At 55.4% G+C, this 57,671-nt stretch carries 54 protein-coding genes and 4 tRNA genes (2 of these 58 running past the window's edge); 19 read left to right on the forward strand and 39 right to left on the reverse strand.

What is annotated here, in order from left to right; translation table 11 throughout:
* The 4 genes from modC to SK53_RS08840 form a co-directional block, all read right to left on the reverse strand.
* Window positions 1-141, reverse strand: partial view of a molybdenum ABC transporter ATP-binding protein ModC gene (gene modC, locus SK53_RS08825; protein WP_048209091.1) — the 5' end (the start) only. 918 nt of this gene lie to the left of the window's left edge; the window shows 141 of its 1,059 coding nt (coding positions 1-141); its start codon is at window positions 139-141; its stop codon lies beyond the left edge, outside the window.
* On the reverse strand, window positions 141-833 hold the full coding sequence (modB, locus tag SK53_RS08830) for a molybdate ABC transporter permease subunit (protein ID WP_022650632.1): 693 nt from the start codon (window positions 831-833) through the stop codon (window positions 141-143). The genes modC and modB overlap by 1 nt, the downstream gene beginning before the upstream one ends.
* Window positions 830-1,606 carry a molybdate ABC transporter substrate-binding protein gene (gene modA, locus SK53_RS08835; protein ID WP_048209092.1) on the reverse strand — a complete coding sequence of 259 codons (777 nt, stop codon included), beginning with the start codon at window positions 1,604-1,606 and terminating at the stop codon, window positions 830-832. The genes modB and modA overlap by 4 nt, the downstream gene beginning before the upstream one ends.
* Before the next feature lie 178 nt (window positions 1,607-1,784).
* Window positions 1,785-1,937 carry an AcrZ family multidrug efflux pump-associated protein gene (locus SK53_RS08840; protein WP_003858549.1) on the reverse strand — a complete coding sequence of 51 codons (153 nt, stop codon included), beginning with the start codon at window positions 1,935-1,937 and terminating at the stop codon, window positions 1,785-1,787.
* Window positions 1,938-2,064: 127 nt separating this feature from the next.
* Here SK53_RS08840 and modE point away from each other — a divergent pair, with 127 nt between their 5' ends.
* From modE to gpmA, 7 genes are all read left to right on the forward strand, one after another.
* Window positions 2,065-2,853, forward strand: a complete 789-nt coding sequence (modE, locus tag SK53_RS08845; RefSeq protein ID WP_003858550.1) for a molybdenum-dependent transcriptional regulator — start codon at window positions 2,065-2,067, stop codon at window positions 2,851-2,853.
* 67 nt (window positions 2,854-2,920) lie between these two features.
* Window positions 2,921-4,393: a molybdate ABC transporter ATP-binding protein ModF gene (modF, locus tag SK53_RS08850; protein ID WP_048209094.1), complete on the forward strand. Its 1,473-nt coding sequence runs from the start codon at window positions 2,921-2,923 to the stop codon at window positions 4,391-4,393.
* Window positions 4,394-4,594: 201 nt separating this feature from the next.
* The gene (gene galE, locus SK53_RS08855) at window positions 4,595-5,611 is read left to right on the forward strand and encodes a UDP-glucose 4-epimerase GalE (protein ID WP_003858554.1); all 1,017 of its coding nucleotides are present in this window, start codon (window positions 4,595-4,597) and stop codon (window positions 5,609-5,611) included.
* Window positions 5,612-5,620: 9 nt separating this feature from the next.
* The gene (gene galT / locus SK53_RS08860) at window positions 5,621-6,667 is read left to right on the forward strand and encodes a galactose-1-phosphate uridylyltransferase (protein WP_022650627.1); all 1,047 of its coding nucleotides are present in this window, start codon (window positions 5,621-5,623) and stop codon (window positions 6,665-6,667) included.
* A 2-nt stretch (window positions 6,668-6,669) separates the two neighbouring features.
* Window positions 6,670-7,818: a galactokinase gene (galK, locus tag SK53_RS08865; RefSeq protein WP_003858559.1), complete on the forward strand. Its 1,149-nt coding sequence runs from the start codon at window positions 6,670-6,672 to the stop codon at window positions 7,816-7,818.
* On the forward strand, window positions 7,812-8,855 hold the full coding sequence (gene galM, locus SK53_RS08870) for a galactose-1-epimerase (protein WP_048209097.1): 1,044 nt from the start codon (window positions 7,812-7,814) through the stop codon (window positions 8,853-8,855). The genes galK and galM overlap by 7 nt, the downstream gene beginning before the upstream one ends.
* A gap of 265 nt (window positions 8,856-9,120) precedes the next feature.
* Window positions 9,121-9,873, forward strand: coding sequence for a 2,3-diphosphoglycerate-dependent phosphoglycerate mutase (gpmA, locus tag SK53_RS08875; RefSeq protein ID WP_003858562.1), 753 nt, complete (start codon window positions 9,121-9,123; stop codon window positions 9,871-9,873).
* Between the two features lie 61 nt (window positions 9,874-9,934).
* Here gpmA and aroG read toward each other — a convergent pair whose 3' ends face one another.
* Window positions 9,935-10,987, reverse strand: coding sequence for a 3-deoxy-7-phosphoheptulonate synthase AroG (aroG, locus tag SK53_RS08880; protein ID WP_003858564.1), 1,053 nt, complete (start codon window positions 10,985-10,987; stop codon window positions 9,935-9,937).
* A 304-nt stretch (window positions 10,988-11,291) separates the two neighbouring features.
* Here aroG and SK53_RS08885 point away from each other — a divergent pair, with 304 nt between their 5' ends.
* A complete protein-coding gene (locus SK53_RS08885) occupies window positions 11,292-11,651 on the forward strand; it encodes a protein YbgS (RefSeq protein WP_003858566.1) in 360 nt (119 codons plus the stop codon).
* Between the two features lie 98 nt (window positions 11,652-11,749).
* Entirely contained in the window at window positions 11,750-12,688 is a 939-nt protein-coding gene (zitB, locus tag SK53_RS08890; protein WP_048209100.1) for a CDF family zinc transporter ZitB, read from the forward strand.
* Here zitB and pnuC read toward each other — a convergent pair.
* The 19 genes from pnuC to mngA all read right to left on the reverse strand — a co-directional run bounded on the left by pnuC (window position 12,685) and on the right by mngA (window position 29,322).
* Window positions 12,685-13,404, reverse strand: a complete 720-nt coding sequence (gene pnuC / locus SK53_RS08895) for a nicotinamide riboside transporter PnuC (RefSeq protein ID WP_045337001.1) — start codon at window positions 13,402-13,404, stop codon at window positions 12,685-12,687. The genes zitB and pnuC overlap by 4 nt on opposite strands.
* Window positions 13,405-13,426: 22 nt before the next feature.
* Window positions 13,427-14,470 carry a quinolinate synthase NadA gene (gene nadA, locus SK53_RS08900; protein WP_048209103.1) on the reverse strand — a complete coding sequence of 348 codons (1,044 nt, stop codon included), beginning with the start codon at window positions 14,468-14,470 and terminating at the stop codon, window positions 13,427-13,429.
* A 231-nt stretch (window positions 14,471-14,701) separates the two neighbouring features.
* Window positions 14,702-14,777: transfer RNA gene (locus SK53_RS08905), tRNA-Lys, on the reverse strand.
* Between the two features lie 31 nt (window positions 14,778-14,808).
* Window positions 14,809-14,884, reverse strand: a tRNA-Lys gene (locus tag SK53_RS08910).
* Between the two features lie 3 nt (window positions 14,885-14,887).
* Window positions 14,888-14,963, reverse strand: a tRNA-Val gene (locus SK53_RS08915).
* A gap of 27 nt (window positions 14,964-14,990) precedes the next feature.
* Window positions 14,991-15,066: transfer RNA gene (locus SK53_RS08920), tRNA-Lys, on the reverse strand.
* 161 nt (window positions 15,067-15,227) lie between these two features.
* Window positions 15,228-16,016, reverse strand: coding sequence for a cell division protein CpoB (gene cpoB / locus SK53_RS08925; protein ID WP_003858574.1), 789 nt, complete (start codon window positions 16,014-16,016; stop codon window positions 15,228-15,230).
* Window positions 16,017-16,025: 9 nt separating this feature from the next.
* Window positions 16,026-16,547: a peptidoglycan-associated lipoprotein Pal gene (gene pal / locus SK53_RS08930; protein ID WP_003858578.1), complete on the reverse strand. Its 522-nt coding sequence runs from the start codon at window positions 16,545-16,547 to the stop codon at window positions 16,026-16,028.
* Window positions 16,548-16,581: 34 nt separating this feature from the next.
* Window positions 16,582-17,874 carry a Tol-Pal system beta propeller repeat protein TolB gene (tolB, locus tag SK53_RS08935; protein WP_017384962.1) on the reverse strand — a complete coding sequence of 431 codons (1,293 nt, stop codon included), beginning with the start codon at window positions 17,872-17,874 and terminating at the stop codon, window positions 16,582-16,584.
* Window positions 17,875-17,974: 100 nt separating this feature from the next.
* Window positions 17,975-19,222 (reverse strand): cell envelope integrity protein TolA, encoded by a 1,248-nt coding sequence (gene tolA, locus SK53_RS08940; RefSeq protein ID WP_023315652.1) that lies wholly within the window; start codon window positions 19,220-19,222, stop codon window positions 17,975-17,977.
* Window positions 19,223-19,250: 28 nt separating this feature from the next.
* A complete protein-coding gene (tolR, locus tag SK53_RS08945; protein ID WP_003858589.1) occupies window positions 19,251-19,679 on the reverse strand; it encodes a colicin uptake protein TolR in 429 nt (142 codons plus the stop codon).
* A 3-nt stretch (window positions 19,680-19,682) separates the two neighbouring features.
* Window positions 19,683-20,375: a Tol-Pal system protein TolQ gene (gene tolQ / locus SK53_RS08950; RefSeq protein ID WP_003858590.1), complete on the reverse strand. Its 693-nt coding sequence runs from the start codon at window positions 20,373-20,375 to the stop codon at window positions 19,683-19,685.
* Window positions 20,372-20,776: a tol-pal system-associated acyl-CoA thioesterase gene (gene ybgC / locus SK53_RS08955; RefSeq protein WP_003858593.1), complete on the reverse strand. Its 405-nt coding sequence runs from the start codon at window positions 20,774-20,776 to the stop codon at window positions 20,372-20,374. The genes tolQ and ybgC overlap by 4 nt, the downstream gene beginning before the upstream one ends.
* Before the next feature lie 148 nt (window positions 20,777-20,924).
* Window positions 20,925-21,215, reverse strand: a complete 291-nt coding sequence (gene ybgE / locus SK53_RS08960; protein ID WP_003858596.1) for a cyd operon protein YbgE — start codon at window positions 21,213-21,215, stop codon at window positions 20,925-20,927.
* Window positions 21,215-21,328 (reverse strand): cytochrome bd-I oxidase subunit CydX, encoded by a 114-nt coding sequence (gene cydX / locus SK53_RS08965; RefSeq protein WP_003858598.1) that lies wholly within the window; start codon window positions 21,326-21,328, stop codon window positions 21,215-21,217. Before cydX ends, ybgE begins: the two co-directional genes overlap by 1 nt.
* A 14-nt stretch (window positions 21,329-21,342) precedes the next feature.
* Window positions 21,343-22,482, reverse strand: coding sequence for a cytochrome d ubiquinol oxidase subunit II (cydB, locus tag SK53_RS08970; RefSeq protein WP_045896875.1), 1,140 nt, complete (start codon window positions 22,480-22,482; stop codon window positions 21,343-21,345).
* 15 nt (window positions 22,483-22,497) lie between these two features.
* Complete coding sequence (cydA, locus tag SK53_RS08975) at window positions 22,498-24,066, reverse strand: cytochrome ubiquinol oxidase subunit I (protein ID WP_003858601.1); 1,569 nt, start codon at window positions 24,064-24,066, stop codon at window positions 22,498-22,500.
* Between the two features lie 679 nt (window positions 24,067-24,745).
* Window positions 24,746-27,382 carry a mannosylglycerate hydrolase gene (mngB, locus tag SK53_RS08980; protein WP_048209106.1) on the reverse strand — a complete coding sequence of 879 codons (2,637 nt, stop codon included), beginning with the start codon at window positions 27,380-27,382 and terminating at the stop codon, window positions 24,746-24,748.
* Window positions 27,383-27,405: 23 nt separating this feature from the next.
* Window positions 27,406-29,322: a PTS 2-O-a-mannosyl-D-glycerate transporter subunit IIABC gene (gene mngA, locus SK53_RS08985; RefSeq protein ID WP_048209108.1), complete on the reverse strand. Its 1,917-nt coding sequence runs from the start codon at window positions 29,320-29,322 to the stop codon at window positions 27,406-27,408.
* A 171-nt stretch (window positions 29,323-29,493) separates the two neighbouring features.
* Here mngA and SK53_RS08990 point away from each other — a divergent pair, with 171 nt between their 5' ends.
* Window positions 29,494-30,210: a GntR family transcriptional regulator gene (locus SK53_RS08990; RefSeq protein ID WP_003858607.1), complete on the forward strand. Its 717-nt coding sequence runs from the start codon at window positions 29,494-29,496 to the stop codon at window positions 30,208-30,210.
* 85 nt (window positions 30,211-30,295) lie between these two features.
* On the opposite strand, the gene sucD is transcribed toward SK53_RS08990, so the two are convergent.
* The 8 genes from sucD to sdhC all read right to left on the reverse strand — a co-directional run bounded on the left by sucD (window position 30,296) and on the right by sdhC (window position 39,932).
* Window positions 30,296-31,165, reverse strand: coding sequence for a succinate--CoA ligase subunit alpha (gene sucD / locus SK53_RS08995; protein WP_003858609.1), 870 nt, complete (start codon window positions 31,163-31,165; stop codon window positions 30,296-30,298).
* Entirely contained in the window at window positions 31,165-32,331 is a 1,167-nt protein-coding gene (gene sucC, locus SK53_RS09000; protein ID WP_003858611.1) for an ADP-forming succinate--CoA ligase subunit beta, read from the reverse strand. Before sucC ends, sucD begins: the two co-directional genes overlap by 1 nt.
* An 85-nt stretch (window positions 32,332-32,416) precedes the next feature.
* On the reverse strand, window positions 32,417-33,643 hold the full coding sequence (gene odhB / locus SK53_RS09005) for a 2-oxoglutarate dehydrogenase complex dihydrolipoyllysine-residue succinyltransferase (protein WP_003858613.1): 1,227 nt from the start codon (window positions 33,641-33,643) through the stop codon (window positions 32,417-32,419).
* A 14-nt stretch (window positions 33,644-33,657) separates the two neighbouring features.
* The gene (gene sucA / locus SK53_RS09010) at window positions 33,658-36,465 is read right to left on the reverse strand and encodes a 2-oxoglutarate dehydrogenase E1 component (RefSeq protein WP_048209110.1); all 2,808 of its coding nucleotides are present in this window, start codon (window positions 36,463-36,465) and stop codon (window positions 33,658-33,660) included.
* 223 nt (window positions 36,466-36,688) lie between these two features.
* A complete protein-coding gene (gene sdhB, locus SK53_RS09015; protein ID WP_003858617.1) occupies window positions 36,689-37,405 on the reverse strand; it encodes a succinate dehydrogenase iron-sulfur subunit SdhB in 717 nt (238 codons plus the stop codon).
* A gap of 15 nt (window positions 37,406-37,420) precedes the next feature.
* Window positions 37,421-39,187, reverse strand: coding sequence for a succinate dehydrogenase flavoprotein subunit (sdhA, locus tag SK53_RS09020; protein WP_048209112.1), 1,767 nt, complete (start codon window positions 39,185-39,187; stop codon window positions 37,421-37,423).
* Window positions 39,187-39,534 (reverse strand): succinate dehydrogenase membrane anchor subunit, encoded by a 348-nt coding sequence (gene sdhD / locus SK53_RS09025; RefSeq protein ID WP_003858621.1) that lies wholly within the window; start codon window positions 39,532-39,534, stop codon window positions 39,187-39,189. The genes sdhA and sdhD overlap by 1 nt, the downstream gene beginning before the upstream one ends.
* Window positions 39,528-39,932 carry a succinate dehydrogenase cytochrome b556 subunit gene (gene sdhC, locus SK53_RS09030; protein ID WP_026080740.1) on the reverse strand — a complete coding sequence of 135 codons (405 nt, stop codon included), beginning with the start codon at window positions 39,930-39,932 and terminating at the stop codon, window positions 39,528-39,530. The genes sdhD and sdhC overlap by 7 nt, the downstream gene beginning before the upstream one ends.
* Before the next feature lie 639 nt (window positions 39,933-40,571).
* Here sdhC and SK53_RS09035 point away from each other — a divergent pair.
* The gene (locus SK53_RS09035; protein ID WP_003858624.1) at window positions 40,572-41,855 is read left to right on the forward strand and encodes a citrate synthase; all 1,284 of its coding nucleotides are present in this window, start codon (window positions 40,572-40,574) and stop codon (window positions 41,853-41,855) included.
* Between the two features lie 85 nt (window positions 41,856-41,940).
* Here the strand turns inward: SK53_RS09035 and nei are convergent, their stop codons facing one another.
* The 7 genes from nei to SK53_RS09070 form a co-directional block, all read right to left on the reverse strand.
* On the reverse strand, window positions 41,941-42,732 hold the full coding sequence (gene nei, locus SK53_RS09040) for an endonuclease VIII (RefSeq protein WP_045332353.1): 792 nt from the start codon (window positions 42,730-42,732) through the stop codon (window positions 41,941-41,943).
* Window positions 42,733-42,750: 18 nt separating this feature from the next.
* Window positions 42,751-43,491, reverse strand: coding sequence for a 5-oxoprolinase subunit PxpA (gene pxpA / locus SK53_RS09045; protein ID WP_048209114.1), 741 nt, complete (start codon window positions 43,489-43,491; stop codon window positions 42,751-42,753).
* Window positions 43,478-44,410 (reverse strand): 5-oxoprolinase subunit PxpC, encoded by a 933-nt coding sequence (pxpC, locus tag SK53_RS09050; RefSeq protein ID WP_022650615.1) that lies wholly within the window; start codon window positions 44,408-44,410, stop codon window positions 43,478-43,480. Before pxpC ends, pxpA begins: the two co-directional genes overlap by 14 nt.
* Window positions 44,404-45,060, reverse strand: coding sequence for a 5-oxoprolinase subunit PxpB (gene pxpB, locus SK53_RS09055; protein WP_003858633.1), 657 nt, complete (start codon window positions 45,058-45,060; stop codon window positions 44,404-44,406). The genes pxpC and pxpB overlap by 7 nt, the downstream gene beginning before the upstream one ends.
* 14 nt (window positions 45,061-45,074) lie before the next feature.
* Window positions 45,075-45,818 carry a type 2 GTP cyclohydrolase I gene (locus tag SK53_RS09060; protein WP_003858635.1) on the reverse strand — a complete coding sequence of 248 codons (744 nt, stop codon included), beginning with the start codon at window positions 45,816-45,818 and terminating at the stop codon, window positions 45,075-45,077.
* Window positions 45,819-45,828: 10 nt separating this feature from the next.
* Window positions 45,829-47,241, reverse strand: a complete 1,413-nt coding sequence (gene phrB, locus SK53_RS09065) for a deoxyribodipyrimidine photo-lyase (protein ID WP_048209116.1) — start codon at window positions 47,239-47,241, stop codon at window positions 45,829-45,831.
* 598 nt (window positions 47,242-47,839) lie between these two features.
* A complete protein-coding gene (locus tag SK53_RS09070; RefSeq protein ID WP_003858637.1) occupies window positions 47,840-48,046 on the reverse strand; it encodes a YbfA family protein in 207 nt (68 codons plus the stop codon).
* Between the two features lie 310 nt (window positions 48,047-48,356).
* Between SK53_RS09070 and kdpF the strand changes: the two genes are divergently transcribed.
* From kdpF to speF, 8 genes are all read left to right on the forward strand, one after another.
* The gene (kdpF, locus tag SK53_RS23355; RefSeq protein ID WP_003858638.1) at window positions 48,357-48,446 is read left to right on the forward strand and encodes a K(+)-transporting ATPase subunit F; all 90 of its coding nucleotides are present in this window, start codon (window positions 48,357-48,359) and stop codon (window positions 48,444-48,446) included.
* On the forward strand, window positions 48,446-50,125 hold the full coding sequence (gene kdpA, locus SK53_RS09080) for a potassium-transporting ATPase subunit KdpA (RefSeq protein ID WP_048209118.1): 1,680 nt from the start codon (window positions 48,446-48,448) through the stop codon (window positions 50,123-50,125). Before kdpF ends, kdpA begins: the two co-directional genes overlap by 1 nt.
* 18 nt (window positions 50,126-50,143) lie before the next feature.
* Complete coding sequence (gene kdpB / locus SK53_RS09085) at window positions 50,144-52,192, forward strand: potassium-transporting ATPase subunit KdpB (RefSeq protein WP_032665446.1); 2,049 nt, start codon at window positions 50,144-50,146, stop codon at window positions 52,190-52,192.
* Between the two features lie 12 nt (window positions 52,193-52,204).
* Window positions 52,205-52,780: a potassium-transporting ATPase subunit KdpC gene (gene kdpC / locus SK53_RS09090; protein WP_003858641.1), complete on the forward strand. Its 576-nt coding sequence runs from the start codon at window positions 52,205-52,207 to the stop codon at window positions 52,778-52,780.
* On the forward strand, window positions 52,781-55,468 hold the full coding sequence (kdpD, locus tag SK53_RS09095; RefSeq protein ID WP_023324324.1) for a two-component system sensor histidine kinase KdpD: 2,688 nt from the start codon (window positions 52,781-52,783) through the stop codon (window positions 55,466-55,468). It abuts the gene before it with no gap.
* Window positions 55,465-56,142, forward strand: coding sequence for a two-component system response regulator KdpE (gene kdpE / locus SK53_RS09100; RefSeq protein ID WP_048209120.1), 678 nt, complete (start codon window positions 55,465-55,467; stop codon window positions 56,140-56,142). The genes kdpD and kdpE overlap by 4 nt, the downstream gene beginning before the upstream one ends.
* 277 nt (window positions 56,143-56,419) lie before the next feature.
* Window positions 56,420-56,524 (forward strand): leader peptide SpeFL, encoded by a 105-nt coding sequence (gene speFL / locus SK53_RS22700; protein ID WP_003858645.1) that lies wholly within the window; start codon window positions 56,420-56,422, stop codon window positions 56,522-56,524.
* Between the two features lie 255 nt (window positions 56,525-56,779).
* Window positions 56,780-57,671, forward strand: the beginning of a protein-coding gene (gene speF, locus SK53_RS09105; RefSeq protein ID WP_022650609.1) for an ornithine decarboxylase SpeF. 1,307 nt of this gene lie beyond the right edge of the window; 892 of the gene's 2,199 nt are visible here — the first part of the coding sequence; its start codon is at window positions 56,780-56,782; its stop codon lies off the right edge, out of view.

The following is a 57,671-nucleotide window of genomic DNA, read 5'->3' on the forward strand; positions in this document are numbered from 1 at the left end:
CAGGCCGCTAATCGCATTAATCAGAGACGTTTTCCCCGCCCCGGACACGCCAAAAATGGCGGTGATACCGCTGGCAGGCAGCGTTTCGTTCAGCGTCAGGGTGTGACTGCCCAGGGTTTGCGTAAAGTTGAGTTCCAGCATCACGATTTCCCCATCCGTTCACGGCTGAGGCGCGCCAGCCACTCAGACACCAGCAGCGAGACCAGAGCGAGCACAATCGAAATAATACACAGCCGGGCCGCCGCACCTTCGCCGCCCGGGGTCTGAATCAGGGTATACATGGCCGACGGGATGGTCCGCGTCTCGCCGGGAATGTTCGACACAAAGGTGATGGTCGCGCCAAACTCACCCAACGAGCGGGCGAAGGCTAACACCGTACCGACGATAATGCCCGGTAACGTAAGCGGAAGCGTAATGGTCAGGAATACCCGCCAGCGGCCTGCGCCCAGCGTGCGGGCGGCCTGTTCTAACCGGATATCCACCCCTTCCAGCGCCAGGCGGATAGCGCGCACCATCAGCGGGAAGGACATTACTGCCGCGGCCAGAACCGCGCCGCGCCAGCTGAAAGCAAAGGTCAGTCCGAACCAGTCGTACAGCCACTCGCCAATAACGCCGCGTCGCCCCATGGAGATCAGCAGCAGATAGCCGACCACCACAGGCGGCAAGACGAGCGGAAGATGAAGAACACTGTCGAGCAGGGCTTTGCCTGGAAACTTCACGCGAACCAGTAACCAGGCAAAGAACACCCCAAAGGGCAAACTCAGCGCAACCGCCAGGGAAGAGACTTTCAGGCTCAGCAGCACGGCCTGCCATTCAGGTTCGGTCAATATCATTCGTGAGTCGTAAATCCGTAACGTTTAAAGATAGCGGACGCTTCCGCCCCCTTCAGGTAGTCAACGAAGGCCGTCACGCTCGCATTTTTATGCCCATCAACTATCGCAACAGGATATTCCACTTTCTTATGCGAGTCTTCCGGGAAGGTACCCACTACCTTCACGCCTTTACTGGCGACGGCATCGGAGCCGTAAACGATCCCGAGTGGCGCTTCGTTACGCTCCACCAGCGCCAGCGCGCCACGCACATCTTCTGCGGGAGCCAGCTTCGGCGATAAGGTTTCCCATGCGCCAAGTTTTTGCAGCGCTTCTTTCGCATAAATCCCGGCAGGAACATGCTCCGGATCGCCCACCGCCAGACGACCACCGTTGAGCAGACGGGTCCAGTCCGTCTGTTTGTTGATGGCGATGTCGCCCTGCTTGCTGTTTGCGGGTGCAACCACCACCAGGCTATTTCCCAGCAGCGTTTCGCGGGTAGCCGTATCAACAGATTTTTTCTCCACCGCGTAATCCATCCATTTCTGATCGGCAGAGATGAACAGATCCGCGGGCGCCCCCGCTTCAATCTGGCGGGCCAGCGTGGACGAGGAGGCAAACGACGAGACCACCTCGACGTTTTTCTCTTTTTTGTATACCGCAGCAATATCCTGCATCGCGTTAGTCAGCGACGCCGCCGCAAAGACCGTGATTTTTCCTTCATCCGCCAGCGCGTGGCCGGTGAGTGAGAGAGTCAGCGTTGCCCCTGCGAAAAGGCGTACCCATGAACGTGCCATTTGAAGCTCCTGTGCGTATCGTTATATACAAATAAATATAACGATATATCGCAGGCGTTCCTAGCGCTAAATCGTACCCATTAATGCGTAAACTCAAGGAACGTTGTAAAAGATATCGGCGGGAGAGGAATAAACTTGAGAGCAAAACGCCCGGGCTGGCCGGGCGTTTTGGAGGAAATCATTGCTGCTTTTTAGGCTGGTCACGACGATGACCAATGTTCGAAAAGACGTTGAACACTTCACCCAGGCCGTAGATGGCACCGAGGATGATAGCCATCACTACTGGCACCATGATTACCGCGAATACCAGACTTTTCAACAACTCTAACATGGTTTTCTCCAGATCTTGTGAACGGCTTATTCTACCCTGAAAAGTAAGAAAAACATCCCCTTTTGTGCGGTGCGCTTTCCGCCCCCGGGCATTTGGGTCACAATAGCCTTTTTGCCGGGACACTGTTATGCAGGCCGAAATTCTCCTCACCCTACGACTTCAGCAGAAGCTTTTCGCCGATCCGCGACGTATCGCCCTGTTAAAACAAATAGAACAAACTGGCTCGATTAGCCAGGGAGCAAAAAACGCCGGCATCAGCTATAAAAGCGCCTGGGATGCGATTAACGACATGAACACCCTGAGTGAACACACGCTGGTTGAGCGCGCCACCGGCGGGAAAGGCGGCGGCGGCGCCGTGTTGACGCGTTACGGGCAACGTCTGATCCAGCTCTACGATTTACTGGCGCAGATCCAGCAAAAAGCATTTGATGTGCTGAGCGATGACGACAACCTGCCGCTGGACAGCCTGCTGGGCGCCATCTCCCGTTTCTCTTTGCAGACCAGCGCCCGTAACCAGTGGTTTGGTACGGTGACGGGGCGCGATCATTCGCAGGTGCAGGAGCATATTGAGATCCTGCTCGCGGACGGCACGACGCGCCTGAAAGCCGCCATCACCGCGCAAAGTGGTCAACGCCTTGGGCTGAACGAAGGTCAGGAGGTGCTGGTATTACTCAAAGCCCCCTGGATCAGCATCACGCTTAACCCTGAGCAGGCCGCAGAGGCCGACAACCAGCTGCGGGGACGCATCAGCCACATCGAGCGCGGCGCAGAACAGTGTGAAGTGCTGATGACCCTGCCGGATGGACAGTTGCTCTGCGCCACCGTTCCGGTGAACGACGCGACCGAATTAGACGAAGGTGCTGTGGTGACCGCATATTTCAATGCAGACAGGATAATTATCGCCACATTGTGCTAAGCACATTGACAACCCTGCTTACACTGAGTATCCCTGACATCTGTTGCTGCAAAAAATGGGATAACACATGTCATCATTGCATATTTCGCAAGGCACGTTTCGTCTTAGCGATACCCGTACCTTATCGCTGCCAGAGTTAACCCTTCGCGCCGGAGAAAGCTGGGCGTTTGTGGGCTCTAATGGCAGCGGAAAATCCGCGCTGGTCCGCGCTTTGGCAGGCGAATTAACCCAACTGAAGGGTGAACGTCGGTGCACCTTTACCCGGCTGACGCGCCTTTCCTTCGAACAGCTGCAAAAGCTGGTCAGCGATGAGTGGCAGCGTAACAATACCGATTTGCTCAGCCCCGGCGAAGAAGATACCGGCCGCACGACGGCGGAAATTATCCAGGATGAGATAAAAGATCCTGCCCGCTGTCAGCAGCTGGCGGAGCAATTTGGCATTACCGCCCTGCTTAACCGCCGTTTCAAATATCTTTCTACCGGTGAGACGCGCAAAACGCTGCTGTGTCAGGCGCTGATGAGCGAGCCGGAACTCTTGATCCTGGATGAACCGTTTGACGGACTGGATGTACAGTCCCGCGCGCAGCTGGCAGCGTTGCTGGCGTCGCTTAACCAGCAGGGATACACCCTTGTACTGGTCCTGAACCGCTTTGATGAGATCCCGGATTTCGTACATTATGCAGGCGTGCTGGCGGACTGTAGCCTGACCGAAACCGGCGAGAAAGCCGTACTGCTTCGGCAGGCGCTGATTGCGCAGCTGGCCCACAGCGAGAAACTGGACGGTATTGCCCTGCCGGAGCCGGATGCGCCTTCGGCGCGCCACGGGCTGGATCCTGACCAGCCGCGCATTGTGCTGCGCGATGGGGTGGTTGCTTACGACGATCGCCCTATTCTTAATCACCTCAGCTGGACGGTTAATCCTGGTGAGCACTGGCAGATCGTCGGCCCCAACGGGGCGGGTAAATCCACGCTGCTGAGCCTGATCACCGGGGATCACCCGCAGGGATACAGCAACGATCTCACCCTGTTCGGCCGTCGCCGCGGCAGCGGGGAAACCATCTGGGATATCAAAAAGCACATCGGCTATGTCAGCAGCAGCCTGCATCTGGACTACCGGGTGAGCACCACGGTGCGAAACGTGATCCTCTCTGGCTTCTTCGACTCCATTGGTATTTATCAGGCGGTATCCGACAAGCAGCACAAGCTGGCGCAGCAGTGGCTGGATATTCTGGGTATGGATAACCGGGTCGCCGATGCACCCTTCCACAGCCTGTCGTGGGGGCAGCAGCGGCTGGCATTGATCGTCCGCGCGCTGGTCAAGCACCCTACGCTGCTGATTCTGGATGAACCGTTGCAGGGGCTGGATCCGCTCAACCGTCAGCTGATCCGCCGCTTTGTGGATGTCCTGATTAGCGAAGGTGAAACCCAGCTGCTGTTTGTGTCCCACCATGCTGAGGATGCCCCGTCCTGCATCACCCATCGGCTGGAATTTGTCCCTGACGGCGAGCAATACCGCTACCTGCTGAGCAAAATCGATTAACGCTCGGAGGGCGCTGCCCTCCGCTTTTCAGACAACCTGCAACAATACATCTCTATCTCTTTGATCTACAATGCACTCAGTCTGAGAAAAAGCGCGTGTGAAAACCAGTGTAAACGATACCACTATTTTATCCCATGTCACACTTTTCGCGTCTCTGATATGCTATGGTTAATTCATACCATAAGCCTAATGGAGCGAAATATGCGAGTTCTGGTAACAGGTGGTAGCGGTTACATAGGAAGTCATACCTGTGTGCAACTGCTGCAAAGCGGCCACGATGTTGTCATTCTTGATAACCTGTGCAACAGTAAGCGCAGCGTGCTGCCGGTCATTGAACGCCTTTCGGGTAAACAGCCGACTTTCGTGGAAGGCGATATCCGCAATGAAGCATTGATGACTGAAATCCTTCACGATCACGCGATTGAAACCGTTATCCACTTCGCGGGCCTGAAAGCGGTTGGCGAATCGGTGGCAAAACCGCTTGAGTACTATGACAACAACGTCAACGGTACCCTGCGTCTGATCTCCGCCATGCGTGCGGCCAACGTTAAAAACTTTATCTTCAGCTCTTCCGCAACCGTCTACGGCGATCAGCCAAAAATTCCTTACGTTGAAAGCTTCCCGACCGGTACGCCGCAAAGCCCGTATGGCAAAAGCAAGCTGATGGTAGAGCAGATCCTGACCGACCTGCAAAAAGCCCAGCCTGAGTGGAGCATCGCGTTGCTGCGCTACTTCAACCCGGTCGGCGCGCATCCTTCAGGTGATATGGGCGAAGATCCGCAGGGCATTCCTAACAACCTGATGCCGTATATCGCGCAGGTTGCCGTAGGGCGTCGCGATTCCCTGGCGATTTTTGGTAACGATTATCCCACCGAAGATGGCACCGGCGTGCGCGATTACATTCACGTCATGGATCTGGCCGACGGCCACGTGGCGGCGATGCAGCAACTGGCGGACAAACCGGGCGTGCATATTTACAACCTCGGCGCCGGGATTGGCAGCAGCGTGCTGGATGTGGTGAATGCTTTCAGTAAAGCCTGCGGCAAGCCGGTGAAGTATCACTTCGCTCCCCGCCGTGATGGCGACCTCCCGGCTTACTGGGCCGATGCCACCAAAGCGGATAAAGAGCTCAACTGGCGTGTCACCCGCACGCTCGATGAAATGGCACAGGATACCTGGCACTGGCAATCACGCCATCCGCAGGGCTATCCGGACTAAGGATTTGTCATGACGCAATTCAATCCCGTCGATCACCCGCATCGTCGTTTTAACCCGCTCAGCGGGCAATGGATTTTAGTTTCACCGCATCGCGCCAAGCGCCCCTGGCAGGGGGCGCAAGAGACGCCTGCCAAACAGACGCTGCCGCAGCATGATCCGGACTGTTTCCTCTGCCCGGGCAATACCCGCGTGACGGGCGATAAAAACCCGGACTACAAAGGCACCTTCGTGTTTACTAACGACTTTGCCGCGCTGATGACCGATACGCCGGACGCGCCGGAAAGCCATGACCCGCTGATGCGCTGCGAAAGCGCCCGCGGCACCAGCCGCGTGATCTGCTTCTCGCCCGATCACAGCAAAACGTTGCCGGAGCTGAGCGTGGATGCCCTGAAAGAGGTGGTCAGCACCTGGCAGGTGCAAACCGCGGAGCTGGGCCAGAGCTATCCGTGGGTGCAGGTGTTTGAAAATAAAGGCGCGGCGATGGGCTGCTCCAACCCACATCCGCACGGTCAGATCTGGGCGAACAGCTTCCTGCCGAACGAAGCCGAGCGTGAGGACCGACTGCAAAAAGCGTATTTCACCCAGAACGGTTCGCCTATGCTGGTGGATTACACCCAGCGTGAGCTGGCGGATGGCAGCCGTACCGTGGTGGAAACCGAACACTGGCTTGCGGTAGTCCCTTACTGGGCGGCGTGGCCATTTGAGACGCTGCTGCTGCCGAAAGCCCATGTTCAGCGCATTACCGAACTCAGCGACGCCCAGCGTGACGACCTGGCGCTGGCGCTGAAAAAACTGACCAGCCGCTACGACAACCTCTTCCAGTGCTCCTTCCCCTACTCCATGGGCTGGCACGGCGCGCCGTTTAACGGCGAAGAGAATCAACACTGGCAGTTACATGCACACTTCTACCCGCCGCTGCTGCGCTCAGCAACGGTACGTAAATTCATGGTGGGCTATGAAATGCTGGCGGAAACCCAGCGCGACCTGACGGCGGAACAGGCGGCAGAACGTCTGCGTGCCGTTAGCGACGTCCATTACCGCGAATCAGGAGTCTAAAAATGAGTCTGAAAGATAAAACACAATCCCTGTTTGCTGAAAAATTTGGCTACCCTGCCACCCATGTTATCCAGGCGCCAGGCCGCGTTAATCTGATCGGCGAGCACACCGACTATAACGACGGTTTTGTCCTGCCGTGTGCCATCGACTACCAGACGGTGATCAGCTGTGCGAAACGCGACGATCGTCATGTGCGAGTAATCGCCGCGGATTACGGCAACGAAATTGACGAATTTTCCCTCGATGCGCCGATCGTGACCCACGACAGCCAGCAGTGGTCGAACTATGTTCGCGGCGTGGTGAAGCACCTGCAAAAGCGTAACAAGAATTTCGGCGGGGCCGATCTGGTGATCAGCGGCAACGTGCCGCAGGGGGCGGGATTAAGCTCTTCCGCATCTCTGGAAGTGGCGGTCGGCACCGTGTTCCAGCAGCTTTATCATCTGCCGCTGGACGGGGCGCAGATCGCCCTGAACGGTCAGGAAGCGGAAAACCAGTTCGTGGGCTGCAACTGCGGCATTATGGATCAGCTGATTTCCGCGCTGGGCAAGAAAGAACACGCTTTGCTGATTGACTGTCGCTCCCTCGGGACCAAAGCGGTTCCGCTGCCTAAAGGTGCGGCTGTGGTGATCATCAACAGCAACTTCAAACGCACCCTGGTGGGCAGCGAGTACAACACCCGTCGCGAACAGTGCGAAACCGGCGCGCGCTTCTTCCAGCAGCCAGCCCTGCGTGATGTCTCACTTGATGAATTTAACAAGGTCGCCCACGAGCTGGACCCGGTTGTCACGAAGCGCGTGCGCCATATACTGACCGAAAATGCCCGTACCGTAGAAGCCGCCTCCGCGCTGGCGAAAGGTGACCTGAAACGGATGGGCGAGCTGATGGCCGAATCGCATGCCTCCATGCGTGACGATTTCGAAATCACCGTGCCGCAAATCGACACCCTGGTTGAAATTGTGAAAGCCACGATTGGCGACAAAGGCGGCGTGCGTATGACCGGCGGCGGATTTGGCGGGTGCGTCGTCGCCCTCGTGCCGGAAGAGCTGGTCCCTGCCGTCCAGGACGCCGTGGCTAAGCAGTACGAAGCCAAAACGGGCATCAAAGAAACTTTCTACGTCTGTAAAGCATCACAAGGAGCCGGACAGTGCTAAACGAAATACCTACACTCGCACCGGATGGTCTGCCGTATCGCCTGTTAACCCTGCGCAACAGCGCCGGGATGGTGGTTACGCTGATGGACTGGGGCGCAACGTTACTTTCTGCCCGCGTACCGATGCCTGACGGCAGCGTGCGCGAAACCCTGCTCGGCTGCGCATCGCCGGAGCAGTATATCGAGCAGACCGCTTTTCTGGGCGCATCCATAGGCCGCTACGCTAACCGCATCGCCAGAAGCCGGTTTACGCTGGACGGCGTAACGTATTCCCTGCTTGCCAGCCAGGGCGAAAATCAGCTGCACGGCGGCCCGGAAGGGTTTGATAAACGTCGCTGGAAGATTGTGCAGCAAAATGACGGTGAGGTCTGGTTCTCTCTGGACTCCCTCGATGGAGACCAGGGCTTCCCGGGCAATCTCACCGCAACGGCGCGCTTCACCCTGACCGAAGATAATCGCATCGCCATTGAGTACCGCGCGACCGTCGATAAGCCGTGCCCGGTCAACCTGACTAACCACGCCTATTTCAACCTTGACGGTAATCAGACCGATGTCCGCAGCCATAAACTCCAGATCCTGTCGGACGAGTATCTGCCGGTCGATGAGATGGGTATCCCTTATCAGGGGCTGAAACCGGTAAGCGGTAATAGCTTTGATTTTCGTCAGCCGAAAACCATCGCCCAGGATTTCCTGAGTGATGACGATCAGCGCAAGGTGAAAGGCTACGACCATGCTTTCCTGTTGCAGGCGAAAGGCGATCTTTCTCAACCTGCCGCACAGGTCTGGTCTGCTGATGAGAAGTTACAGATGACGGTCTACACCACCGCCCCCGCCCTACAGTTCTATTCCGGTAACTATCTGGAGGGTACCACGGCGCGCGAACATGACGCCTACGGCGCCTGGCAAGGACTGGCGCTGGAGAGCGAGTTCCTGCCGGACACGCCTAACCATCCTGAATGGCCGCAGCCGGACTGCGTGCTACGTCCGGGTGAAGAGTACGTAAGCGTCACCGAGTATCATTTCATTCCGCGCGCTTAATGTCCGGCGGCGCACGGGCCTACAAATGTAGGCCTGATAAGCGAAGCGCCATCCGGCAAAAAAGCCTGGCCCTCACCGCGAGGGCTTTTTTATCTCCGCCTTGCTGAAAATAGCGGCGATCGCAGACAAAATCATAACCCTGGATTCACATGCATCTTACACTCTCGAACTATTTTCGCTATGGTTAGGGTTAAGCGTTGCTGCTGGCACAGTCACGGCAATATAATGAGAATTGTTATCATTCAAAATGCTTGAGGAGTAAGAAATGGCTAATACTAAGCTTGTCCTGGTGCGCCACGGCGAAAGCCAGTGGAACAACGAAAACCGCTTCACCGGTTGGTATGACGTTGATCTGTCCGAGAAAGGCGTGAGCGAAGCAAAAGCGGCAGGTAAACTGCTGAAAGAAGAAGGCTTCACCTTTGACTTTGCTTACACCTCTGTGCTGAAACGTGCCATCCATACCCTGTGGAACATTCTGGACGAGCTGGATCAGGCCTGGCTGCCGGTTGAGAAATCCTGGAAACTGAACGAGCGTCACTACGGTGCGCTGCAAGGTCTGAACAAAGCGGAAACCGCAGAAAAATACGGTGACGAGCAGGTTAAGCAGTGGCGTCGTGGTTTTGCGGTTACGCCTCCAGAGCTGAGCAAAGATGACGAGCGCTACCCGGGCCACGATCCGCGTTACGCGAAGCTGACTGAGGCTGAACTGCCGCAGACCGAAAGCCTGGCGCTGACCATCGACCGCGTTGTGCCTTACTGGAACGAAACCATTCTGCCACGCCTGAAAAGCGGCGAGCGCGTCATTATCGCTGCTCACGGTAACTCCCTGCGTGCGCTGGTGAAATACCTGGACAACATGGGTGAAGATGAAATCCTCGAGCTGAACATCCCTACCGGCGTGCCGCTGGTGTACGAGTTCGACGAAAACTTCAAGCCAGTTAAACATTACTACCTGGGTAACGCCGACGAAATCGCTGCAAAAGCGGCAGCCGTGGCGAACCAGGGTAAAGCGAAGTAATATTTGCCGGACATAAAAAAAGCGTGGAGAAATCCACGCTTTTTTGTTACCCGCAACAAACTTAGCCGCGACGCGCTTTTACCGCATCCGCCAACTGACGCAGGATCGCATCGGTATCGTCCCAGCCAATGCAGGCATCCGTCACGCTCTTACCGTAGACCAGCGGCTCGCTGCCCTCCAGGTTCTGGTTGCCTTCAACCAGATGGCTCTCAATCATCACCCCAATCACTGCGCGTTCACCGCTGGCGATTTGCTGACACACATCTGCGCCGACTTCCATCTGCTTTTTGAACTGTTTGCTGGAGTTGGCATGGCTGAAATCGATCATCACCTGCGGTGCCAGACCTGCTTTCTCCAGCCCTGCTTTTACCTCCGCTACGTGTTTAGCGCTATAGTTAGGCTCTTTACCGCCGCGCAGTATGATATGGCAATCGCCATTACCGCTGGTATTCACGATAGCCGAGTGGCCCCACTTGGTCACCGACAGGAAGCAGTGCGGCGCGCCCGCCGCATTAATGGCGTCAATGGCGACCTTGATGGTGCCATCAGTGCCATTTTTGAAACCCACCGGGCATGACAGGCCAGACGCCAGCTCGCGGTGAACCTGAGATTCAGTCGTACGCGCACCAATAGCGCCCCAGCTCATCAGGTCAGCCAGATACTGCGGGGTGATCATATCGAGGAATTCTCCGGCAGCAGGCAGCCCGCTGTCGTTGATCTCCAGCAGCAGCTTACGCGCAATGCGCAGGCCGTCGTTAATCTGGAAACTGTTGTCCATATGCGGATCGTTGATTAACCCTTTCCAGCCCACGGTGGTACGCGGTTTTTCGAAATAAACGCGCATCACGATTTCCAGTTCGCCTTTCAGCTCTTCACGCAGGGCGAGCAGACGCGACGCATACTCTTTGGCCGCAGCAGGATCGTGAATGGAGCATGGCCCGATCACTACCAGAAGACGATCGTCGCTACCTTTCAGGATCTTGTGGATCGCCTTGCGGGCATGAGACACCGTGTTGGCGGCATTTTCGGTGGCGGGGAATTTTTCAAGGAGCGCTACGGGAGGTAATAACTCATTGATCTCTTTAATGCGTAAATCGTCGTTCTGATAATTCATCTTCTTTCCGGCTCTGCCATATCTTTAGTAATGAAAGCAATCCTTTCAATCTAACTTGTCGGCCACGAAGTGTAAACGGGCTTTTACACTTCGCGCAGATAATTCCTGGAATTCGCCTAAAATACGCAACAAAATAGCGAAAAATGAGATCTGGCCTAAGCTTTTTACTTGTAACGACTGTTTTTAAATATTTATACGCGATTCCATCCTGACATAATTCAGGAGTCCGGAATCTTTCGCCACTGAACAAGATGCACTGTTGGAGAATGTTATCCAGCGTAACGATAAGAACAGGAGCACCATGATGAAAATGACGAAACTGACTACGCTTTTCCTGACGGCAACCCTTACCCTGGCAAGCGGTAGCGTACTGGCTGCTGATGCAGGCTCATCCGGCAGCAACGGCGACGCGAATGCCGCTGCCGAAGCAGGCCAGGTTGCGCCGGATGCAAAACAGAATATTGCGCCAAACAATGTTGATAACAGTAATATCAACACGGGCAATACCAATACTGGCGGGACGAACACAGGCACGATGAACCATGAGGGTATGACTACCGACGAGGTGCATAAAAACTCAGTCTGTAAAGACGGGAAATGCCCGGACCCGAATGACAAAGTGGGCAGCGATGCCAATACCAAAACGGACGGTACTACCCAGTAACCTTCCATAAGGTAAAACAGGGAGAGCGAATGCTCTCCTTTTTATTTAAGCTCTTAAAAACGCTACACTAAAAATAATAATAAATCAGGAACGATACCATGGCGCACTCCCACTCCTATTCCCACTCCACTGGCGATGAAAATGCCAAACGGCTTTTGCTGGCTTTTGGCGTCACTGCCACCTTTATGATTATTGAGGTCACAGGCGGACTAATATCCGGATCGCTGGCGCTGCTGGCCGATGCAGGACACATGCTTACCGATGCCGCGGCGCTGCTCTTCGCACTGCTGGCCGTGCAGTTTGCCCGTCGCCCGCCCAATGCCCGCCACACCTTTGGCTGGCTCAGGCTGACCACGCTTGCCGCCTTTGTGAATGCGATTGCCTTAGTGGTGATTACCATACTCATCGTATGGGAGGCTTTTCAGCGCTTTCGGCATCCCCAACCGGTAGCCGGGACAACAATGATGGTTATCGCCATTGCCGGGTTGGTCGCCAATATTCTGGCGTTCTGGATATTGCACCGCGGCAGCAGTGAAAAAAATCTGAACGTACGGGCCGCGGCGCTTCATGTGCTGGGCGATCTGCTGGGTTCTGTTGGTGCGATTGTGGCCGCGCTGATCATTATGGGCACGGGCTGGACCCCTATCGACCCGATTCTTTCCGTGCTGGTATCGTGCCTGGTATTGCGCAGCGCCTGGCGGCTACTGAAGGAGAGCGTAAATGAGCTACTGGAAGGCGCGCCCACATCACTGGATATTGGCGAACTGAAGCGCAACCTGAGTCGTTCCATTCCTGAAGTCCGTAACGTTCACCACGTTCACGTCTGGCTGGTGGGTGAGAAACCGCTGATGACGCTGCACGTTCAGGTTATTCCGCCCCACGATCACGATGCGTTGCTTGAACGTATTCGGCATTTCCTCGAGCATCACTATGAGATTGCGCACTCCACTATCCAGATGGAGTACCAGCCTTGCAGCGGGCCAGACTGCCACCTTAACGAGGCGCAGTCCGGCCACTCACACGCACATCACCATTAACGGGAAAGCGCGCGAGAGCCACGCTCACGCGCGCTGTTAATCCACATGCGGCTGCCGTTGAGAGCAATGAAGGTCAGGAGCATATACTCCAGCGACATGGCATAAACACCCTGGCGGGCAAAAATCACCACGCTAATGACATTGATGACCACCCACAACAGCCAGTTCTCAACGTATTTACGCGTCATCAGGATCATCGCCGCAATCGACAGCACCATCATGCAGGAATCCCAGAACGGGAAGGCATCCGGCTGAAGCTCAGGCAGGGTGACGTTCAATCCCAGCCCCGACATCACCGAGACCGCCACGCGCGTCAGGAAGGCAAATACCGGATCAATAAAGACGGTCATAAAGCCGATAGCCACCACGCAGGCCGCGAACCAGGCGATGGCTTTAGGCAACGGCAGCCAGCGGATTTGCAACTCCGCCTCCTGCTGGCTGTTTTGCCGAGACCAGGCGTACCAGCCATAGATATTGGCCGCGAAGAAGAACAGCTGTAGAAGCAGGCTGGCGTAGAGCTGGATCTGGAAGAAGATGATCGCAAACAGCGTGACGTTTATCAGCCCGAACGCATAGTTGCTGATCTTCTCAAGGCTGGCCAGCCAGATACAGAGTAAACCGGCCAGCGTACCCACCGCTTCAATCCACGACAGGTCATAGCCGCCCGCACCAATCGGGATATGAACCAGGATGTTCTGTGTGCTAAAAAAATCCATTTTTTCTCCGGGGCGTAATAAGTTAAGTACGTAGTGTAGCCGCAAAATCCAGCATACGGTTAAGTGGAATTAACGCGCCTTCACGCAGAGCGGCATCCACGTGGATCTCATGCGCTGCGCCACCGTTCTCAAGCGCCTCCGAAATCGCTTTGAGCCCATTCATCGCCATCCACGGGCAATGCGCGCAGCTTCGGCAGGTCGCCCCTTCTCCGGCGGTCGGCGCTTCGAGCAACGTTTTTTCCGGCACGGCCTGCTGCATCTTGTAGAAGATACCGCGATCGGTCGCCACAATGAGCTGCTTGTTCGGCAGGGTTTTCGCAGCATGAATAAGCTGGCTGGTTGACCCGACGGCATCCGCCATGTCGACGATGGACTGCGGGGATTCCGGGTGCACCAGAATCGCGGCCTGCGGGTATAAGCCTTTCATCCGGGTCAGCGCCTGGGTCTTGAACTCATCGTGGACGATACAGGCCCCCTGCCAGCACAGCACATCCGCACCGGTCTGTTTTTGTACGTAGTTTCCCAGGTGACGATCGGGCGCCCAGATGATTTTCTCCCCCAGGCTGTCCAGATGTTCAATCAGCTCAACGGCGATACTGGACGTCACTACCCAGTCCGCCCGGGCTTTCACCGCCGCAGACGTGTTGGCATAGACCACCACGGTACGGTCAGGGTGGGCATCACAGAAGGCGGTGAACTCATCAATCGGGCAACCGAGGTCAAGGGAGCAGTCGGCATTCAGCGTCGGCATCAGTATGGTTTTTTCCGGGCTGAGAATTTTTGCCGTTTCGCCCATGAAGCGCACACCTGCAACCAGCAGCGTGGAGGCAGGATGTTTAGCGCCGAAACGCGCCATCTCCAGCGAGTCTGAGATACAGCCGCCCGTCTCCTCTGCCAACTGCTGAATTTCCGGGTCAGTGTAGTAATGCGCCACCATCACCGCATCACGCTCTTTAAGAAGGCGCTTAATTTTCTCACGATAGAACTGCTTCTCATCCCGGCTTAGCGGCGCTGGCTTCGGCGGGAAGGGATAGATTGCGGTTTCGGGATCAAACATCACACTCATTATGGCTTCTCGTTTTACTGGCTTAACAATATTGCCTTTGTTTTGCGGTAGATAGCAAAAATGACGGCAATGGTGTTTTATATACTAAACAAGATAGCGAATATTAGGTGGAATGTCATCGGGAATTGGTGCCGGCAGCATTTGTCGGGTGGCGGCTTCGCCTTACCCGACCTACAAAGCACTGGGGAACGACAGATAGCAAAAAGGCGCCTTTAGGGCGCCTTTTTACATTGGTGGGTCGTGCAGGATTCGAACCTGCGACCAATTGATTAAAAGTCAACTGCTCTACCAACTGAGCTAACGACCCCTTACGGGATGTACTTCAAATCTATTCAGGCTGGTGGGTCGTGCAGGATTCGAACCTGCGACCAATTGATTAAAAGTCAACTGCTCTACCAACTGAGCTAACGACCCGAGTGGTGGGTGATGACGGGCTCGAACCGCCGACCCCCTCCGTGTAAAGGAGATGCTCTACCAACTGAGCTAATCACCCACTCTGTGCTGCCGGAACTGCTTTAAGTGGTGGGTCGTGCAGGATTCGAACCTGCGACCAATTGATTAAAAGTCAACTGCTCTACCAACTGAGCTAACGACCCACTTTTGCGCTGCTTTCACGTTGTTTGATATCCCGTGGCAACGGCGGCATATATTACTGATTTAAGAATTCTGCGCAACAAAAATTTCGATGAAGATCACTTAACTGCTTAGGAATCATGCTGCACGACCAGAAATAACGCGATTTCTGGTCATGCGATAATCAACCCATCGAACTCAAACGTTTTTGTGCCTGTTTGGCGCCGTCTGTACCCGGGAATTTCGCAACCACCTGCTGATAAACCGCTTTGGCTTTTGCAGTGTCGCCTTTGTCCTGCATGATCACGCCGACTTTATACATCGCATCAGGCGCTTTCGGTGATTTCGGGTAATTTTTCACCACAGAGGCAAAATAAAACGCCGCATCATCCTTTTTACCCTTGTTGTAATTCAACTGACCCAGCCAGTAGTTCGCATTTGGCTGGTAAGTGGAATCAGGGTACTTCTTAACGAAGTTCTGAAACGCAACGATAGCATCGTCCTGGCGCGATTTGTCCTGCACCAGGGCAATGGCCGCGTTGTAGTCCGTATTCGCGTCACCGCTCTGTACAGGCGCACCAGACGACGCGGAGGCATCTGCCGCAGGTGCAGGCGTCGCCGCACCGCTTTGATCGCCTGCTGCTGGCTGTGCTGCTGCTCCGCCGCTGTTCAGGCTATCCATCTGCAACAAAATTTGCTTCTGGCGCTCCACAACCTGATTAAGCTGATACTGACTCTCCTGGATCTGACCACGAAGGGAATCAATATCATTCTGGTTATCGGAAAGCTGCTGCTGGAGTTGAGTTAAAAGCTGGCTGTGAGCGTTAGAAATACGCTCGAGTTGAGTGACTCGATCTTCTACCGAGCCTGAGCCGACACTACTGATTGGTGCCTGAGCAAAAGCGGCCCAGGGGGCCGCTATTCCAACCAGTAACGACAGACTCATCAGATGATGTCTGAAGTTACTGCTCATGCAATTCTCTTAGTAAACGAGTACGGCACGACGGTTTTTGGAGTAAGCCGCTTCGTCGTGACCCAGTACTGCTGGTTTTTCTTTACCGTAAGAAACGATGGAGATCTGGTCAGCAGAAACGCCTTTACCCTGGAGGTACATTTTAACAGCGTTTGCACGACGTTCACCCAGGGAGATGTTGTACTCCGGAGTACCACGTTCGTCCGCATGACCTTCTACGGTGACTTTGTAAGACGGGTTGCTACGCAGGAAGTTTGCGTGCGCATCCAGCATTGCAGCGAAGTCAGAACGAATGTCGTATTTATCCAGATCGAAGTAAACGATGTTGTTCTGCTGTAACTGCTGCATCTGAAGACGCGCTTGCTCTTCAGAAGACATATTGCCATTGCCGTTAGCGTCCATACCGGTGCCGGCACCCATCATGCCTTCGCCGCTCTGGTCATTGCTTGCGTTCTTGTTAGAAGAACACGCTGCGATTGCCATAACAGGCAGAGCGATCATCAGCCCCTTCAGCACTTTGTTCAGTTGCATTTCTAAGATTCCTTTAGTAATCAATTAATTATTATTACAGATACGGCGACCAGGCAGGTGATTTTACCTGTCCATCAGTTGCCGGAAGACGCGCTTTGAAACGCCCATCTGTAGAAACCAGATTCAGCACGGATCCCATCCCCTGAGAAGAGCTGTAGATTACCATGGTGCCGTTAGGTGCCAGACTTGGCGTTTCATCCAGGAACGTTGACGACAGTACTTGTACGCCCCCCGTTACCAGATCTTGTTTGGCAATGTGCTGCTGACCACCCGCAGTACTGACCATTACCATTGTTTTACCATCGGCACTGACGTCAGCATCCTGGTTCTGAGAACCTTCCCAGGTAATACGCTGCGCTGCTCCGCCGTTGATATTCACTTTATAAACTTGTGGACGACCTGCCTGGTCAGACGTAAATGCCAGATTCTGGCTGTCCGGGAACCAGGTTGGCTCAGTGTTGTTGCTACGACCATCCGTGACCTGACGGATCTGACCAGAACCAATATCCATCACGTACAGGTTCAGGCTACCGGTTTTAGACAGGGCAAACGCCAGTTTGGTACCATCCGGAGAGAACGCAGGCGCACCGTTGTGACGTGGGAATGACGCAACCTGACGCACAGCACCGTTAGACAGTGTCTGGATAACCAGCGCGGAACGGCCGCTTTCGAAGGTCACGTACGCCAGCTTAGAGCCATCCGGAGACCATGCCGGAGACATCAGCGGCTGTGGTGAACGGTGTACGGTGAACTGGTTGTAACCATCGTAGTCAGAGACGCGCAGCTCATAAGGGAACTGGCCGCCGTTGGTCTGTACTACGTACGCGATACGGGTACGGAACGCACCTTTAATACCGGTCAGCTTCTCAAACACTTCGTCACTCGCCGTGTGGCCTGCATAACGCAGCCACTGCTTGTTCACCTTATACGTGTTTTGAGCCAGAACGGTACCCGGCGCACCGCCAGTATCCACCAGCTGATAAGCGACGTTATAGCCGCCGTCTGGCGCAGGAGTAACCTGTCCGACAACCACGGCATCAATACCCAGTGCAGACCATGCAGCAGGTTGAACTTCCTGAGCTGTACCCGGCTGCTGCGGCAGACGAGAACGATCTAAGGGGTTAAATTTACCGCTGTTACGCAGGTCAGCTGCAACAATGCCGCCAATATCTTCAGGCGCAGCGCCCGGGCCTGCCCACTGGAACGGAACGACACCGATTGGACGCGCTGAGTCGTTCCAGTCGGTAATGTCGATGCTTACTGTGGCATGCACTGCTGACGTCAACAGTACTAAAAAACCAAAAGCTAATCGTAATGCCTGCTTCATCATATCTCCCTTATCCGAACAATAAGTCCTGGATAATTTAGCAGAAGGTTAACAAACTCAAATACACAAAACTATCAGAACCCGATAACAGCAGCTCTGCTTATGGCTTAAAGTTCAGCGAAGCGTCTTTGAACACTTCATAGACAGCCTGTGATGGAGGTTTTGGCAGTTTTGCCTGATTCACTGCCACAAGTGCAGCCTGGCATAATGCTTCATCTCCCCCTTCTGACTCAACGCTCAGCACCATACCATCCGTAGCCAGTTTAATATGCAGTCGGCACGTTTTCCCGGTATAGAGCGATTTATCGTTAAGTCTGCTGGCAATAGCCGCGGCAATCTGATTCTTATAGTCGTTGATCTCAGCGCCAGAAGCACCGTTGTTCTTAGTGTTACCACTTCCTGCCGGTGCTGCGTTACTTCCTTTCGCCCCACCGCCCGTTTTCGGTGCATTCTTACCGGAGCTCAGGTCCCCCAGCAGATCGTCAACCCCTGCGGCAGCGGCTTTTTCCGCAGCAGCGGCCTTCTTAGCTGCGGCTTTTTCAGCAGCAGCTTTCTTATCAGCAGCGGCTTTCTCAGCTGCCGCTTTTTTATCAGCAGCGGCTTTTTCCGCAGCGGCGGCTTTTTCTGCCGCAGCTTTCTCGGCCGCGGCCGCTTTTTTCGCAGCATCGGCAGCCGCTTTCTTCTCTGCTTCCTGCGCAGCTTTTTTGGCGGCTTCCGCTTCGGCTTTCTTCTGTGCGTCAGCGGCAGCTTTTTTCGCCGCTTCGGCTTCTGCTTTCTTCTTCGCATCAGCAGCGGCTTTCTTCGCCGCTTCGGCTTCCGCTTTCTTCTGCGCATCAGCAGCAGCTTTCTTCGCGGCTTCTGCGGCTAACTTAGCTTGAGCATCTGCCTGCGCCTTCGCGTCTGCCGCGGCTTTGGCTGCCGCCTCTTCCGCCTGCTTCTGCTGTTCCTGAGCTTTCTTCGCTGCGGCTTCAGCCTGTTTCTGCTGCTCCGCCTGCTCTTTAGCGGCTTCCTGCGCCTGCAAACGCTCTTTCTCAAGCTGCTTCAGACGTTCCTGCTCGGCGGCCTGCTTTTCACGCAGCTCTTCCGCCTGCTGTTGCGCCTGTTTTTCACGCTGTTCTTCCGCGCGTTTTGCGCTCGCCTGCTGCTGTTGCTGGCGATTATAGTTCTGCACTACCGCACCGGGATCCACCATGACGGCGTCGATGGACGAGCCCCCATCGCCGCCTGATGCATCAAGGTGCTCATCGAACGAACTCCAGATCAGCGCTGCAAAAAGAAATACGTGCAGCACTGCGGAGACGATTATCGCTCGCTTAAGCTTGTCGTTCTGTTCGGTTGCCTTTGACACTATCGGTTCCCAAAAACTACGCAGATGATCAAATAGGCTGAGTCATTAAGCCAACTGACTTAACGCCCGCGCTATGTAGCAAGTTCAGCGCTTTGATAATTTCATCATATGGTACGTCTTTCGCACCACCGATTAAGAAGACCGTCTTCGGATTTGACTCCAGACGTCGTTGCGCTTCAGCAATAACCTGCTCTGGCGGAAGCTGATCCATACGATCTTTCTCTACCACCACGCTGTACTGCCCTACGCCGGAAACCTCAATGATGACCGGAGGATCGTCATTGGTGCTTACCGCCTGTGATTCTGTCGCATCCGGCAGATCAACTTCCACGCTCTGGGTGATGATGGGCGCTGTCGCCATAAAGATCAGCAGCAGCACCAGCAGCACGTCCAGTAACGGAACGATATTGATTTCGGACTTGAGCTCGCGACGACCTCGTCCACGCGATCTGGCCATGGTTTACCCCTTGTTGCTCTCGGTGCTGGTAAACGCCTGACGATGCAGAATCGCGGTGAACTCTTCCATAAAGTTGTCGTAGTTCAGTTCCAGTTTGTTCACGCGCTGGTTCAGACGGTTGTACGCCATTACCGCCGGAATTGCGGCGAACAGACCGATTGCGGTCGCGATCAGTGCTTCTGCGATACCCGGTGCAACCATCTGCAACGTTGCCTGCTTCACCGCCCCCAGGGCGATAAAGGCGTGCATGATCCCCCACACCGTACCAAACAGGCCGATATACGGGCTGATGGAGCCAACGGTTCCGAGGAATGGAATATGCGTTTCAAGATTTTCCAGTTCGCGGTTCATGGAGATGCGCATCGCACGCGACGCCCCTTCTACCACGGCTTCCGGCGCATGGCTGTTAGCGCGATGTAAGCGAGCGAACTCTTTGAAACCGCTGTAGAAAATTTGTTCGGAGCCTGAAAGGTTATCACGGCGTCCCTGGCTTTCCTGGTACAGACGAGAAAGCTCAATTCCCGACCAGAACTTATCTTCAAACGCTTCGGCTTCGCGGCCAGCGGCATTAAGGATACGCGTTCTCTGGATGATGATGGCCCAGGATGCGATTGAAAAACCAATCAAAATCAACATGATAAGTTTAACCAGAAGGCTTGCCTTCAGGAACAAATCAAGGATATTCATGTCAGTCACTGCTTAAACTCCGCGACAATAGACTTAGGAAGCGCACGAGGCTTCATTATGGTTGGATCAACACAGACAATCAGGACTTCAGCTGAGTTCAGTACCGTGTTCTCTGCATTGACTATCCGCTGCGTGAAAACCAGTGAAGTTCCGCGCATTGATGTAATTTCTGTTTGAACTTCGAGCATATCGTCGAGTCTGGCAGGCGCAAAATACTCAAGCGTCATCTTGCGTACCACGAAGGCAACTCGCTCAGCCAACAGCACCTGTTGACTAAAGTGATGATGGCGCAGCATCTCTGTGCGTGCCCGTTCATAAAAAGCAACGTAGCTGGCGTGGTAGACCACACCACCGGCATCGGTATCTTCGTAATAGACACGTACCGGCCATCGAAACAGCGTTGTATTCACTTTACATCCCGGTAATACAAGAAAAGTTGGAGCTTTCAAACTTCGCTACTATACGCGCGGGAATGATGGTTTGGAATGGGGGAAAGTAAACGGAGAGTAAATTTTTATGGGCCATGGTAAGCCCATAACGTTAACGGACATTTCTTATTCAGAAGAAGAAGAAAATCAAACCGGCGAGGAGAACCAGATCGGCAATCAGTGGGCAGAAGATGCCCTGCCAGTGTAGCGCTTTCGGACGAAAGCCGACACCGTGAATCACGCCTGCGCACACAGCCCACATAATCAGGAAGCCATGCCAGATTTCAAGCTCGCTGGTTTTCGCCGCGAAGCGCGACGGGTCCCAGAAGATACAGCCTGCCAGCAGTAATGCCATAATGAGGGAAAGCGCCCTCAGGGGGCGCTTATCCATTACCGCATATAAGGTTGCGATAATATTCATTAGTGCTTTTCTTCACCTGCTTTGGTCGCTTCTACATGCTCAAGCGCCAGGGCAGTGATGACACCAAACGCACAGGCAAGAAGCGTCCCTAAAATCCATGCGAAATACCACATATTCAGCTCCTTACTTAGTACATAGAGTGGGTGTTGCTTTCGATATGTTCTTTAGTGATGCGACCGAACATTTTCCAGTAACACCAGGTGGTGTAGAGCAGGATAATCGGTACGAACACGCAAGCAACATAGGTCATTAAGTTCAGCGTCAACTGACTGGACGTTGCATCCCACATGGTCAGGCTGGCGTTCATCATGGTGCTGGATGGCATCACGAACGGGAACATCGCAATCCCCGCCGTCAGGATGATGCATGCCAGCGTCAGTGAAGAGAATACGAACGCCAGAGCGCCTTTCTCCAGACGAGACGTCAGCACGGTCAGCAGCGGCAGCAGCACACCCAGAGCCGGGATAGCCCACAGCGCAGGAGTATTGTTGAAGTTCACCAGCCATGCACCGGCCTGCCGCGCCACTTCTTTGGTCAGCGGGTTAGACGGTGCAGTATGGTTGATCGCGGAGGTCACCACGTAACCATCAATACCGTACAACACCCACACGCCAGCCAGCGCGAAGCAGACCAGCGTCACCAGCGCCGCCACCTGAGCGGTAGCGCGGGAACGCAGGTGCAGTTCACCTACGGTACGCATCTGGAGATAGGTTGCGCCCTGGGTGATGATCATCGCCACGCTCACTACGCCCGCCAGCAGACCAAACGGATTCAGCAACTGGAAGAAGTTACCGGTGTAGAACAGACGCATATATTCGTCGACGTGGAACGGTACGCCCTGCAACAGGTTACCGAACGCCACACCAATGACCAGCGGTGGAACGAAGCTACCGATGAAGATGCCCCAGTCCCACATGTTACGCCAGCGGGTGTCTTCAATCTTGGAACGGTAGTCGAAACCCACCGGACGGAAGAATAAAGAGGCCAGCACCAGAATCATCGCCACATAGAAGCCGGAGAACGCAGCCGCGTAGACCATCGGCCAGGCAGCGAACAGCGCGCCGCCTGCGGTGATCAGCCACACCTGGTTACCGTCCCAGTGCGGGGCGATGGAGTTGATCATGATTCGACGCTCGGTGTCATTACGACCGAGGAAACGGGTGAGCATGCCCACGCCCATGTCGAAACCATCGGTGACCGCGAAACCAATCAGCAGAACACCGATCAGCAGCCACCAGATAAAACGCAATACTTCATAATCGATCATTTGATGACTCCTGTCTTAGCGTGCCGGCTGAGTAGTCGCAACAGACTGCTCGTAGTGATAGCGACCGGTTTTCAGGCTGCTTGGGCCAAGGCGCGCGAACTTGAACATCAGGAACAGTTCAGCCACCAGGAACAGGGTGTACAGACCGCAAATGAGCAGCATGGAGAAGATCAGGTCGCCTGCGGTCAGGGAGGAGTTCGCTACCGCTGTTGGCAGCACCTCACCGATCGCCCACGGCTGACGGCCATATTCCGCAACAAACCAGCCGGACTCGATAGCAATCCATGGCAGTGGGATACCGTAAAGCGCGGTGCGCAGCAGCCATTTTTTCTCACCGATACGGTTACGAATGACTGACCAGAACGAGGCCGCGATGATCAGCAGCATGATAATGCCGCAACCCACCATGATGCGGAACGCGAAGTACAGCGGCGCAACGCGTGGAATAGAGTCTTTGGTTGCCATCTGAATCTGCGCTTCCGTCGCGTCAGAGACGTTCGGGGTATAGCGTTTCAGCAGCAGACCGTAACCGAGGTCTTTCTTCACGTCGTTAAATTGATCGCGAACGGCCTGGTCGGTAGAGCCGGCGCGCAGCTGTTCCAGCAGCGAGTAAGCTTTCATCCCGTTACGGATACGCTCTTCATGCTGCACCATCAGATCTTTCAGGCCAGTCACCTGTTTGTCGACGGAGCGCGTGGCGATAATACCCAGAGCGTAAGGAATTTGAATGGCGAAGCGGTTTTCCTGCGCTTCCTGGTCAGGCACGCCGAACAGGGTAAACGCTGCCGGTGCCGGCTGGGTTTCCCATTCAGCTTCAATTGCGGCGAGTTTGGTTTTCTGCACGTCGCCCATTTCGTAACCGGATTCATCACCCAGAACAATAACGGACAGAATCGCGGCCATACCGAAGCTTGCTGCAATAGCAAAAGAACGCTTGGCGAACGCGAAGTCACGGCCGCGCAGCATATAGTAGGAGCTGATGCCCAGCACGAACATCGCGCCGCACACATAGCCAGACGCCACGGTGTGAACGAATTTAACCTGGGCAACCGGGTTCAGGACCAGCTCAGCGAAGCTGACCATCTCCATACGCATGGTTTCGAAGTTGAAATCAGATGCGATTGGGTTTTGCATCCAGCCGTTCGCCACCAGGATCCACAGTGCGGACAAGTTGGAGCCTAATGCCACCAGCCAGGTTACCGCCATATGCTGGACTTTACCCAGACGGTCCCAACCGAAGAAGAACAGACCTACAAAGGTGGATTCGAGGAAGAAGGCCATCAGACCTTCAATGGCCAGCGGCGCACCGAAAATATCCCCCACATAGTGGGAATAGTAAGACCAGTTTGTCCCGAACTGGAACTCCATGGTCAGACCGGTTGCCACGCCCAGCGCAAAGTTGATACCAAACAACTTGCCCCAGAACTTGGTCATATCTTTATAAATCTGTTTGCCGGAGAGGACGTAAACCGTTTCCATGATGGCCAGCAGGAACGCCATACCGAGCGTCAGCGGCACAAACAGGAAGTGGTACATCGCGGTCAAGGCAAACTGTAAGCGCGACAGTTCGACTACGTCTAACATTATGACTCCTTGCTCATCGCATGAAGACTCCGAGAGTGAACCCCGTTAGATAAGGATCCACACGCATGCCCCAATACAAAGTTATCTGCTTCCCTTCTTCGTTGCTTATTCTCTATATGAGGAAAAAGCAATGATGAAAGGTTACAAATACGTTAAGAAAAAACCAAATTGATCCCGTAAATATAATACGCTGCAAAACCCTTACAATAAACAGGTTTTTATTCAAACAGATTTACGTTTTTCGACGGCGATCAATTTATAGCAAAATTACCACTTTTCGGCCATTTTGATCGGGAACAATTTAACGCCTTTTTGAGCCTTTTTCCAAGGATTAAACATTGATTTAAATCAAAAACGGCCAGAGCTGTTAATGATGTTTCTTTGTGGTGCGGATAGTAAAAACCTTGTTAATGATATGTACATTTAAAGGCGTTGATGGTTATAAAAGCCAGAGGATAATATAAACAGTTGTGATTTTTATTAACGCGCGTGAAAAAACGCATTTTGCCGGAAGATAAACATATAATGTTATCTGCTTCACAGTATTTTTCTTTCGCTTTGCTACCTGCCGAAACGATTACATTTTATTCACTTTTAATAATCTTAAAATTAACACCCCTTCGTGACTATTTGATGAAATAAAGGCCGCAGGAATGCGGCCTTTATTTTATTTTGAGAATTACCTTTCAATTTTTATGCTGAAGGTACGTGACTGGCCTGGCCGGAAAGACCCCGTAATGGCTGAGCCCTCTTCCCCTTGCGCCTTGTACACCTCATTCATGTCCGTTTCGCAACAGGCCTGGACCTCACGGTTCACAGACAAAGCCACGTCACAGGAGCGGGTCTCCGAAGGGTTGTACAGACGAAGAATCATCTCGTCACGATCCTCCGCTTTTTTCAGCACACTGAGTACGCATCCGTTAGGCGCCAGCGTTAGCAGGCTATAGCTACGGGGTGTGGTGAAAGAGGCACGGTTAAGCTTCATCGCATCCCACGGAATTTTGTTATAACAGTGCACTGGCGTTAACCACGACTTCGCCTGCTGCGCAACGCCAGCACTGACGGGCAAACCATTAAAACTGAACAGGCTAAAGCGACAGGTTAACTGGCCCCGCATCTGCGAATCAGGCACCGGCATTTTGATCCCGGACGGTCTGCCGGGGCGCAGCAGTAAATCTTCCTTCCCAAGCACCCCCACGCCGCGAAGCAACGTCAGGGCAAACGTTTTTTGACGCTCGCCAGTCACTTCAAATTCGCGTAACCCTTCGGTAAACAGCGCCATCCCGTTACGCCGTTCCTGGAGCACCGCGTAGTTAAGCAGATTCCACACCGGCAGCGGCGCTTCCTTCCAGCCCTCCTCCTGCCAGTTCGCCATCGCTTCATCCTGTACAGGTCGCGTCAGCGAACCGAACTGGGTATCAGCTAACACCGTGTCTGTGGTGAATGGCGTCGGGATCAACACCCGAACACGGTGGTCATCCGCGTGATTTCCGAGACGCGCCTCAATGTCGATACGTCGGCTGTTATGGCTGAGCGTGACCGTGAGTTCTGCCTCAAGCGTTCCCGTCTGCTGACGCGCAGAACGTTCAGCGAGATCCGCCGGCACCGCCATGCGATGGCGGATCACCGCCCTGCTCTGCCAGACCTCGTGGATCACCTCAACCTCATGCTCGCCCTGCGCGGAAGTGAGTCTCCACTCTTCCCGTGAAGGCGAGTAGTCGTACTCATCGCCATCATCCGAGCTCTCTTCTATTTCCAGCGCGCGGTCATAGATAAGCCCGGACGCTTTATCGAGCAGACGCAGGGTGCCGTCGTCGTTTAACGTTATTTCCCAGAAAGCATTTTCCAGTAATGCCTCCGACGTTGTTTCTGGCGCCAGCAGCTTGCCAGCCACGTGCGGCTCGATATAGAGCGTGCGGTAACCCATTGATGGCAGGATCTGGTTGAGCTGGATATCAAACTCCATAAAGGGATCGTAGTTGCCGTAATGCACAATCTGCCGGTCTATTAAGCCGGGGTCGATTTCACGCGCGCTGCGCAGGCAGTAAGGGATTTCATTCCCCCTATCGTCCAGCAGGCGGAACTGGCTGGCGCGCAGACGTATCGTAGTGTTAATCACTTCCTCACGCGGCCAGGGCGTGAGGTTAAACATCACCAGTTTGTCTTCCTCGCACTGCGGCATGTTGTCGACAATCTTGCGCATATAGAAGCATGTCAGGTTATCGGCCATGTCTTCCGCCAGCTCGAAGCGTGACATCACCTCACGATGCACTTTGTCACTACAGCAGCAGCCGATACTGTCATGGGCGTGATTCTTGAGGATCTCTTTCCACATTTTTTCCAGCAAGCCGTGGTGATACTCAAAGCCCAGCGTCCAGGCAAGCGTGGCCAGCGGCTCAAGGACATTGACGATTTTATTCTCTATCCGGGCGTGGGCGATTTTGATGTCCATTCGCGTGGAGCCTATTGTCCGGTGCACCCGCATATATTTACCGTCAATAAACTCCCCTTTCAGCGTCGCCAGTTCATCGCGGTGCGCGTCAATGTGGTCAAACACCTCCTCGAAGCGGCTCATCACAAACTGACGCTGCGGATAGATTTCGCGCAGCTTATCCATCACCGCAAAGATGTTCTGCTGGAGCGGCATCTGATCATGGCCGTTAGGCAGCAAAATTTCTTTCGTCACGGAGGCTTTTTCCAGCACCTCGAAGTACGTGTCGAGCCGTTTGCGCAGCCCGGCCTCATCCTCCGGTAAGTACTTACCAATCGCGTAGCCCAGCGGTAACGCCTGTGCCGTCACTTCACTGCCGTCCTGACTTTGCCAGAGAAATTCGGTTTTATCGGTACCATGCCGCTCGGAACACCCGCGCCAGAACATGGTGCGCGTGATGCCAAAACCGTTGTAAATGTGTGGCAGCTGGGAAGACATGCCGAAGGAGTCCGGCAGATAGCCAATTTTCATCGGCTCGCCAAAGGCCAGACAGTCGCGAATGCCGTACATCAGATTTCGGACAATCGACTCGCCGGAGACAAGGGTGGTGTCCGTCTGGGTATACCACGGCCCGATAATCAGCTTCCCGGCCGCCACCAGCGCCTTCACGCGTGGCCTGTTTTCCGGTTTCACGGCAAAATAATCTTCCAGCACCGCCGTCTGGCCGTCGAGAACGTAGTATTTATATTCTGCGTCCTGCTCAAGACGGGTAAGGATCTCTTCCATATTATTGACCAAAAGAATACGTGACGCTTCGGTGGTGAAGTACCACTCCCGGTCCCAGTGCATATGTGGCGTGATATGAACGCGAGATACAGCTTTCATCTTCGTTTCCTGTCAGTGCGTGTTTAGGATGTTATGTCTTCAGTCACGTAGGTGCCGCTCTTCACGGCCTGGCGTCGCCAGAGGAGTAAAATGAGCGTAGAGATTGCGGCGCCAATCAGCGCGGCGCCAAACCAGCCGGCAGCGGCCAGCACGCCGCCCAGCCCGGCATCATGCAGTAAGAAGAGAGAGAAAATACCCGCGCCCGGGGTGGATAGCCCAATCCCCATCGCCCCGACAATCGCTCCGGTCGCCATTGACCCCAGAACAAATGAGCCGATGACCCGCAACGGATCCTCGATAGCCATCGGAATTGCTCCTTCGGTGATGCCCGCCAGCCCCAGCAGCCAGGTGGACTTGCCGGTTTCAATTTCGAACTGTTTGAACAGGTTCGGAGCCAGCATCGTTGATGCCGTCACGGTAAAGGCCGATACCATTTTGACGGAGGCAAAAATCGCATAAGGCCCGTATACGCCATTGGCCATCGCCCCCAGACAGAACGCGTAAGAGGCTTTGTTGACCGGACCGCCCAGATCGAACGAGCACATAAAGCCCAGGATCGCCCCCAGCAGCAGCGCGTTCGCGCCGGACAGACCGTTAAGCCAGGCGGTGAGGGCGTTATTGATCCAGGCCACCGGTTCGCCGATCACAAACAGCATCAGGCTGCCTGCGCCCAGCACGCCAATCACCGGATAAAGATAAAAGGTCAGAAAGCCGTTGTAGCGGCTACTCAGCCGGATGTGGTTTTTCACCCAGCGCATCAGGTAGCCCGCAATCAGCCCGCCGACGATGGCCCCCAGAAAGCCGGAGCCGATCATATTGGCGGCAAGACCCGCCGCAAAGCCTGGCGTTAGCGCAGGTTTATCCGCCAGCGAGTAAGCGGTGTAGGCCGCCAGAACAGGCACCATCAGAATACCGAGCATCCCGCCGCCCAGTTTGCGGTACATCCACAGCCACGAATTTTCCTGATCGAACAGATGCTGCAAGCCCAGGATTTGCGCCAGCAGTACCGACATGGCCAGCACCGTGCCGCCAGCGACAATCAGCGGCACCGCAAAGGAGATACCGCTGAGCAGCGCCTGCTTGAGTTCGGTTTTAACGCACTTTTTCGCGTCCGTGTCGACGTGCGCAGGACGCGCATCGGATACAGGCTGTAGCGCCAGCGCACGCTCAATGAGCGCTTCCGCATGGCGCAAGGGTTCCGCGACGGGCACGGAAATGGCAGGGATCCCCTGAAAACGCTCGCGCTCTTTAATCGCCACTTCCGCCGCGAAGATACACGCTTTTGCCTCCTGCAACTGCTGCGCGGTGATGCGCCCCTCAATACCGTTTGCCCCCTGCTTTTCGACCACCACATTGACGCCGAGCTTTCGTCCCGCTTTTTCGAGATATTCCGCTGCCATGTAGGTATGGGCGATCCCGGCCGGACAGGCGGTAACGCAGACGATCGTCGGGGCATTCTCCGCAACGGCGGTTTCTTGCGCGTCAGGCGCCGTTTCCAGCGCCGCAAGCACCGCTTCCGCGCTGGTCGCCGTCATCACGCGCGCCCTGAGATCGTCATCCGCCAGGCGAGACGTCAGTTCCGTCAGCACCTGAATATGCGTTGATCCCGCTTGTGCGGGAGGAATGGCGAGCAAAAAAATCAGCTCGACCTCCTCCGGTCCGTCCACGCCTTCCCAGGCCAGCGGCTCGCACAGTGTGGCCACGGCAAAAGCCGCTTCCTTTACCGCCGCTGATTTACCATGGGGTACGGCCAGTCCCTCGCCCAGCGCCGTCGGGCCAAGCGATTCCCGATGGAAAACCTCTGCCAGAAACGTATCGGCGTCGGCTATTTTGCCCAACGCCACCAGCCGCGTCGCAAGCTGGCGGATTGCCTCATCACGGCTGGTAAACTGCGCCTGCACGCAGACAGCACGGGGGTCGGTCAGAGTCGTCAGGTTCATAAAGATCCTCACCTATCCAAAGTTTTTGTCTGGGGAGGATTGTGGCAGAGCCAATAAGACATTTATGTGATCATTTTCACTAACACCGAAATTTGTATCTTATTTGTATTATTTACAAATCCGACACTGAAGGCATAATTCCCTGAAAAGGTATTAAATAGGCGTGACCCAATGGGCAATAAACCGATGTACCGGCAGATCGCCGATGCGTTCCGCGAGAAAATTAATGCCGGTGAGTTAAAACCTGGCGACGCGCTGCCGACAGAATCCAGCCTTCAGGAGGCGTTTAGCGTCAGCCGTGTCACCGTGCGGCAGGCGTTGAAGCTGCTCGCCGACGAGCAGATCATCGAAAGTATTCAGGGCAGCGGCTCGTATGTAAAAGAGGAGCGGGTGAATTACGATATTTATCAGCTCACCGGCTTTTACGAAAAGTTAGCGGATCGCAACGTCGATACGCACAGCGACGTCAGCGTCTTCGAAGTGGTGAAAGCCGATGAGCGGCTCGCGACAAAACTGGCGCTCAATCCGGATGATAAGGTCTGGCACGTCAAGCGCGTACGCTTCATCAGGGAAAAGCCGGTGAATCTGGAAGAGACATGGATGCCGCTGGCGATGTTCCCCGACCTCACCTGGGAAGTGATGGAACAGTCGAAATACCATTACATTGAGCAGATCAAAAAGATGGTTATCGATCGCAGCGAGCAGGAGCTGGTGCCAGTCATGCCATCGGACGAGGCGATTGCCGCCCTGGCGCTCGATCCGGCGAAACCGATTCTGGAAAAAGTCTCCCGCGGCTTTCTGAAAGACGGCCGGGTATTTGAGTACAGTCGCAACGTGTTTAACTCCGACGACTATAAATTCACTCTGGTGGCTAAACGCAGACAATAAAAAAGGCCGCTTTACAGCGGCCAACCATGTCGAAACGGACATTTTTTTATACTTCAACGCGCCCCATACGGGGAGCAGAGAGGACTTACTTAATGATGGACTTCAGTGCTTCACCGATATCCGCCAGGCTGCGAACGGTTTTCACGCCTGCGGCTTCCAGTGCTGCGAATTTCTCATCAGCCGTACCTTTACCGCCTGCGATAATCGCGCCCGCGTGACCCATACGTTTGCCTTTCGGCGCGGTCACACCCGCGATGTAACCCACCACCGGCTTGGTCACATGATCTTTGATGTAAGCAGCCGCTTCTTCTTCCGCGCTACCACCGATCTCACCGATCATCACGATCGCTTCGGTCTGTGGATCTTCCTGGAACAGCTTCAGGATGTCGATGAAGTTAGAGCCCGGGATCGGGTCACCGCCGATGCCCACGCAGGTGGACTGGCCGAAACCGTAGTCGGTGGTCTGCTTAACCGCTTCATAGGTCAGGGTACCGGAACGGGACACAATGCCCACTTTGCCTGGGCGATGAATGTGGCCCGGCATGATGCCGATTTTGCATTCGCCCGGGGTGATAACGCCTGGGCAGTTCGGGCCGATCATGCGCACGCCTGCTTCATCCAGCTTCACCTTCACGGTCAGCATATCCAGCGTCGGAATACCTTCGGTGATGGTGATGATCAGTTTGATGCCTGCGTCGATCGCTTCCAGAATGGAGTCTTTGCAGAACGGCGCCGGAACGTAGATCACGGTCGCGGTTGCGCCCGTCGCTTCTACGGCTTCACGCACGGTGTTGAACACCGGCAGGCCCAGGTGGGTGGTGCCGCCTTTACCTGGCGTTACGCCGCCTACCATCTGCGTACCGTAGGCAATTGCCTGTTCGGAGTGGAAAGTCCCCTGGCTACCGGTGAAGCCCTGGCAGATAACCTTGGTATCTTTATTAATTAAAACGGACATTATTTCCCCTCCACTGCGGCAACAACCTGCTGAGCTGCATCCGTCAGACTTTTCGCTGCAATAATATTCAGGCCGCTGTCAGCCAGTTTTTTCGCGCCGAGTTCAGCGTTGTTCCCTTCCAGACGTACAACAACCGGAACGTTAACGCCCACTTCTTCTACCGCGCCGATGATACCGTCGGCGATCAGGTCGCAACGTACGATACCGCCGAAGATGTTCACCAGAACCGCTTTCACGTTGCTGTCAGAGAGAATGATTTTGAACGCTTCGGTTACGCGCTCTTTGGTTGCGCCACCGCCCACGTCGAGGAAGTTCGCTGGCTCACCGCCGTGCAGCTTAACGATGTCCATGGTGCCCATTGCCAGGCCCGCACCGTTAACCATGCAGCCGATGTTGCCATCCAGCGCCACGTAGTTCAGTTCCCACTGTGCAGCCTGCGCTTCACGCGGATCTTCCTGAGACTGGTCGCGCATTTCGCGCAGATCGGACTGGCGGAACAGCGCGTTGCCGTCAGCGCCCAGCTTGCCGTCGAGGCAGATCAGGTCGCCCTGGGTGGTGATCACCAGCGGGTTGATCTCGATCAGCGCCAGATCGCGCTCCAGGAAGATGGTCGCCAGACCCATGAAGATCTTGGTGAACTGCTGAACCAGCTTGCCTTCCAGACCCAGTTTGAACGCCAGCTCACGACCCTGGTAAGGCATTGGGCCCGCCAGCGGATCGATAGCCACTTTGTGGATCAGGTGCGGGGTCTCTTCCGCCACTTTTTCGATTTCCACACCGCCTTCGGTAGACGCCATGAACACCACGCGACGGGAGCTACGGTCTACGACTGCGCCGAGGTACAGTTCTTTCGCGATGTCGGTCGCCGCTTCAACCAGGATCTGGTTAACCGGCTGGCCGTTCGCATCTGTCTGGTAGGTTACCAGACGCTTGCCGAGCCAATGTTCAGCAAACGCACGGATCTCTTCTTTGCTCTTAACAACCTTCACACCGCCCGCTTTACCACGGCCACCAGCGTGAACCTGACATTTAACTACCCACGGGCCGGCACCGATTTTAGACGCGGCTTCTTCTGCTTCACGCGGGGTAGTACAGGCATAACCCACCGGAGCCGGTAAGCCATACCGGGCAAACAGCTGTTTGGCCTGATATTCATGTAAGTTCATGTGTTCTATCCATCCTTCAGGTAATCGTTAGGTAGTGCTTTTGTAAGCCCGGCAAGCAACGCGCCGCCGGGCAAGACTGCAAAAACTAGACGTCCAGCAGCAGACGCGTTGGATCTTCCAGCAGCTCTTTAATGGCAACCAGGAAGCCCACGGATTCGCGGCCATCGATCAGACGGTGATCGTAAGAGAGCGCCAGGTACATCATCGGCAGGATCTCCACTTTACCGTCTACCGCCATTGGACGATCTTTAATGGCGTGCATACCCAGGATCGCGCTCTGCGGCGGGTTGATGATCGGGGTAGACATCAGCGAGCCGAACACACCGCCGTTGGTAATGGTGAAGTTACCGCCGGTCAGGTCCTCAACGGTCAGCTTGCCGTCGCGGCCTTTCACGGCCAGCTCTTTGATTTTCTTCTCAATGTCAGCCATACCCAGGGTATCTACGTCACGCAGAACCGGGGTTACCAGGCCGCGTGGAGTAGAAACCGCCATGCTGACATCGAAGTAGTTGTGGTAAACCACGTCATCGCCATCGATAGACGCGTTCACTTCCGGGTAGCGTTTCAGCGCTTCAACTACCGCCTTCACGTAGAAGGACATAAAGCCCAGACGGATACCGTGACGTTTTTCAAACGCGTCACCGTACTGCTTGCGCAGGTCCATGATTGGTTTCATGTTGACTTCGTTGAAGGTAGTCAGCATCGCGGTGGAATTTTTCGCTTCCAGCAGACGCTCGGCCACGCGCTTACGCAGGCGGGTCATTGGCACGCGTTTTTCGCTACGTGCGCCCAGAGCTGGCTGTGCCGCTGGTGCTGCCGCAGGGGCTTTCGCTTCCGCTTTCGCCTCAGAAGGCGCTTTTGCCAGATGCTTGTCGATGTCTTCGCGCGTCAGACGGCCACCCACGCCGGTGCCTTTGATGGCTGCCGGATCGAGGCTGTGCTCAGCCAGCAGGCGACGGATCGCCGGGCTGAGCGCGTCGTTGGTCTGATCGGACAGAGACGCCTGCTGGCGCTGGGCCGGGGTAGACGCTTTTTCTTCAGATTTGGCGCTGGACTCTTTGCCCGCACTATTGCCTTCACGCAGGCGCCCCAGGATCTGGCGAGAAGTGACGGTCGTACCTTCATCTTCCAGGACTGCATCCAGAATGCCATCCGCTGAAGCCGGTACTTCCAGTACCACTTTGTCAGTTTCGATTTCTACCAGCACTTCGTCACGGGTTACCGCGTCGCCTGGTTTTTTGTGCCAGGTGGCGACGGTTGCATCTGCTACGGACTCAGGCAGGTCGGGAACAAGAATATCTACGCTACTCATTATGTATCCTTTAATTAATCGACGTTCAGCGCGTCATTGACCAGATCTTGTTGCTGCTTCTGGTGAACGGACATATACCCTACCGCCGGAGAGGCGGAGGCCGGGCGACCTGCATAACGCAGGGCAGACCCAAATGGAATCACTTCACGGAAATGATGCTGGCTGCAATACCATGCGCCCTGGTTGAGCGGCTCTTCCTGGCACCAGACAAAATCATGAACGTGAGCGTACTGTTTCAGCACTTCCTGCATCGCCTGATGCGGGAACGGATAAAGCTGCTCGATACGCAAGATGGCGACATCTTTCTGATCGTTTTTACGGCGCTGTTCCAGCAGGTCGTAATAAACCTTACCAGAACACATTACGACACGCTTAACGGCCTGCGGATCCAGCTCGTCAATTTCACCGATGGCCGGCAGGAAGGTGCCGTTTGCCAGCTCTTCCAGGCTGGAGACCGCCAGTGGATGGCGCAGCAGGGATTTTGGCGACATGACTACCAGCGGACGGCGCATACCGCGCAGCGCCTGACGACGCAGCATGTGGTAAACCTGAGCTGGGGTCGACGGCACGCAAACCTGCATGTTCTGCTCGGCGCAGAGTTGCAGATAACGCTCCAGACGCGCGGAGGAGTGCTCCGGCCCTTGTCCTTCATAGCCGTGCGGCAGCAGCATCACCAGACCGCACATACGGCCCCACTTCTGCTCACCGGAGGAGATGAACTGGTCGATAACCACCTGCGCACCGTTGGCGAAGTCACCGAACTGCGCTTCCCAGATAGTCAGGGTGCGGGGTTCTGCGGTGGCATAGCCGTATTCGAAGGCCAGAACCGCTTCTTCTGACAGCACGGAGTCCCAGACCTTGAACTGGCCCTGACCGTTATGCACGTGCTGAAGCGGAGTATACGTTGAACCATTAGACTGGTTGTGTACAACCGCATGACGGTGGAAGAAGGTGCCACGACCCGCATCTTCACCGGACAGACGAACCGGAATACCTTCGTCAACCAGCGTCGCATAGGCCAGCGTTTCCGCGCCGCCCCAGTCGAACAGCTTCTCACCCGCCGCCATTGCCTGGCGGTCGCCATAGATCTTGGCCACGCGGGACTGCATCTCGATCGCTTCCGGCACGGTGCTGATGCGTTTAGCCAGCTCCTGCAAACGCTTCATCTCAACCTTGTTCGGGTAGCTCTCGTCCCACTCGTGGTTGAGGTACGGCGACCAGGTAAAGGAGTGCATGTTCATTGGACGCAGCTCTTTGACCACGCATTCACCCGCGTCCAGCGCGTCGCGATAAAGATTGACCATTTCGGTCGCATCTTCCAGCGTCGCCACTTTTTCGCTTTCCAGCTTGTCAGCATAGATTTTACGCGGCGTCGGATGTTTTTTGATTTTCTGGTACATCAGCGGCTGGGTTGCACTTGGCTCATCCGCTTCGTTGTGGCCGTGACGGCGGTAGCAGAAGAGGTCAATGAATACGTCGCGCTTGAAGGTGTTACGGAAGTCCAGCGCCAGACGGGTAACGAAAGCAACGGCTTCAGGGTCATCCGCGTTAACGTGGAAAATTGGCGCCTGAACCATTTTACCGATGTCGGTGCAGTACGGGGTGGAACGCGCATCCAGCGGGTTAGAGGTGGTGAAGCCCACCTGGTTGTTGATTACGATGCGAACGGTACCGCCCACTTCATAACCACGCGCTTTCGACATGTTCAGGGTTTCCTGAACCACGCCCTGCCCCGTGACCGCCGCATCACCGTGAATGGTGATTGGCAGCACTTTATTGCTGCTCGGCTCGTCCAGACGATCCAGACGCGCACGCACGGAACCGATAACCACCGGGCTAACGATTTCCAGGTGCGACGGGTTAAATGCCAGCGCCAGGTGAACCTGACCGCCCTCGGTTTCGATATCAGACGAGAAGCCCATGTGGTACTTCACGTCACCGGTGCCGAGGTGCTCTTTATGTTTACCCGCAAATTCGTCGAACAGATCCTGCGGCTTTTTACCCAGCACGTTAACCAGCACGTTAAGGCGTCCACGGTGCGCCATGCCCAGCACCACTTCGCGCGTACCGCTCTTACCGGCATGACGAATCAGCTCTTTCAGCATCGGGACTAACGCATCGCCGCCCTCCAGTGAGAAGCGTTTTGCGCCAGGGAATTTCGCGCCCAGATAGCGCTCAAGGCCTTCCGCTGCGGTCAGTTCGCTGAGGAAACGTTTTTTCTCTTCTGCTGAGAAATTCGCGTGGCCTGCCACGGATTCGATACGCTGCTGGATCCAGCGTTTCTCTTCGGTGGAGGTAATGTGCATATATTCCGCGCCGATGGAGCCGCAGTAGGTTTGCTTGAGCGCGTCAATCAGATCGCCCAGCTTCATCGTGTCTTTGCCGATGGCAAAAGAACCTACGTTAAAGCTTTCCTGGAAATCGGCCTCGGTCAGATCGTGATAAGCCGGATCGAGATCCGCTACACGTTCCTGCTGCCACAGTCCCAGCGGATCGAGATTCGCATGCTGGTGACCACGGAAGCGATAAGCGTTGATAAGTTGCAGGACTTTTACCTGCTTCGCATTGGTGTCAGGGTCGGAAATCGCAGAAGAGTAACGTGAGGCATCCTTCGCCAGACGACGGAAATAATCACGTGTTTTTGAATGGAATTGATCCGGTTTGACCCCTGTACCAGGCAACTGCTGGAACATGGAACGCCAGTTTGCGTCCACTGAGTCAGGATCGGTTAAGAAGTCTTCATAGAGCTGTTCTATCCAGCTCTGGTTTGAACCAGAGAGGTAAGAAGAGTCCAGCCAGGCTTTCATTGCGCCGTTCTGCATCGTGATCCCTTAAGCATTTTTATGCTTACTTTCGCCGTAGAAACTACCACGCACACCACGTGTACGTGCCGGGGTTCACCTGCGAGCTCTTTTCATTTGGCCCGCGAAGGAACCTTTAGAAACTGTCTAAACTTCAGGGCAGTTTTTAAAGGTTTCTGCAATCTGTCCCCTCTCCCTTTGGGAGAGGGTTAGGGTGAGGGGAACAGCGCTCCCCTCTCACTACTTACGCACTGCGCTGCAACAACATCGACTTAATATGGCCGATGGCGCGCGTTGGGTTCAGCCCCTTAGGACACACACTGACGCAGTTCATGATGCTATGGCAGCGGAATACGCTGAAAGCGTCACTTAGCCCTTCCAGACGATTCTCGGTTTCGGTATCGCGGCTGTCGATCAGGAAGCGATAGGCAGCCAGCAGACCCGCAGGGCCGATAAATTTATCCGGATTCCACCAGAACGACGGGCATGACGTTGAACAGCATGCACAGAGAATACACTCGTACAACCCATCGAGTTTTTCACGCTGCTCAGGAGACTGTAAGTGCTCGCGAGCGGGTGGATTTTGCCCATTATTCAATAAGTAAGGCTTAATCTTCTCATATTGTGCATAGAATTGCCCCATGTCCACCACCAAATCACGCACGACCGGCAGGCCAGGCAGAGGACGGATAACAATTTTCTGGCCAGGGCGGTTTAGCGCAGAAATTGGCGTGATGCAGGCCAGGCCATTTTTGCCGTTCATGTTCACACCGTCAGAACCACACACCCCTTCACGGCAGGAGCGGCGGAACGACAGCGTAGGATCTTTCTCTTTCAGCTGGATTAAGGCATCCAGCAGCATCATGTCGCGACCTTCTTCCGCTTCGAGGGTGTAATCCTGCATACGCGGAGCATCGTCTACATCCGGGTTATAACGATAAACTGAGAATTCGAGTTTCATTATCCTGTCTCCGCATTAGTAAGTACGAATCTTCGGCGGGAACGCCGGACGCAGTTTCGGTTCCATATTAACGCTACGACGCGTCATGGTTTCCGACTCTGGCAGATACAGGGAATGGCACAGCCAGTTTTCGTCATCACGATCCGGGAAGTCGAAGCGGCTATGGGCGCCACGGCTTTCGGTACGGAAGTTTGCCGACATCGCAGTGGCGAACGCGGTTTCCATCAGGTTATCCAGCTCAAGGCACTCAACGCGCTGGGTGTTGAACTCGCTGGAGGTATCGTCCAGACGGGCATTCTTCAGACGCTCGCGAATCGCTTTCAGCTGCTCAAGCCCTTTGGCCATCGCGTCACCTTCACGGAATACCGAGAAGTTGTGCTGCATACACTCTTGCAGCGCTTTACGAATTTCCACCGGATCTTCGCCGTTACGGTTGCCGTTCCAGCGGTTGAGGCGCTCAAGAGAGGCATCGATTTCGTCGTCGGTCGCATCACGCAGCGCGCCCTGCTCGGCAATAGATTCCTGGAGATGCAGCCCCACCGCACGACCAAATACCACCAGGTCCAGCAGGGAGTTGCCGCCCAGACGGTTTGCGCCGTGCACGGATACGCAGGCTATTTCGCCTACCGCGAACAGGCCTGGGATGACCACGTCTTCGCCCTGCTCGTTCACGGTCAGCGCCTGACCGGTCACTCTGGTCGGAATACCGCCCATCATGTAGTGACAGGTTGGGATAACCGGAATTGGCTCTTTCACCGGGTCGACGTGCGCGAAGGTGCGGGACAGCTCCAGAATGCCCGGCAGACGGGATTCCAGCACTTCTTTACCCAGATGGTCGAGTTTCAGCTTCGCGTGTGGACCCCAAGGGCCGTCACAGCCGCGGCCTTCACGAATTTCGATCATGATGGAACGCGCCACCACGTCACGGCCCGCCAGGTCTTTCGCGTTTGGCGCATAACGCTCCATGAAGCGCTCGCCATGTTTGTTCAGCAGGTAGCCACCTTCACCACGGCAGCCTTCTGTCACCAGTACGCCCGCCCCGGCGATACCGGTTGGGTGGAACTGCCACATCTCCATGTCCTGGACCGGCACGCCCGCGCGGATAGCCATACCGACACCATCACCGGTGTTGATGTGGGCGTTGGTGGTGGACTGGTAAATACGGCCTGCACCGCCGGTCGCCAGCACCGTAGCGCGGGCTTTGAAGTAGACCACTTCACCAGTTTCGATGCACAGGGCGGTACAACCCACCACGGCGCCATCGGCGTTTTTCACCAGATCCAGCGCATACCACTCGGAGAAGATGGTGGTGTGGTTTTTCAGGTTCTGCTGATATAACGTGTGCAGCAGCGCGTGGCCGGTACGGTCAGCCGCCGCTGCGGTACGTGCCGCCTGCTCGCCGCCGAAGTTTTTCGACTGGCCGCCAAACGGACGCTGATAGATGGTGCCATTTTCCAGACGGGAGAACGGCAGACCCATGTGGTCCAGCTCCAGAATCGCTTCCGGGCCGGTTTTACACATATATTCGATGGCATCCTGGTCACCGATGTAATCGGAACCTTTTACCGTATCGTACATGTGCCATTCCCAGTTATCTTCATGGGAATTACCCAGCGCAACGGTGATACCGCCCTGCGCAGACACTGTGTGGGAACGGGTCGGGAATACTTTAGAGAGCAGCGCACAGGTCTGGCCGCTCTGGGAAATTTGCAGTGCGGCGCGCATACCTGCGCCACCCGCACCAATCACAACAGCATCAAATTCTCTGACTGGCAGTTTCATTACACACCCCACACCACAACAAATCCATAAATGACGTAAACCAGCAGAGCAACAACAATAATCAGTTGCAGCGGAAGGCGAATCGCCAGCGGTTTAACGTAATCGGTCAACACCTGCCACATGCCAATCCAGGCATGAATAAGGATGGAGAACAGGGCCAGCAGGGTGAACACTTTGGTGAAGGCCGATCCGAAGAAACCACTCCAGATTTCCCACGTCAGCGTCCCGCTGGTCGCGAAGAAACCGATCATATAGATGATGTAAAGGGTGAGAACGATGGCGGTAGCACGGACCAGGATGAAGTCATGTACGCCGTTGCGTCCTAATGCGGAGGCGTTGCTTACCATACGAGAACTCCTGCGAGAAGTGAAAGCACGACAGTGATCACAAATGAAATGTTAGCGGTACGTTTACCGGCCTCGAACGTCTCTTCCAGGTAGCCAAAGTCCATCAGCATATGGCGAACGCCACCAACCACGTGATAGGCCAGCGCGGTCAGAATGCCCCACATGATAAATTTCACGAAGAAGCTGTTCATGATGGCTGAGGCCTGGAGGAATCCTTCAGGGGATGAGAGGCTGGTTCCCAGTAACCACAGCAAGATACCGACCGCCACAAACGTAATCACACCAGAAACACGGTGCAGAATGGACGCTATTGCTGTTACAGGGAATCGGATCGTTTTGAGATCCAGATTGACAGGTCTTTGTTTTTTCACATTTCTTATCATGAATAACGCCCACATGCTGTTCTTATTGTTTCCTTCCTCCGGACTGCGATGCGGGTCAGACAGCGTTCCTTTTCTATAACTGCGCGTCATGCAAAACATTGCTTCCAAATGCTAAAACGACACGTTACAACGCTGGGTGGCTCGGGATTGCAGGGTGTTCCGGAGACCTGGCGGCAGTATAGGCCGTTCACAAAATCATTACAATTAACCTACATACAGTTTGTTGGGTTTTCTCTGGAACAGTGATCGGGGTCACGATAACAACATCTTTTTAAATTTTAATCATCTGATTTGACAAATGTTAAACAATATTGTTACAAACGTCATCAGAAAAGGCATATAATGCGCAAAAGTTATGAGGTCTCTCTTTCACCTGACAAATAGTTATGTAACAGTGTGATGGTATTGACCGAAGTTATCAGGACAGTTATTAGTGATATACAGGTTTGAATAATTCGGACTGCAAAAACGCTGATTTGCTGTTGTTTCACTGATATTTCATTCGTTTACCTGCAAGGCGCCATAGCTCTGTACCCTGGTTTCTCCTCGTGAGCTGAGCGGTAAGCCAAATAACAATCTGGTAACGATGATTAACAGCTGAAAGCAAATCCGGTAAAGCGCAGTCTTAAGCATAAGGCGCTAAGGAGACCGTAAATGGCTGATACAAAGGCAAAACTCACCTTAAATGGTGATGATGCTATTGAACTGGATGTGCTAAAAGGCACGCTCGGTCAGGATGTTATTGATATCCGTACGCTGGGTTCCAAAGGGGTATTCACCTTTGACCCTGGATTCACCTCCACCGCATCTTGCGAATCCAAAATCACCTACATTGACGGTGACGAAGGTATCCTGCTCCATCGCGGCTTCCCCATCGATCAGTTAGCCACCGAATCCAACTATCTGGAAGTGTGCTACATCCTGCTGAACGGCGAAAAACCGACGCAGGCTCAATACGATGAATTTAAAACCACCGTGACCCGTCACACCATGATCCATGAGCAGATTACCCGTCTGTTCCATGCGTTCCGTCGTGACTCTCATCCGATGGCGGTTATGTGCGGTATTACCGGTGCGCTGGCGGCGTTCTACCACGATTCTCTGGACGTGAATAACCCACGTCACCGTGATATCGCGGCGTTCCGTCTGCTCTCCAAAATGCCTACCATGGCGGCGATGTGTTACAAATACTCTATCGGTCAGCCGTTTGTGTATCCACGCAACGACCTCTCCTACGCGGGTAACTTCCTGCGCATGATGTTCTCCACGCCGTGCGAAGAGTATGAAGTGAACCCGGTGCTGGAACGCGCAATGGACCGTATTCTGATCCTGCACGCTGACCACGAACAGAACGCCTCGACCTCTACCGTCCGTACCGCAGGCTCTTCCGGCGCGAACCCGTTCGCCTGTATCGCTGCGGGTATCGCCTCCCTGTGGGGACCGGCGCACGGCGGCGCGAACGAAGCAGCACTGAAGATGCTGGAAGAGATCAGCTCCGTTGAGCATATTCCTGAGTTCGTGCGCCGCGCGAAAGACAAGAATGACTCCTTCCGTCTGATGGGCTTCGGTCATCGTGTTTACAAAAACTACGACCCTCGCGCGACCGTCATGCGTGAGACCTGCCACGAAGTGCTGAAAGAGCTGGGCACCAAAGATGATCTGCTGGAAGTGGCGATGGAGCTGGAACACATCGCGCTGAACGACCCGTACTTCATCGAGAAGAAACTCTACCCGAACGTCGATTTCTACTCTGGCATTATTCTGAAAGCGATGGGCATTCCGTCTTCCATGTTCACCGTGATCTTCGCCATGGCGCGTACCGTGGGCTGGATTGCGCACTGGAACGAAATGCACAGCGAAGGCATGAAAATCGCCCGTCCTCGTCAGCTGTATACCGGCTACGAGCAGCGTGATTTTAAGTCTGACCTGAAGCGCTAAAAGTTAAGCCCGGTGGCGCTACCGCTTACCGGGTCTACAAATGCGAAACGTAGGCCGGGTAAGGCGTAGCCGCCACCCGGCTTGTTTATTTTTGACAATGTGGACACCAGTAAAAGGGTCTCGAAGAGAGCATAATCCTGTCGATAATCCCGCCGCACCGCTCGCACTTCTTCCCCGCCCGATGAAACACCTTGAACCGGAACAGCGCCCCGTGGTGCTTGTTTTCATCTACGATGCCACGCGTGTTGTACGACAGCCGCGGGATGTCCAGCAGCGCGTGGGACAGCGCCTCCAGCTGTTCATCGCTCAGCTGAGAAGCTTTGTGCTGCGGTGCCAGCCCGACTTCCCAGAGGATCTCCACCCGCAGGTAGTTGCCAAGCCCGGCGAGAAAGGCCTGGTCAAGGAACAGGCCGGAAAACTGCCGGTTGCGGAATGTGGGCGATAGCAGCCGGGCCTTCACATCGCTCGCCGTCAGGCGCATATCCAGCACGTCCGGCCCAACCCGCTGTAAGAACGGGTGCGTGAGCAACTGCTCCGGCGTTAACATTTCGATATCAGAGGCGCTGTAGAGCAGGATCGCCTTATCCGCCGTTTGTAGCCGCACTCGCAGCACGCGGGTCGTTTGCGGCTGCTCGTCCGCCTCCACCACCCGCCAGACACCGTAAAGCTGATTATGGCTATATAACGTCAGGTTATGGGAAAAGTGGGTGAGTAACGCTTTGCCGCGCGTTTCAATGTGGGTCACCGTCTGTCCCACCAGCTGCGCTTCAAACGGTTTGAGTTGAGGAAAGGCAAACCAGACGTGTGTCAGAGGTTTGCCCTTTATCGCCGCCTCCAGGCTATCCGCCGCGCGGCGGATCTCCGGACCTTCTGGCATGTTATTGTCCTTTCATGATTATTCTGCGCTGACAACAATGCCCTCTTCCGAGAACGCCGCCCGCAGGCGTCGCGCAAACTGGAGCGCATGCTCGCCGTCACCGTGTAAGCACACCGTATCAGCCTGAACGTTTGCCGTTGTCCCCTCAGTTGAGGTTACTCGCCCGAAGCGCACCATCTCCAGCGTCTGCGCCAGTGCTTTACCTTCGTCGGTGATCAGCGCACCGGCCTGCGTACGCGGAACAAGGCTACCGTCCGGCAGGTATCCCCGATCGGCAAACACTTCCTGCCGCGTAGTCAGCCCCAGCCGTTCTCCGGCACGAATAAGCTCGCTGCCCGCCAGGCCTACCAGAATCAGTTGCGGATTACAGTCCCGCACCGCACGGGCAATGGCATCCGCCAACACCGGATCTTTCGCCGCCTGGTTATAGAGCATGCCGTGCGGCTTGACGTGGCGCAACACGCCATTCTCAGCGCGCACTATCGCCTCCAGCGCGCCGATCTGGTAGAGCATTTGCGCGTAAATCGTCTCAGGCGGCAGATCCATCGCTGTGCGACCAAAGTTTTCCCGGTCGGGAAAGCTGGGGTGAGCGCCAATCGCCACGCCGTTTTTCATGGCATTGCGCACGCTCGCCAGCATGGTCTGCGCATCGCCGGCATGAAACCCGCAGGCGATATTCACCGAGGAGACCAGCGTCATCAGCGCCGCATCGGCGCTGCTGCCCTCCCCCAGATCGGCGTTTAAATCAATCTTTACCATCGAGCCTCCACGCCAGCTGTTCGAGATAACGCTGCTGATCCTGCCGGGCTTTCAGTGCCTCCTCCAGCGAACACTGCACAAAATGAATTGGCTGACCGAGAGGAATTTGCGCCAGATGGTAGCGATCGGCTTCGATAATGCAGGCAATACGCGGATATCCTCCCGTGGTTTGCGCATCGTTCATCAGTACAATGGGCTGTCCGTTGCCTGGCACCTGAATGACCCCCGGCAACAGACCATGGGAAAGCAGCTCCCGGTCAGTTGTGCGGGTCAGCGGCTGTCCCTGAAGCCGGTAACCCATGCGGTTACTCTGCGGGCTGATCTTCCACGGCGAGCGCCAGAAAGACTCTTTCGCGGCTTCATCAAACTCCTGGTATTCCGGTCCTGGTAAGGCGCGGATCACGTTCCTCCACAGCAGCTGTTTCACGCCCTGCGTGGTGGTGAAATGGCGCGTTGAGGTCTTTATCCGCAGACGATCGCCGTCACGCAGCAGCCGTCCTTCATGGCCGCCCATTCCCGCTTTCTGGTCGGTGCTGGATGAGCCCAGCACCTCCGGCACGTCGATCCCCCCCGCTACCGCAAGATAGCTACGCACGCCGTGCAGAGGACGCTTGAGCGTCAGACGCTGCCCGGCCTTCGCCCGCAGGCGCCAGCCGGTCCACACCGCTTTGCCGTCCAGCGTCGCGTCACAGCCCGCGCCGGTTAAGGCAAACCAGGTTTCCTGACCAAACTCAATCACGCACTGACCCAGCGTAATTTCTAACGCCGCCGTGCTGCCTGCGTTACCTACCAGCAGGTTGGCAATCTCCAGCGAAGGGCGATCGAGCGCACCGCAGTAGCTCACGCCCGACTGACGCAGCCCAAAACGCCCGGCATCCTGTACCGAGGTGTAAAGCCCTGCGCGAATAAGCGTTAACATACTCCCTCCTTCTGTGGGATAAAGCGCAGCGTATCCCCCGGCCGCAGGAGTATGGGCGCGTCCTGGCCTGGTTCAAATAACGGCGTGGACGTGTGCCCAATCAGCTGCCAGCCTCCCGGTGAAGCGAGCGGATAAATTCCAGTTTGCTCGCCACCAATCGCCACGCTGCCCGCCGGTACGCTCAGGCGCGGCTCAGCCCGGCGCGGCGTATGCAGCTGGGGCGATAACCCGCCCAGATAGGGGAAACCCGGCTGAAATCCCAAAAACCAGACAACATAGTCGACTGAGCTATGCAGCTCCACAACCTGCTTCTCCGTTAATCCACAGTGCTCGGCCACCACGCCAAGGTCGGGGCCTCCCTTGCCGCCATAGACAACCGGGATCTCAATCGTCCGCGATTCCGGCTCCAGCGCCTCGCTCTCCTCCCACCAGCGTTGCAGACGCTCAATGGCATCCAGCGCCCCCGTGTGCGGATCACGCAGCACCACGGTGATATTATTCATACCCGGAATAGCTTCAACCACGCCGGGTAGCTCGGGCAGTCGCTGAGCCAGACGCCAGATACGCTTTTGCGTAGCAAGCGTCACCGGAGGCTCAAGTTCCAGAACCACTGCGGTTTCACCCAGAAGATAACAACGCGCTCGCTGCACTTAACTACCTCTCATCAGGCCGGATTAGGGATATCAATAAACGTCACATCCAGATCGGTATTTTCCGTCAGCCACTCGCTGAGGGCGCGGATGCCGCCACGCTCGGTGGCGTGATGGCCCGCCGCGTAAAAATGCAGGCCTTGTTCACGGGCTGAGTGGATAGTCTGCTCGGAGACTTCGCCGGTAATGAAGGCGTCGACACCAAAACGCGCCGCGCTGTCAATAAAGCCCTGGCCGCCGCCGGTGCACCATGCCACGCGCTTCACGGTATCCGGCCCGGTGTCGCCGCACCACAGCGGACGACGCCCCAGGCGCGCTTCGATCCACGAAGCCAGCTCCAGACCCGGAACTGGCATCGACAGTTCGCCCCACGGCACCAGGGGTTCAATTTCACCCATCACGGTAATCCCCAGCAGCTGCGCAAGCTGAACGTTGTTCCCCAGCTCAGGATGCGCATCGAGCGGCAGGTGATAGCCGTACAGGTTGATGTCATTCGCCAGCAGCGTTTTGAGTCGGTTGCGCTTCATGCCGCGAATAATCGGTGATTCGTTTTTCCAGAAATAACCGTGGTGGACAATCACCGCATCGGCTTCCTGACGCACCGCCTCATCCAGCAGCGCCTGGCTTGCCGTCACGCCGGTGATGATTTTTTGCACCGTCTCGCGCCCCTCCACCTGCAAGCCATTCGGGCCGTAGTCGCTAAACGAAGCCGTGTTGAGTTTTTCGTTAATCAGGCGTTCCAGTTCACTGTTTTTCATCATCATTCTCTCAAACTTTTCGGGCGGCTTCGTACGCCGCCAGCGTGGCGACGCGCGCCTGTTTATGGTCGACAATGGGACGGGGATAGTTCAGGGTAACACGCTGTTTATCCGCCCATACCCAGGGTTCATGAATGGCTTTGGCCGGGACATCCTTAAGCTCAGGCAGCCAGCGGCGGATAAACTCGCCGTCGGCGTCAAATCGTTGTCCCTGCGTGGTCGGATTGAAGATCCGAAAATAGGGAGCTGCATCCGTTCCGGTGGAGGCCGCCCACTGCCAGCCGCCGTTATTCGCCGCCAGATCGCCATCGATCAGCTGAGAGATAAAATAACGCTCTCCGGTTCGCCAGTCGATAAGCAGATCCTTCACCAGGAAGCTGGCGGTAATCATACGCAGACGGTTATGCATCCACCCGGTTTCATTGAGCTGCCGCATAGCTGCATCAACAATCGGGAAGCCGGTAAGCCCATGCTGCCATGCCTTAAGCAGCTTCTCATTCGACTGCCACTGTACCTGTTCGGTCCAACGAATAAAGGGCCGATGTTTACACAAATCAGGATGATACGTCATCAGATGTCGATAGAACTCACGCCAGATCAGTTCGTTCAGCCACACTGCGCCCGCCCCCCCGTCTAACGCCTGAGGCTGTTCCGCCAGCAGGCGATGTAAACACTGGCGCGGAGAGAGCGCGCCCAGCGCTAGACAGGCCGACAAGCGGCTGGTGCCTTCAATCGCTGGAAAATCCCGACGCGCCTCGTACTCAACCGCCCCCTGCGCGCAGAACTGACGCAACCGGGCGATAGCCGCTTTCTCGCTGGCGGGGAATACTGTTTCATCGAACGACTGCTGGGGATAATTCAGCCTGATCGCCGGCAGATCCGTTATCGTTTCCCCTCTCACGGACGGGGCGGTAACGCACTCAGGTAGTCCCTCTTTCAGGCGTTTGATAAAGGCATTTTTAAACGGCGTGAAAACTTTATACATCTCGTGACTGCCGGTCATTACGCTGCCAGGCGCGAGCATCATGCTGTCATCAAAGCCTTCACAGACCACGCCCGCAAGGGATTTCTCCAGCTGACGATCCCGCTGCTGCTCGTTGAATTCATACTGATAGTTGTAATAAAGATGCGTTACTGCGTACTGCTGGCAGATTGCCTGCACCGTCTGACGCTGAGCGGCAAAATCATGGGCCTCTTTATAGATCAGCGGAATGCCTTTTTCGGCCAGTGAATGTTGCAGGTCATTCAGATACGCGCTGAGCAGTGCCGCTTGCCGGGGCGCCATGTCATGCTGCCGCCACTGTTCAGGCGTGGCGATAAACAGGGCCAGCACATTCGCGTCTTTAGCGCGGCAGGCCGCCGCGAGAGCGAAGTTGTCGTGAATGCGTAAATCCGCGCGAAACCAAACCAGATGGGTGGGCATAAAACTCCTGGCAATTGTCCATTATGTCCGTAAGGGCATGCCGTAAAAGGAAAAAGGCATGCATTGAACTACTTTGCCATGAAGTGTAGACGGGATGAAATAAAAAAGGCCGCCCGAGGCGGCCTTAACGCTACTTGTCCTGCACTATCGGGGTAAAGGCAATAAACACATCCGGTTTATCACTCTTTACAACGAGTGCGCTGGCGACAATGAACGCAATGCATAAATAGCGTTTCACTATGCGGTCCCTGCTGCTAACCGCTCCACCTATCACCACCGGTGATAAATCGGTGGACACAAGCCCGGGTAGGTGGGCTGCTTTACGGCTATGGATACACCTTTCCCAGGACCGATGCCCATTTGCGAGATGGCGGAAAGGGACGTGGCATCATAATTAACACCAACGCCAAAAGTAAGTTATTTCAGTAAAATTAGGAATTTATAAAGGTGAAGTGGATTGCGAACTTTTTAAAGAAGGGTATGATAAAAATCCCGGGTAGGGGCTGCAAGATTACCCAACGGACCGCGAATCCCGAGGGACAAAAAAACCGCCACTTTGCTGTAGGCGGTTTTTTTATGGCTACGATGTCACACCGTATCAGTAGAAATCGCAGGTTGCTTTCTCGGCCTGATCCATCCACACCGGCTTCTCGCTGGTTTTCGCCCAGACGCGATGCAGGTAACTGTAGAAACGTGCGCGATCTTTCCAGAACAACATCACCGGCAGGGCCAGCACGCCAGCCACAACGGCGAAAGTGCGACGCATGAAAATGATATGAGCCGGAAACTCTTTATAAAGATCCATATTTTTCTCCCCTGTAGTTGGCCGGAAACCGTCTCCGGAAAATGTGAAATCTGTGACCTGGTTAAAATAATACCGCTTTGTTTGTAATTTTACTACTCATCCGACCACTTATTTTCATCCATTTCGTGAATATTTACATTCATGCCTGTAATTAAGTTACAAAAAAGTTAACGATTTACTTACCAATAGTTAAATTGTGGCTTTTCCCTTTTTTATACATTTTTTACACCTGCCCTTCTGATTTTTGCGAAATCTTTGCGCCACAAATCCTACCGTTTGTACAACAACAAAAGTCACCCGGAGGTGGAGTGTGAGTGCAGGTCTGATTGCCGGCATCGTGCTGGTGTTCCTGTTATTGGGTTATCTGATTTATGCCCTGATTAATGCGGAGGCATTCTGATGGCTGCTCAGGCGTTTTTGCTTATTGCCAGCTTTTTACTGGTACTGTTTGTGTTCGCCAGGCCGCTGGGAACAGCGCTGGCGCGGCTGATAAACAACGTGCCATTGCCGGGCACGCGAAATATTGAAAATGTGCTCTGGCGCATTTCAGGTATCAGCGACCGGGAAATGAACTGGCGCCAATACCTGATGGCGATACTGCTTCTGAATATCGTGGGGCTTATTGCCCTCTTTACGCTGCTAATACTCCAGGGCAGTCTGCCGTTGAACCCGCAGCATTTACCGGGGTTATCCTGGCATCTGGCACTGAACACGGCGGTCAGCTTTGTCACCAACACCAACTGGCAGTCTTACGCCGGTGAAACCACGCTCAGCTACTTCAGCCAGATGACCGGGTTAACCGTGCAGAACTTTCTTTCTGCGGCCAGCGGTATCGCGGTGATCTTCGCCCTGACGCGCGCGTTTGCCCGTCAGAATGTCAGCACTCTCGGCAACGCCTGGGTTGATGTCACACGCATCACCCTTTGGATCCTGGTGCCTGTTGCGCTGATTATTGCCCTGTTCTTTATTCAGCAAGGCACTCTGCAAAACCTGCTGCCTTATACCCCTTTCACCTCGCTTGAAGGGGCCAGGGAACTCCTGCCAATGGGGCCGGTGGCGTCGCAGGAAGCAATCAAGATGCTGGGCACCAATGGGGGCGGCTTCTTCAACGCCAATTCATCGCACCCGTTTGAAAACCCAACGGCGTTAACCAATTTTGTACAGATGCTGGCAATCTTCCTGATCCCCACCGCGCTCTGCTTCGCCTTTGGCGATGTAGTTAACGATCGCCGCCAGGGCCGTACGCTGCTGTGGGCCATGTCGTTAATCTTCGTGGTCTGCGTAGCACTGGTGATGTGGGCCGAATGGTACGGCAACAGCCACTTTATGCAGCTGGGGGCTAACAGCAATATCAACCTGGAAGGCAAAGAGAGCCGCTTCGGCATTCTTGCCAGCAGTCTCTATGCGGTGGTCACCACGGCGGCCTCCTGCGGGGCGGTGAACGCCATGCATGACTCTTTCACCGCGCTTGGCGGCATGATCCCGATGTGGCTGATGCAGATTGGCGAGGTAGTCTTCGGTGGGGTCGGTTCGGGGCTGTACGGCATGCTGTTGTTCGTTCTGCTCGCCGTGTTTATCGCCGGGCTGATGATCGGCCGCACGCCGGAATATCTCGGCAAAAAAATCGACGTCCGCGAAATGAAATTAACCGCGCTGGCGATCCTGGTCACCCCCGCCCTTGTGCTGCTCGGTACCGCCCTGGCGCTGATGACCGACGTCGGGCGCAGCGGCATCTTTAACCCGGGCATTCACGGCTTTAGCGAAGTGCTTTACGCCGTTTCGTCTGCCGCAAACAACAACGGCAGCGCCTTTGCAGGGTTAAGCGCCAACTCACCGTTCTGGAACTGTCTGCTGGCGTTCTGCATGTTCGTCGGTCGTTTCGGCGTGATTATTCCCGTCATGGCGATCGCCGGAACACTGGTGAATAAGAAGATCCAGCCGACCACCACCGGTACGTTACCGACTCACGGCGCGCTGTTCGTCGGCCTGCTGATTGGCACCGTTCTGCTGGTAGGTGCCCTGACCTTTATCCCCGCCCTCGCGTTAGGCCCGGTTGCGGAATATCTCTCTTTACGCTGATTTTGCGGAGAATTTGTCATGAGTCGTAAACAACTGGCCCTGCTCGAACCGACCTTAGTTCGTCAGGCCCTCATGGATGCGGTAAAAAAACTGAGCCCGCGCGTCCAGTGGCACAACCCGGTGATGTTTATTGTCTGGACTGGAAGTTTACTCACCACCGTACTGGCGATTGCCATGGGAACGGGACACCTTTTGGGGAATGCAACCTTTACCGGCGCCATCAGCCTGTGGCTGTGGTTTACCGTGCTGTTCGCCAACTTCGCCGAAGCGCTGGCGGAAGGCCGCAGTAAAGCGCAGGCCAACAGTCTGAAAGGGGTCAAAAAAACCGCCTTTGCGCGCAAATTACGCGAACCTAAATACGGCGCGCACATGGACCACGTACCGGCGGATGAACTGCGTAAAGGTGACGTGGTGCTGGTGGAAGCCGGCGACATCATCCCCTGCGACGGGGAAGTGATTGAGGGCGGCGCGTCGGTAGACGAAAGCGCCATTACCGGGGAATCCGCACCGGTGATCCGTGAGTCGGGCGGAGATTTCGCCTCAGTTACCGGCGGAACGCGCATTCTTTCCGACTGGCTGGTGATCCAGTGCAGCGTTAACCCGGGCGAAACCTTTCTCGACCGGATGATCGCCATGGTGGAAGGCGCACAGCGTCGTAAAACGCCGAACGAGATCGCCCTGACCATTCTGCTGGTGGCGCTCACCATTGTCTTCCTGCTGGCAACGGCGACCCTGTGGCCCTTCTCCGCCTACGGCGGTACAGCGGTCAGCATCACCGTACTGATCGCCCTGCTGGTCTGTCTGATCCCCACCACTATTGGTGGCCTGCTTTCCGCGATTGGCGTGGCGGGGATGAGCCGGATGCTGGGCGCGAACGTCATCGCCACCAGCGGACGCGCCGTTGAAGCGGCGGGGGACGTAGACGTTCTGCTGCTGGATAAAACCGGGACCATCACCCTGGGCAATCGTCAGGCCTCTGACTTTTTACCTGCTCCCGGCGTGGATGAAAAAACGCTGGCTGACGCGGCGCAGCTTTCCTCGCTGGCTGATGAAACGCCGGAAGGCCGCAGTATCGTGATCCTCGCCAAGCAGCGCTTTAACCTGCGCCAGCGCGACGTACAAAGCCTGCACGCCACGTTCGTTCCCTTCACGGCGCAAACCCGCATGAGCGGCATTAACATTCAGGACCGGATGATCCGTAAAGGGTCCGTTGATGCCATTCGCCGTCATATTGAAGCCAATAATGGACACTTCCCCCCGGAAGTCGACCATCTGGTGGAAAGCGTGGCGCGTCAGGGGGCAACCCCGCTGGTGGTGGCGGAAGGTGCAAGCGTTCTGGGGGTGATCGCTCTGAAGGATATCGTTAAAGGCGGTATAAAAGAGCGTTTCGCCCAGATGCGTAAGATGGGCATTAAAACGGTGATGATCACCGGGGATAACCGTCTGACTGCGGCGGCCATTGCCGCCGAAGCGGGCGTGGATGATTTCCTTTCCGAAGCGACGCCGGAAGCAAAGCTGGCGCTCATTCGCCAGTATCAGGCGGAAGGTCGTCTGGTGGCGATGACCGGCGACGGCACCAACGACGCCCCGGCGCTGGCGCAGGCCGACGTGGCGGTGGCAATGAACTCCGGTACCCAGGCGGCAAAAGAGGCGGGCAACATGGTGGATCTCGACTCGAACCCGACCAAGCTGATCGAGGTGGTGCACATCGGGAAGCAGATGCTGATGACGCGCGGCTCGCTGACCACGTTCAGTATCGCCAACGACGTAGCGAAGTATTTCGCCATCATTCCGGCGGCGTTTGCGGCAACCTACCCGCAGCTAAATGCCCTGAACGTGATGCACCTGCACTCTCCGGCCTCGGCCATTCTGAGCGCGGTGATCTTCAACGCGCTGATTATTGTCTTTCTTATTCCGCTGGCGCTGAAAGGGGTGAGCTATAAGCCGCTGACGGCCGCCGCCATGCTGCGCCGTAACCTGTGGATTTACGGTCTGGGTGGGCTGGTGGTGCCCTTTATTGGGATCAAGGTTATCGACATGTTGCTAACGCTGTTCGGGCTGGTTTAAAAGGTGGATCCAATGACGATGTTACGTCCCGCTATACTGTTGTTTATTCTGCTGTCTCTGATTACCGGCGGGCTTTACCCGCTGATGACTACCGCGCTGGGCCAGTGGTGGTTTCAGGATCAGGCCAACGGCTCGCTGATTATCCAGAACGGTGAAAACCGCGGCTCGCGTCTGATTGGGCAGAACTTTACGGACCCACGCTACTTCCAGGGACGCCCTTCCGCCACTGCGGAAAGCCCGTATAATCCAATGGCCTCCGGCGGCAGCAATCTGGCGGGCAGTAACCCTGACCTGGACAAAGCCATTGCTGAACGCGTTGCCGCCCTGCGCGCTGCGAATCCGCAGGCCAGCCGTGAGGTGCCGGTTGAGCTGGTCACCGCCTCCGCGAGCGGGCTGGATTACAGCCTGACGCCGGACGCGGTGGTCTGGCAGATCCCACGCGTGGCCGCCGCCCGTCAGCTGACCGTCGAGCAGGTGAGCCAGCTGGTTGCAGAACATACGCAAAAGCCGCTGGTCAGCTTCATCGGCATGCCGGTAGTGAACATTGTTGAGCTGAATCTGGCGCTGGATGCGCTAAGGAAGAACTAAATGACCGACGAGCCCATGCGCCCGGATCCGGACAGGCTGCTTGAACAGACGGCTGAAGCCCACCGTGGCAAGCTGAAAATTTTTTTCGGCGCCTGCGCGGGTGTCGGGAAAACCTTCGCCATGCTGATGGAAGCCCAGCGGCTTCGGGCGCAGGGGCTTGATATTCTCATCGGCGTGGTGGAAACCCACGGTCGCAAAGAGACGGCTGCGCTGCTGACGGGGCTGGCGACGCAGCCGCCCCAGCGTATCAGCCATCGCGGGCGGCTGGTCACGGAGTTTGATCTTGATGCCGCCCTTGCCCGCCGCCCTGCCCTGATCCTGATGGACGAACTGGCGCACAGCAATGCGCCAGGCTCCCGCCATCCGAAGCGCTGGCAGGATGTTGAGGAGCTGCTTGAGGCAGGCATTGACGTCTTCACCACGGTGAATGTTCAGCATCTGGAAAGCCTGAACGACGTGGTGAGCGGCGTAACCGGTATCCAGGTGCGGGAAACCGTCCCCGATCCGTTTTTTGATTCTGCCGATGAAGTCGTACTGGTTGACCTGCCGCCGGACGATCTGCGCCAGCGCCTGCATGAAGGCAAAGTGTATATTGCCGGCCAGGCCGAACGCGCCATCGAACATTTTTTCCGCAAAGGAAACCTGATTGCCCTGCGCGAGCTGGCCCTGCGCCGCACCGCCGATCGCGTTGATGACCAGATGCGCGCCTGGCGAGACCTACAGGGACAAGAGCGCGTCTGGCACACGCGGGACGCCATTCTGTTATGCATTGGTCACGGCAGCGGCAACGAAAAACTGGTTCGCACCGCCGCCCGGCTTGCAGCGAAGTTTGGCAGCGTCTGGCACGCGGTCTACGTCGAAACGCCGCAGCTGCATGGCCTGCCGGAAAATCAGCGCCGCGCCATTTTGAGCGCGCTGCGGCTGGCGCAGGAGCTGGGCGCCGAAACCGCAACCCTTTCCGATCCGCAGGAAGATAAAGCCATTCTGCGCTACGCGCGGGAGCACAACCTGGGCAAGATTGTCATTGGACGTCGCCAGCACCGCCGCTGGTTTAGCCGCGAATCTTTTGCCGACAGGCTGGCCCGCCGCGCGCCGGATCTTGATTTAGTCATCGTCGCGCTGGATGACAAGCCCGCCCCCCTGCCCAACCGTACGCCGGACGCTCGCACCTTTGGCGATAAATGGCGCATTCAGATCCGGGGCTGCATGGTGGCCGTGGTCCTCTGCGCCCTGATTACGGTGATTGCCAGCCAGTGGCTCATCGCCTTCGACGCCGCCAATCTGGTCATGATTTATCTGCTCGGCGTCGTTGTGGTCGCGCTCTTTTATGGCCGCTGGCCGTCGGTGCTGGCGACGGTGATCAACGTCATCAGCTTCGATCTCTTCTTTATTGCTCCGCGCGGGACGCTTGCTGTCTCGGACGTGCAGTACATTCTGACCTTTGCCGTGATGCTTACCGTCGGGCTGGTGATCGGGAATCTGACGGCAGGCGTGCGCTACCAGGCACGCATTGCCCGCTATCGCGAGCAGCGCACGCGCCATCTGTATGAAATGTCAAAATCGCTGGCGGTTGGCCGCACGCAGCGAGATATCGTGCAGACCAGCGAGCAGTTTATCCGTTCGACCTTTCATGCCAGTAACCTGATTTTGCTCCCCGACGAACAAGGGCGCCTTCGCCCGCTGACCTCCCCTTCGGGGATGACGCCCTGGGATGAAGCGATTGCCCGCTGGAGTTTCGATAAGGGTTTACCTGCCGGCGCCGGCACCGACACGCTGCCCGGCGTGCCTTACCAGATCCTGCCGCTGCGCAGCGCGGATAAAAATCACGGGCTGGTCATCGTCGAGCCGTCTAACCTGCGTCAGCTGATGATCCCCGAGCAGCAGCGCCTGCTTGAAACCTTCACCCTGCTGGTCGCCAGCGCCCTTGAACGGCTGGCGCTCACCGCCAGCGAAGAGCAGGCGCGGCTGGCAAGCGAGCGCGAAAGTATTCGCAACTCGCTGCTGGCAGCGCTGTCTCACGATTTGCGCACGCCGCTTACCGTGCTGTTTGGCCAGTCCGAAATTCTGACGCTGGATCTGGCGGCGGAAGGATCAAAGCACGCGATGCAGGCCAGCGAAATTCGCCAGCACGTGCTGAATACCACGCGCCTGGTGAACAACCTGCTGGACATGGCGCGCATTCAGTCCGGCGGGTTTAACCTCAAAAAAGAGTGGCTCACCCTTGAGGAGGTTGTCGGCAGTGCGCTGAAGATGCTGGAGCCGGGTCTCGGCGGGCGCCATATTGAGCTGGACATGCCGGAACCCCTGACGTTAATCCATGTGGATGGCCCGCTGTTTGAGCGCGTGCTGATTAATCTTCTGGAAAATGCCGCTAAATACGCCGGGGCAAAGGCCCGGCTGGGGATTGCTGCCAGGGTGGATAAACGTGTGCTGCGGCTCGACGTCTGGGATAACGGGCCGGGTATTCCGGCCGGTCAGGAGCGCGCCATATTCGAAAAATTTGCGCGCGGTAATAAGGAATCCGCCATTCCTGGCGTTGGGCTGGGGCTGGCGATCTGCCAGGCGATTGTCGACGTGCATGGCGGCACCATTTCCGCAGAGAACCGCCCGGAAGGTGGGGCACGCTTTTGTGTTACACTTCCTCTGGAAAGCCCACCAGAACTTGATGAATTACCAGAGGATTTGTGATTAACGTTCTGATTGTTGAAGATGAGCTCGCTATCAGCCGATTTCTGCGTACTGCGCTGGAAGGCGACGGTTTGCGCGTTCATGAAGCCGGAACGCTTCAACGAGGGTTGATTGAAGCCGCGACCCGCAAGCCAGATCTGGTGATCCTGGATCTGGGACTTCCGGATGGCGACGGCATCGATTTTATTCGTGAGGTGCGTCAGTGGAGCCAGATGCCTATTCTGGTGCTCTCTGCCCGCACCGAAGAGACGGATAAAATCGCCGCGCTGGATGCCGGAGCGGATGATTATCTGATCAAACCGTTTGGCATTGGCGAGTTACAGGCCCGGCTTCGTGTGGCGCTGCGTCGACACAGTGCCACCTCCCTTTCCGACCCGGTGTACGCCTTTGGCGATATCCGCGTCGATCTTGCTGCACGCCGCATCGTAAGAGGAGAAGAAGAGATCCACCTTACGCCTATTGAGTTTCGTCTGCTGGCCGTGCTGCTCAATAACCATGGTAAAGTGTTAACGCAGCGACAGCTGTTAAGCCAGGTCTGGGGGCCGAATGCTGTCGAGCATAGTCACTATTTACGCATTTATATGGGACACCTTCGCCAGAAGCTTGAAGCCGATCCCGCGCGTCCTCGTCATTTATTAACAGAAACCGGTATCGGATATCGGTTTATGATCTGAATAAGTATTCACTTTAATTTTAAATAAAAACTTACCAGCCTGAATATAGCCATGAAAATAACGATGAGATTATTTTCACGGCTATATTCGCCCTCCTTAAACACAATTAAAACATCCATTTAACACCGAACCAACAAAACAGCATTTTGATCTGTGTTATTCATTCAAAACGACTAATTATTTCTGAAATGATCGGTTATTGGTGATCTGTTTCACAGTTAATCCCTTTTCCCTGGATAAAATGACCATGCTTTCAATTACTGAAAGGAAACTGAACATGGAAAACAATAATCGTTTAATGCCCCATATAAGGCGGACAACACATATCATGATGTTTGCCCACCGAAACTGTTTTGACTTTCATCTCTTTAACGCCCGGTAGTCCTTCGACTTCTGGCGCATCTGCTTACAGGTCATCCTGAAAAACGCTATTTTACAGGCTGTTGCCTGTGAACACCTGCGCTCATTCCTTGTGATTCAGATTCTCCGCAACCGGGCGGACTGAATTCTACTCAGCAAAAAAGCAATTAACTGATTTCGTATCAGCGGACACGCTTTGCTTTTTTTTCCGGAAATAATCGATTTCTTTACCGCAAGAAGTCGAGGGCCCCATATTGCCTGAAATAAAGAGATAAAGATGAAAACGTTAAAAATTGCCGTCAGCCGTGCCTGCCCTGAATGCTTTACCACTTCGCGCGACATTGTGGATATCACCGCATCGGATTATATTGATGTGGCAGCCGTGGTTCTGGCCGTGAGCGATATTTTCAATGGCGCCATAGAAGAAATAGAAGCCACGGGATTCGGTATTCCGGTGTTTATTGCCACGCATAAAGAAGAAAGGGTTCCGGCTGAATTTCTGTCGCGTATTCACGGCGTTTTTGAGTACTCCGACACCAGCAATGCGTACTACGGACGCCAGCTTGAAGCGGCTGCGCAGAAGTACGAAACCCAGCTCCGCCCGCCGTTCTTCCGCGCGCTGGTCGATTACGTCCAGCAGGGGAACAGTGCGTTTGACTGCCCCGGACATCAGGGAGGCCAGTTCTTCCGCCGCCATCCGGCCGGAAACCAGTTTGTCGATTTCTTTGGCGAAACGCTTTTCCGCGCCGATCTGTGCAATGCCGACGTGGCAATGGGCGATCTGCTGATCCATGAAGGCGCGCCATGCATCGCCCAACAGCATGCGGCAAAAGTCTTTAATGCGGATAAAACCTACTTCGTGCTGAACGGCACCTCCTCTTCCAACAAAGTGGTGCTCAATGCCCTCCTCACGCCAGGCGATCTGGTGCTGTTCGATCGCAATAACCATAAATCTAATCACCACGGAGCACTGTTACAGGCAGGCGCGACGCCGGTGTATCTGGAAACGGCGCGCAACCCGTACGGGTTTATCGGCGGTATTGACGCACACTGTTTCGACGAGAGTTACCTGCGGGAACTGGTGTCAGAGGTCGCGCCTGGTCGCGCGCGGGATGAACGTCCGTTCCGTCTGGCGGTGATCCAGCTGGGCACCTACGACGGTACCATTT

This window comes from Enterobacter sp. MGH119 (genome assembly GCF_001037675.1).
GTDB lineage: Bacteria > Pseudomonadota > Gammaproteobacteria > Enterobacterales > Enterobacteriaceae > Enterobacter > Enterobacter hormaechei_C.

What these genes read in the sequence shown, in the direction of transcription:
- modB (WP_022650632.1), bottom strand. Translation starts at nt 833, where the DNA reads ATGATATTGACCGAACCTGAATGGCAGGCCGTGCTGCTGAGCCTGAAA.
- modA (WP_048209092.1), bottom strand. Translation starts at nt 1,606, where the DNA reads ATGGCACGTTCATGGGTACGCCTTTTCGCAGGGGCAACGCTGACTCTC.
- SK53_RS08840 (WP_003858549.1), bottom strand. Translation starts at nt 1,937, where the DNA reads ATGTTAGAGTTGTTGAAAAGTCTGGTATTCGCGGTAATCATGGTGCCA.
- modE (WP_003858550.1), top strand. Translation starts at nt 2,065, where the DNA reads ATGCAGGCCGAAATTCTCCTCACCCTACGACTTCAGCAGAAGCTTTTC.
- modF (WP_048209094.1), top strand. Translation starts at nt 2,921, where the DNA reads ATGTCATCATTGCATATTTCGCAAGGCACGTTTCGTCTTAGCGATACC.
- galE (WP_003858554.1), top strand. Translation starts at nt 4,595, where the DNA reads ATGCGAGTTCTGGTAACAGGTGGTAGCGGTTACATAGGAAGTCATACC.
- galT (WP_022650627.1), top strand. Translation starts at nt 5,621, where the DNA reads ATGACGCAATTCAATCCCGTCGATCACCCGCATCGTCGTTTTAACCCG.
- galK (WP_003858559.1), top strand. Translation starts at nt 6,670, where the DNA reads ATGAGTCTGAAAGATAAAACACAATCCCTGTTTGCTGAAAAATTTGGC.
- gpmA (WP_003858562.1), top strand. Translation starts at nt 9,121, where the DNA reads ATGGCTAATACTAAGCTTGTCCTGGTGCGCCACGGCGAAAGCCAGTGG.
- aroG (WP_003858564.1), bottom strand. Translation starts at nt 10,987, where the DNA reads ATGAATTATCAGAACGACGATTTACGCATTAAAGAGATCAATGAGTTA.
- SK53_RS08885 (WP_003858566.1), top strand. Translation starts at nt 11,292, where the DNA reads ATGAAAATGACGAAACTGACTACGCTTTTCCTGACGGCAACCCTTACC.
- zitB (WP_048209100.1), top strand. Translation starts at nt 11,750, where the DNA reads ATGGCGCACTCCCACTCCTATTCCCACTCCACTGGCGATGAAAATGCC.
- pnuC (WP_045337001.1), bottom strand. Translation starts at nt 13,404, where the DNA reads ATGGATTTTTTTAGCACACAGAACATCCTGGTTCATATCCCGATTGGT.
- nadA (WP_048209103.1), bottom strand. Translation starts at nt 14,470, where the DNA reads ATGAGTGTGATGTTTGATCCCGAAACCGCAATCTATCCCTTCCCGCCG.
- cpoB (WP_003858574.1), bottom strand. Translation starts at nt 16,016, where the DNA reads ATGAGCAGTAACTTCAGACATCATCTGATGAGTCTGTCGTTACTGGTT.
- pal (WP_003858578.1), bottom strand. Translation starts at nt 16,547, where the DNA reads ATGCAACTGAACAAAGTGCTGAAGGGGCTGATGATCGCTCTGCCTGTT.
- tolB (WP_017384962.1), bottom strand. Translation starts at nt 17,874, where the DNA reads ATGAAGCAGGCATTACGATTAGCTTTTGGTTTTTTAGTACTGTTGACG.
- tolR (WP_003858589.1), bottom strand. Translation starts at nt 19,679, where the DNA reads ATGGCCAGATCGCGTGGACGAGGTCGTCGCGAGCTCAAGTCCGAAATC.
- ybgE (WP_003858596.1), bottom strand. Translation starts at nt 21,215, where the DNA reads ATGAATATTATCGCAACCTTATATGCGGTAATGGATAAGCGCCCCCTG.
- cydX (WP_003858598.1), bottom strand. Translation starts at nt 21,328, where the DNA reads ATGTGGTATTTCGCATGGATTTTAGGGACGCTTCTTGCCTGTGCGTTT.
- cydB (WP_045896875.1), bottom strand. Translation starts at nt 22,482, where the DNA reads ATGATCGATTATGAAGTATTGCGTTTTATCTGGTGGCTGCTGATCGGT.
- cydA (WP_003858601.1), bottom strand. Translation starts at nt 24,066, where the DNA reads ATGTTAGACGTAGTCGAACTGTCGCGCTTACAGTTTGCCTTGACCGCG.
- mngB (WP_048209106.1), bottom strand. Translation starts at nt 27,382, where the DNA reads ATGAAAGCTGTATCTCGCGTTCATATCACGCCACATATGCACTGGGAC.
- mngA (WP_048209108.1), bottom strand. Translation starts at nt 29,322, where the DNA reads ATGAACCTGACGACTCTGACCGACCCCCGTGCTGTCTGCGTGCAGGCG.
- SK53_RS08990 (WP_003858607.1), top strand. Translation starts at nt 29,494, where the DNA reads ATGGGCAATAAACCGATGTACCGGCAGATCGCCGATGCGTTCCGCGAG.
- sucD (WP_003858609.1), bottom strand. Translation starts at nt 31,165, where the DNA reads ATGTCCGTTTTAATTAATAAAGATACCAAGGTTATCTGCCAGGGCTTC.
- sucC (WP_003858611.1), bottom strand. Translation starts at nt 32,331, where the DNA reads ATGAACTTACATGAATATCAGGCCAAACAGCTGTTTGCCCGGTATGGC.
- odhB (WP_003858613.1), bottom strand. Translation starts at nt 33,643, where the DNA reads ATGAGTAGCGTAGATATTCTTGTTCCCGACCTGCCTGAGTCCGTAGCA.
- sucA (WP_048209110.1), bottom strand. Translation starts at nt 36,465, where the DNA reads ATGCAGAACGGCGCAATGAAAGCCTGGCTGGACTCTTCTTACCTCTCT.
- sdhB (WP_003858617.1), bottom strand. Translation starts at nt 37,405, where the DNA reads ATGAAACTCGAATTCTCAGTTTATCGTTATAACCCGGATGTAGACGAT.
- sdhA (WP_048209112.1), bottom strand. Translation starts at nt 39,187, where the DNA reads ATGAAACTGCCAGTCAGAGAATTTGATGCTGTTGTGATTGGTGCGGGT.
- sdhD (WP_003858621.1), bottom strand. Translation starts at nt 39,534, where the DNA reads ATGGTAAGCAACGCCTCCGCATTAGGACGCAACGGCGTACATGACTTC.
- sdhC (WP_026080740.1), bottom strand. Translation starts at nt 39,932, where the DNA reads ATGTGGGCGTTATTCATGATAAGAAATGTGAAAAAACAAAGACCTGTC.
- SK53_RS09035 (WP_003858624.1), top strand. Translation starts at nt 40,572, where the DNA reads ATGGCTGATACAAAGGCAAAACTCACCTTAAATGGTGATGATGCTATT.
- nei (WP_045332353.1), bottom strand. Translation starts at nt 42,732, where the DNA reads ATGCCAGAAGGTCCGGAGATCCGCCGCGCGGCGGATAGCCTGGAGGCG.
- pxpA (WP_048209114.1), bottom strand. Translation starts at nt 43,491, where the DNA reads ATGGTAAAGATTGATTTAAACGCCGATCTGGGGGAGGGCAGCAGCGCC.
- pxpC (WP_022650615.1), bottom strand. Translation starts at nt 44,410, where the DNA reads ATGTTAACGCTTATTCGCGCAGGGCTTTACACCTCGGTACAGGATGCC.
- SK53_RS09060 (WP_003858635.1), bottom strand. Translation starts at nt 45,818, where the DNA reads ATGAAAAACAGTGAACTGGAACGCCTGATTAACGAAAAACTCAACACG.
- phrB (WP_048209116.1), bottom strand. Translation starts at nt 47,241, where the DNA reads ATGCCCACCCATCTGGTTTGGTTTCGCGCGGATTTACGCATTCACGAC.
- SK53_RS09070 (WP_003858637.1), bottom strand. Translation starts at nt 48,046, where the DNA reads ATGGATCTTTATAAAGAGTTTCCGGCTCATATCATTTTCATGCGTCGC.
- kdpA (WP_048209118.1), top strand. Translation starts at nt 48,446, where the DNA reads ATGGCTGCTCAGGCGTTTTTGCTTATTGCCAGCTTTTTACTGGTACTG.
- kdpB (WP_032665446.1), top strand. Translation starts at nt 50,144, where the DNA reads ATGAGTCGTAAACAACTGGCCCTGCTCGAACCGACCTTAGTTCGTCAG.
- kdpC (WP_003858641.1), top strand. Translation starts at nt 52,205, where the DNA reads ATGACGATGTTACGTCCCGCTATACTGTTGTTTATTCTGCTGTCTCTG.
- kdpD (WP_023324324.1), top strand. Translation starts at nt 52,781, where the DNA reads ATGACCGACGAGCCCATGCGCCCGGATCCGGACAGGCTGCTTGAACAG.
- speFL (WP_003858645.1), top strand. Translation starts at nt 56,420, where the DNA reads ATGGAAAACAATAATCGTTTAATGCCCCATATAAGGCGGACAACACAT.